Genomic DNA, 54,427 nt, shown 5'->3' on the forward strand with positions numbered 1-54,427 from the left:
CACGCGCAGCAGGATCTCGGCATCGGGCTGCGCGGCGCCCAGCGCCTGCAGGCGCTCGCGCAACGTGGCTTCGGTCAGGGTCTCACCGCCCAGGCGCAACTGGTCCTGGGCATCGAGTTCGATGGTGGCGGCGGCCAGCGGCGCGGCGGGCGCCAACGCCGGCGTGTCGGCGCGCGGCAACGCCAGCGCCAGGCGCTGCGCCATCAGCGGCGCACTCACGATGAAGATCACGAGCAGCACCAGGAACACATCGACCAGCGGCGTGATGTTGATCTCGGCAAAGGGCGGCGCGGCGCGCGGGCCCGGCAGGCGGCCGAAGCTCATGGGGCGGGGCCAGCGGTCGACGGGGCGAACAGCTCGCGCAGGTCGTGCGCGAAGCCCTCCAGCTGGGCCTCGATCTGCGCGATGCGGCGGCCCAGCACGTTGTAGGCCAGCACGGCCGGGATGGCGACGGCCAGTCCGGCGGCCGTCATCACCAGGGCCTCGCCCACGGGGCCGGCCACGGCCTCGATGCGAAACCCGTCTTCGCCGAACCCCACCGCCAGCAAGGCCTGATGCACGCCCCAGACGGTGCCGAGCAGGCCCACGAACGGCGCCGTGGCGCCGACGCTGGCCAGCAGCGTCTGGCCATGTTGCAGGCGGGCAATCGTGTGGTGCAGCGCGTCGCGCAGCGCGCGCGTGAGCCGTGCGGCGGGGGTGCCCTGCGCGGCCAGCACCTCGGGCGGCAGCGCGAGCAGGCAACGCGCTGCCTGCAGCAGGGGCAGCGCCAACGCCTGGACGTCGGCCGCCGCCAGGCGGCGCTCGGCGTCGTCGAGATCACGCGCCTGCCAGAAGGCTGCGGTGGCCAGTGGCAGGCTGTTCGCGGCGCGGCGCAGCAGCCAGGATTTCCAGAGGATGAGCACCCAGGTGGCCACCGACATGGCCAGCAACAGCAGGCCGATGGAGCGGCCCAGCGCGTCGGCGGCGAGGAAGACGTCGAGCACGGCAGCCTGCGGCGGGCTCAGCGCAGGCCGAGCACGTCGAACATGTCGTGCAGGCCGCTGCGGCGGCCCGCCAGGTAGCGCACCGCACGCAGGCTGCCCTGCGCATAGGTGGCACGGCTGCTCGACTTGTGCGTGATCTCGATGCGCTCGCCGATGCCGGCAAACAGCACGGTGTGGTCGCCCACGATGTCGCCGCCGCGGATGGTGGCAAAGCCGATGGTGGACGGATCGCGCTCACCGGTGACGCCCTCGCGCGCGTAGACCGCGCAGTCCTTGAGGTCGCGGCCCAGCGCGTCGGCGATCACCTCGCCCATCTTGAGGGCTGTGCCGCTGGGCGCATCGACCTTGTGACGGTGGTGTGCCTCGATGATTTCGATGTCGTAGCCGGTGGGCATGGCCTTGGCGGCCAGCTCCAGCAGCTTGAGCGTGACGTTGACGCCCACGCTCATGTTGGGCGCCATGACGATGGCGATGCGCTGCGCGGCCTCTGCGATGCGTGCCTTCTGCTCGTCGGAGAAACCCGTGGTGCCGATGACCAGGTTCACCCCCTCGGCCACGCAGGCGTCCAGATGCGCCATGGTGCCCTCGGGGCGGGTGAAGTCGATCAGGCAATGGCTGCCGCGCAGGCCGGCCGCCAGATCGGCGGTGATGGCGACGCCGGTGGCCTGACCGGCGTAGGCACCGGCGTCCTGACCAATGGCGGGACTGCCGGCCACGTCCAGCGCGCCGGCCAGCGTGCAGTCGCCACTGGCGCGCACGGCCTCGATCAGCATGCGGCCCATGCGGCCGCTGGCGCCCGCGATGCAGACGCGCTGCGCAGCGGGCGCGGTCATTGGGCGGCCCCGGCGCCGTCGATGGGCGGGAAATTCGTGGTGGCCGGCGCGCTTGCCGCGCTGCTGGGCGTCGGCGGGCTCAGCGGCTTGTTGCGCTCGGCGAAGGCCTTGAGCTGCTCCTCGGTGGCCTCCAGCACGGGCGGCTTGCCGCCATCGCCGCGGCGCGCGTCGAGCGTGGCAACGAACTCCTCCTCGCTGGGCAGTTCGTCGGCCTCATGACGCAGCAACACACCGTCCTTGAAGAACACGGCCACGCGGCGCAACACCGGCTCCTGGCCCTGGCGGCGCAGCGTGAAGACGTAGTCCCAGCGGTCGGCGTGGAACACGCTGGTCAACAGCGGGGAGCCGAGGATGTCGCGCACCTGCTCGCGCGCCATGCCGGGCTTGAGGGCCTGCACCTGCTCGCGTGTGACGACGTTGCCCTGCAGGACATCGACCTTGTAGGGCGTGATGAACGAGCAGCCCGACAGGACCACGAAGAGGGCCAGTGAGGGCAGAAGGCGGTGACGGACGAGGGACATGGACGGGCACCCTGGACGGCGTATGGGCAAACGCCCTGATGCAGGCGGCGCCTGGCGGGCGATAATCGGTCGGCCATTGTAGTGAGCCCGCACCCACCGCCATGACCAACAACCTCGAAGAACTCAAGAGCACCGGCCTGAAGGCCACTTTGCCGCGGCTGAAGATCCTCGAGGTCTTCCACAGCGCCAAGCAGCGCCACATGACTGCGGAGGACGTGTTTCGCGTGTTGCTCGAGGAGCGCAGCGACATCGGCCTGGCCACGGTCTACCGCGTGTTGATGCAATTCGAGCAGGCCGGCCTGCTCACGCGCAGCAATTTCGAGTCGGGCAAGGCGGTCTACGAGCTCAACGAAGGCCAGCACCATGACCACCTGGTGTGCCTGGACTGCGGACGCGTGGAGGAATTCTTCGACGCCGAGATCGAGCGGCGCCAGCAGATGGTGGCAAAGTCGCGCGGCTTCGCGCTGCAGGAGCACGCGCTTTCGCTCTACGCCAACTGCACCAAGAGCGATTGCCCGCACCGCGGCAACAAGCGCTGACGGCACGCGGCCCGGATCAGCCCCCTTGGGAAGCCAGCGGCCCGCGAGGCGGCGCCACGTGGCGGCGACATCATTCGTCGCGTGACATGGCCGCGCGGTGGCGCAGCACGAATTCCTGGTAGGTGTCGATGCCGCGCAGCTGCAGGATGGTGTTGCGCACCGCGGCTTCGACCAGCACCGCAATGTTGCGCCCCGCCACCACCTGGATCACGGCCTTGCGCACGGGCACACCCAGCACATCCTGGTACAGCGGCTCGTAGGGCATGCGCTCGTAGTCGCGCTCCATGGTCTCGCGCCGCACCAGGTGCACGATGAGCTGCAGACGCATCTTGCGGCGCACGGCCGTCTCGCCAAAGATGGCCTTGATGTCGAGCAAGCCGATGCCGCGCACCTCCAGCAGGTTCTGCAGCAGCTCGGGGCAGCGGCCTTCCACGCTGGTCTGGTTGATGCGGTAGAGATCGACGGCGTCGTCGGCCACCAGGCCGTGACCGCGCGAAATGAGCTCCAGGCCAAGCTCGCTCTTGCCCAGACCGGATTCGCCGGTGATCAGCACACCCATGCCCAGGATGTCCATGAACACGCCGTGCATGGTGGCGCGGTCGGCGAAGTGGCGCGAGAGGTAGGCGCGCAGCACGTCGATGACGAACGCAGCCGACTCCCGTGTGGAGAACATCGGAATCTGCGCGCGCTCGCACATCGCGAGCAATTCGTCGGGCGCGGGTTGATCGTCCGCCACCACCAGCACCGGCGGCTCCAGCGTGACGATGCGCGCCACGCGGCGGCGGTTGTCCTCGACGCTGGGGCTGGTGAGGTAGGCCACCTCACGCTCGCCAATGACTTGCAGGCGATACGGATGGATGTAGTTGAGGTAGCCGACCAGATCGGCGCCGGAACGCGCGGCGCGGATGGCCACCTCGTCGAAACGCCGCTCGGACGCCCCGAGGCCGGCGATCCACTGCCACTTCAGCGTGTCCCGGTGGTCCTCGAAGAGAACGTCGGCGCTGACGACGGTGGGTTTCAAGGCCGGGCCGGGGTCAAGCGGCGGCGTGCGCCGATTGCCAGTTGGCGATCAACGTGTGCAGAGCGGCGGCGTCGACGGCACCCTTCATCTGCTCGCGCAAGCCACCGTCGCTGAGCAACTCGGCAATCTCGGAGAGGATTTCCAGGTGCTTCTGCGTCGCCGCCTCGGGCACGAGCAGGAAGATCATGAGCTGCACCGGTTGCTCGTCCGGGGCGTCGAAGCCGATCGGGCTGGCCAGCTGGAACACCGCCGCCAATGGCTGCTTCAGGCCCTTGATGCGACCGTGCGGGATGGCCACGCCATGCCCCAGCCCGGTCGAGCCGAGCCGCTCGCGCGCAAACAGGCTGTCGGTGATGAGTGCGCGGTTGAGGCCATGCTGGGTTTCGAACAGCAGACCCGCTTCCTCGAATGCACGCTTCTTGCTGGTGGCGTCGACGCTCACCAGCACTTGGGCGGCGGGCAGGATGGCAGAGAGACGGTTCATGGGGGCCCTTTCGGACCGCGGATTATGCGCCTCTGACTTTTTGAGGCTAGACGCCGGAGACAAAAAAGCCGCTTGACAATTCAAGCGGCTTGTTGCAGTGCAACACGGTCGCAAACCCACGCCGGGCGTGGGTTGTGACCGATTTCACATCAGGCGCTTGGCGGCGTCGTGATGGTGGTCTTTCGTCTTGGTCTTGTAACGCAGCACCTGGCGGTCGAGCTTGTCGGCCAGATCATCGACGGCGGCATACAGGTCGGCATGGGCGCTCTCGGCGAACAGGTCGCGGCCCTTCACATGGATGTTGCACTCCGCGCGCTGGCGCAGGTCTTTCTCCTTGAGGTTGTCCACCTTGAGCAGCACCCGGATGTCGACCACCTGATCGAAGTGCCGGGAAATGCGCTCCAGCTTGCTGGTGACATAGCCGCGCAGGGCAGGAGTGACCTCGAGGTCGTGACCGCTGATCGTCAGATTCATCTGTGAGCCTCCTAATGCTCCGGGTTGACACAGGTCACCGTGGGGGCGAGCCCCCCGGCGACCACGGGATGGCTTGAGACCACTATGCCCACGATGCGCAGCGCGCGCAAGGCGAAAACGTCAGAAAACGTGACTTCCTGACCGGCGTCAAACGCTGGTGCCCTGGCCGGAACCGTGCAAATGCAGCCTCCTGGCCAGCGCGATGCTGGCGAAGCTGGCGACCACTCCGATGAGACCGGCGGCCCAGTAATGCTCCACCCGACCGGCGGCATCGCGGGCGATGATGAGCCCGCCCACCAGCGAGGCCAACCCCATGGCCGCCGACTGCACCGAGGCGTTGAGCACCATGAAGGTCCCGCGCAGGCGCGGCACCCCCGCCGAGGTGACGATGGCCATGCCGGGAATCATGCGGCCGGAGGTGAGCACGAAGAACGCGGTGGACACCAGCAGCACCACCGCCAGCGGTGCTGGCGGCAGGAGCGTGGTGGCCATGATGGGCACGGTGGCGGCCACCGCAAGGCGATTGAAGGTCGGCACCTTGCCCAGCCGATCGGTCACCCGCCCCAGCCAGCGCGCGGTCAGCAGGGTGACCGCGCCGCCGGTGAGGTAGATCAGCGGGATGTCGCGGTCGCTCAGGCCCACGTTGGCCTGCAGATAGATCGTGATGAAGGGGATCACCGTGAAACCGGTGAATATCATCACGGCCGACAGAGCGAACGCGCGCCAGTGGTTGCGCTCGACCAGCACCTCGCCGATGCCGCGCCACACGGTGGGGCGCCCTGCGTGCAGGTGCCCACGCAACGGTGGCAGCGTGGCCCAGGCACCGGCGCAGAACACCGCGCACAGCGCAGCGATGGCAAAGAACGTGGCATGCCAGTCGAACCAGCTGGCCAGCCACAGCCCCAGCGGCACGCCCGCGACCGTGGACACCGAAAACGCCGACATCACGACACCCATCGCACGGCCGCGCCGCTCGAAAGGCACGACGTCGGCAACGATGGTCTGCGCCAGCGCCGACAACACGCCGCCGAACACCCCGGCCGCGATGCGCGCGCCCATGAGGAACCCATAGCCCGGCGCCAGCCCGCAAGCCAGCGTGGCCAGCGCGAACAGGGCGTAGAGGCTCAGCAGGAGCGCACGGCGGTCGAAACGGTCGACATAGGTGGCGGCGAGGAGGCCCGACACACCGGCCGACAGCGTGTACGCCGAGACCAGCAGGCCGAACTGTGCGTCGCTGATGCCGAAGATCCGCGTGAACTGCGGGCCCAGCGGCATCATGATCATGAAGTCGAGGATGTGCGTGAACTGGATGCCGGCAATGGTGAGCAGCAGCCAGCGCTCGCGCGCGGGGCTCAACTGGGGCGAGGAAGAAGGGGCAGCAGGCACGACAGCGGTCCGGGTAAGGCGCACGAGTGTCGCCGATCGGGCCGGCTGCTGCTGCCACTGGCCTATGCTTGCCACCCATGGACGACGACGCCGAGCTGCAACTCAGGCTGCGACACGAGCAGATTCGCCTGCTTGCGCGCAACGTGCCGGCGTTGGTGTCCGGCACGCTGATTCTGGGCAGCGGAGCGGCGGCGTTGTTGTGGTCCAACCAGCAACCGCGCGAACTGATCGTGGGCTGGCTGCTCACGCTCATCGTCTTGAGCCTGTGGCGCCTGTGGTCGGCCCGCCGGTTCTGGCAGGACACGCAGCGCGGGGGGCTGCCAGCGCAATGGGCCCGCACCTTCGTGGTGGCGTCGGCGCTGGCGGGCCTGTGCTGGGGGTCGCTCGCCTGGCTGTTCTTCACGCCCGACAACCCGCTCAATCTGGCCGTGGTCGCCATCGTCCTGATGGCCATCCTCTCCAGCGCGACCCAGTCACTGGGGCCGTACTTTCCATCGCACCTCGCATTCGCATTGCCGTGCGCGCTGCCGTTCGCCGCACGCTGCCTGTGGTCGGGGGACGGCGGGCTCATCACGCTCGGCGTGCTGACGGCGGTGTTCCTGATCATGGCCGAGTTGTTCTCGCTGCGCATCGCGCGCGCCATCGAGGACGCCTTGCGCCTGCGCTTCGAGAACGAGTCGCTCGTGGCGCAACTGCGCGTGGAGAAGGAGCGCGCCGAGTCGGCCAACCTGGCCAAGACGCGCTTTCTGGCCACCGCCAGTCATGACCTGCGCCAGCCGATCCACGCCATGAGCCTGTTCGTGCCGGCGCTCAAGGCGCTGGCGTCCCGGGCCGAGATCGCGCCGCGCACGGTGGCCAGCATCGCCGATCGCATGCAGGACGCGCTGGACACCATGGGGCAGTTGCTCAACCGACTGCTCGACATCTCGCGCCTGGACGCCGGCGCCCTGCAGCCCAGGGAGCAAGCCGTGCCCCTGGCGCCCCTGTTTCGCCGGGTGTGCGACGAGGTCGCCCAGCAGGTGCGGGCCAAGCGGCTGCGCCTGCGCGTGCGCGACGGCGGCCTGAGCGTGCTGGCGGACCCCGGCGTGCTGCACACCATCCTGAGCAACCTGACCAGCAATGCCGTGCGCTACACGGAGCGTGGCGGGGTGCTGCTGGCGGCGCGGCGGCGCGGCGACCGCATCCGCATCGAAATCTGGGACAGCGGCGTCGGCATCGAAGCCCACGACCTACCGCACGTCACCGAGGAGTTCTATCAGGCCGGCAACGTCAGGCGCGATGCCCGGCAGTTGCGCGGCTTCGGGCTCGGGCTGGCCATCGTCAAGCGCTCGGCCGATCTGCTGGGCAGTCAACTCGCCTGCCGTTCCCTTCCCGGGCGCGGATCGGTGTTTTCGATCGATCTGCCAGAGACAGCAACCCCCGCCAACCCTACCCCGGAGCAGCCACCCGCCGACGTGGCAAGGCCGTCGCGCACGGTGCTGGTGGTCGATGACGACGAGCAGATCCTGACGGCCATGGGCTATCTGCTCAAGGGCTGGGGGCACGAGCCCCTGGTGGCGCGCACGCTCGACGATGCGCTGGCCTGTGTGGCGGCATCCGGCCGGCCGCCCGAACTGGCCCTGGTGGACATGCACCTGGACAACGGTGAGACCGGCGTGCAAGTGATCGAAGCCCTGCGCGCGAGACTGGGCACGAGCCTGCGCGTTGCAATCGTGACCGGCGACACCAGCCCGTCGGTGCTGGCGACAATCCGCGCAGCGGGTGTCACGGGCCTGCACAAGCCGGTCGACCAGCAGACCCTGATTCGCTTCATCGACGACGCGGCCTGAGCGCGCTGCAGCACCGACATGTCCCTCGACACCGTACTTACCCACAACACGGCCATGGTGCCGCGCGCGGGCAACCCGCCCGATGGTTGCGCCCTGGTGCTCATGGGCGGTGGCGCGCGCACGGCCTACCAGGCCGGCGTGCTCAAGGCCCTGATGGCCATGCTGCCTTCGGGTCAGCCCGCGTTTCCCTTCCATTGGCTTTTCGGCACCTCGGCCGGTGCGCTCAACGCCAGCTACCTGGCCAGCCACGCGGGCGATGGCGCCGCCGCGCTCGGGCGCCTGGCCGATTTCTGGCAAGGCCTGCGCTCGCACCAGGTCTACCGCCTGGAGGCGCCCAGCTGGGTGCGCGCCAGCCGCGTGCTCGCGGGCTGGACGCTGTCGCGTCAGGTCAAACGACACCGCGCATTGCTGGACACGCTGCCACTGGTGGACACGCTGCACCGTGCCATCGACCTGCGCCGCATGGAAGCTGCGCTGGAGATCGGCGCGATCGAGGTGCTGGGTGTCACCGCGTCGAGCTACACCACCGGCGAGCACTGGACCTTCTGCCAGACACGCGCCGACTGCCAGGTGCCGCCCTGGCACCGTCCGGGCCGGCGCGCCGATTTCCAGCCCGTCACCATCGAACACCTGATGGCCTCCAGCGCCATCCCGTTCCTCTTCCCCGCCGTGCCGCTGTGGGTCAACGGCCACCGAGAGCACTTCGGCGACGGCTCCATGCGCCAGCTCTCGCCGCTGTCGCCGGCGATCCATTTCGGCGCGCGGCGCGTGCTGGTGATCGGCGTCGGGCAACCGCAGCGCGCAGGCCTGACGGCGGCCAACGCCGAGGAACCCACCGCCGGCACCATCGCCGGGCACGCCATGGCCAGTGTGTTCCACGACACGCTGCAGTCCGACGTGGAGCAAACCCTGCGCGTGAGCCAGACGCTGGCGCGCCTGCCGCCCGAGGTGTCGGCCCTGCTGCCGTATCGACCGGTGGAGGTACTGGCGCTGCAACCCAGCGTGTCGCTCGACGAGATCGCGCTCAAGCACGTGCACGAGTTGCCCGCGTCCACGCGCCACACGCTGGCCGGCCTGGGGGCGCTGGACACCCGCCGCGGCGCCAACGCCAGCGCGGCAGCCCTGGCGAGCTATCTGCTCTTCGAGCCCGGCTTCGTGCAGGCGCTCATGGCGTTGGGCGAACACGACGCCTGGCGCCGACAGGACGAATTGCGGGCCTTCCTCGCCCCTTCCGTCACGAACGCTGCACAAGGTGCGGTGCGATAATTGCGGCCATCCCGAACGGAGCCCTCCATGGAAAGCACACCCCCCAGTTGTGTGCTTTCAGCCGCCTTCGCCACCGTCTGAGCCCGCGCTGAGCACCAGCGCAACGCCCCGGCGGCCGGCCGGCTGAAAGCGCCACCGAACCCGCCGGCCGGCACCCCGGCCCCCCGCCCAACGCCACCAGCAGCAGGGAGCGCGCCATGCTCAACGTCTTCACCCTGGCCAACGGCCGACTGTTCCAGGAAGAAATCGAATCCCTGGAAGAACTCGCGAAGTTCAAGCCCATCTGGGTCGACCTCGAAGACCCCACGCCCGAGGAGCGGCGCTGGGTCAAGCAACACTTCGGCCTGTCCATTCCCGAAGACGCGATGGACGACGACATCGAGGAGTCGGCCCGCTTCTTCGAGGAAGACAACGGCGAGTTGCACGTTCGCAGCGACTTCCTGATCGATGACGACGAGGACCCGCGAGCGGTGCGCGTGGCCTTCATCCTCAACGAGCACAACGACTCGCTCAAGAGCCGCGGCGTGCTGTTCTCGATCCATGACGAGGACGTGCCCGTGTTCCGCCTGCTGCGCATGCGCGCGCGACGCATGCCCGGGCTGATCGAGGACGCCAAGGACGTGCTGCTGATGCTCTTCGACGCCGACGCCGAGTACTGCGCCGACACGCTGGAAGACATCTACGACGAGATCGAGACCGTGAGCAAGCAGGTGCTCAACAGCAACGCCTCCGACACGCTGCTGAGCGAGGCGCTCTCGGCCATCGCCCGCCACGAAGACATGTCGGGTCGCATCCGCCGCAACGTGATGGACACGCGCCGCGCGGTGAGCTTCATGATGCGCAGCCGCTTGCTCAGCGCCGAGCAGTTCGAAGACGCGCGCCAGATCCTGCGCGATCTGGACTCGCTGGACGGCCACACCGCCTTCCTGTTCGACAAGATCAACTTCCTGATGGATGCGACCGTCGGTTTCATCAACATCAACCAGAACAAGATCATCAAGATCTTCTCGGTGGCCAGCGTGTCGCTGCTGCCGCCCACCCTGGTGGCCAGCAGCTATGGCATGAACTTCCAGTTCATGCCCGAGCTGAACTGGAAGCTGGGCTACCCGTTTGCCATCGCGCTGATGGTGCTGTCGGCCGTGGTGCCGATGCTCTACTTCCGAAAGCGCGGCTGGCTGAGATAGCCATGCCCTCAGTGGCGCAGCAATTGCGCCACCACGGCCGCGCTGTAGCGGCTCGCCACCTGCGTGAGAAATCGCGGGAAGTCCACGTGCGCCGCGTCATCGGCCCGGTCGGAGATGGTGCGCACCACCGCGAAAGGCAGGCCGAAATCGGCGCACACCTGGGCCACGGCGGCGCTTTCCATGTCCACCGCCAGCGCATCGGGCAACTCGACCTGCAGGGCCCGGCTCTCCGCGGTGCGGGAGACGAAACGGTCACCGCTGATGAGCAAACCTTCGTGAAGCGCCGGCGCGTGCAGCCCGAAGGCCTGCACCACCTCGACGCCCAACGCGGCCACGGGATCGCGCAGCGTGGCAGCACACGCCTTCGCCAGCCGTTCGCTCCAGGCCGCGTCGGCGGCGAAGCGCGAGCGGCCATGGCCCGGCACCACGTGGCGATCGAAGATCGGCGAGGCATCCATGTCGTGCTGCAGCAGTTCGCGCGCCACCACCACGTCACCCACCTTCACGCCACGACCCAGCCCACCGGCCACACCGGTCATGACGACAGCGCTGGCACCGAAGTGCTGCGCCAGCAGGGTGGTGGTGGTGGCCGCAGCCACCTTGCCGATGCCGCACAGCACGGCCACCACGGCGTGGCCGTGCAGGTGCCCCTGCCAGAAGATTCGCCCACCGACGGCGATGCGCTGCTCGTCGGGCAGCAGCGCAAGCACCGCCGCGAGCTCCTCTGGCATCGCGCTGACGAGACCCAACGTCATGCGCGCGGTCTCACTTGTCGCGCAGCTCCCGACGCAGGATCTTGCCCACCGGCGTCTTGGGCAGCTCGGTGCGGAACTCGATCACCTTCGGCTGCTTGTATCCCGTGAGGTTGGCGCGGCAGTAGTCGCGCACCTGGGCTTCGGTCAGCGCCGCGTCCTTCTTCACGATGACGAGTTTCACGGCCTCGCCGGTCTTGTCGTCGGGCACACCCACCACCGCGCACTCCAGCACGCCAGGCAACTGGGCCACCACGTCTTCGACCTCGTTCGGATAGACGTTGAAGCCGCTGACCAGGACCATGTCCTTCTTGCGGTCGACGATCTTGAAGAAGCCGCGCTCATCCATCACCCCGATGTCGCCGGTCTTGAAGAAGCCATCGGCCGTCATGACCTTGGCGGTCTCGTCGGGGCGCTGCCAATAGCCGGCCATCACCTGCGGGCCCTGAATGGCGATCTCGCCTGGTTGCCCCACGGGCACCTCGTTGCCGTCGTCGTCGAGGCACTTCATGCGCGTGCCGGGGAGGGGTACGCCAATGGTGCCGGTGAAGCTCTTGCTGTTGGTCGGGTTGCAGCTGGCCGAAGGGCTGGTTTCCGACAGGCCGTACCCCTCGCAGATCGGGCAACCCGTCTTGTCCAGCCAGAGCTTGGCCACGGCACCCTGCACTGCCATGCCGCCACCCACCGACACCTTGAGGTGGCTCCAGTCCACGGTGTTGAAGTCGGGGTGGTTGGCCAGGCCGTTGAACAGGGTGTTCACGGCAGGGAAGCTGTGGAAACGGTGCTTGCTCAGCTCCTTGAGCACCGCGGGCAGGTCACGTGGATTCGGGATCAGGATGGTCTTGCCACCCACGCGCAGGCTCAGCATCATGTTCACGGTGAACGCGAAGATGTGATAGAGCGGCAGCGCACAGATGGCGGTGGGCTGCTCGCCGGCAGGCACCAGCTTCATCACCGGCTCGTTCCAGACCTCGGACTGCAGCACGTTGGCAATGATGTTGCGGTGCAGGAGCACCGCGCCCTTGCTCACGCCCGTGGTGCCGCCGGTGTACTGCAGCACGGCCATGTCGTCGGGCTGGATGTCGGGCCGCTTCAGCTCGCTGCGCGCGCCGCGCGCGATCGCGTCGTTGAAGCGCACCGCCTGCGGCAGGTTGAACGCCGGCACCATCTTCTTGACGTTGCGCACCACGTAGTTCACCAGCGCGCCCTTGAGCAGGCCAAGCCGGTCGCCCATGGCCGCCAGCACCACGTGCTTGACCGGCGTAGCCGCGATGCACTGCTCCAGCGTGTGCGCGAAGTTCTCGATGATGACAATCGCCTTGGCGCCGGAATCCTTGAGCTGGTGCTCCAGTTCGCGCGCGGTGTAGAGCGGGTTCACGTTCACCACCACCAGGCCGGCGCGCAGGATGCCCGCCACCACCGCCGGGTACTGCGGCACGTTGGGCATCATGATGGCAACGCGATCCCCCTTGACCAACCCGAGCGACTGCAGGTAAGCGCCGAATGCCTTTGAGACACGGTCGGTCTCGGCATAGCTGACGTCCTTGCCCATGAAGCTGTAGGCCGTGCGGTCGGCGTGGGCGCGAAAGCTCTCCTCCATCAGGTGCACCAGCGAGGGGTACCGAGTGACGTCGATGTCGGCGGGCACGCCCTCGGGGTAGGCCGACAGCCAGGGGCGTTGATCGGTCGCGGTCAGCATGCTGCGGTCTCCTCGTTATCGTCTCGTCCTGCGTTCACTCGATGGCCTTGGTCATGTCCTCGACCACCTTCTTCGCGTCACCGAAGACCATCATGGTCTTGTCCATGTAGAACAGCTCGTTGTCCAGGCCGGCGTAGCCGGCGGCCATGGAGCGCTTGTTCACGATCACGGTCTTGGCCTTGTAGGCCTCCAGGATGGGCATGCCGTAGATGGGCGAGCCCTTCTGCAACGCAGCCGGGTTCACCACGTCGTTGGCGCCCAGGATGATGGCCACGTCGGCCTGACCGAACTCGCCGTTGATGTCTTCCATCTCGAACACCTGGTCGTACGGCACCTCGGCCTCGGCCAGCAACACGTTCATGTGGCCCGGCATGCGCCCGGCCACCGGGTGAATCGCGTACTTCACCGTGATGCCTTTCTCGCTGAGCTTGTGCGCGAGTTCCTTCACCGCGTGCTGCGCGCGCGCCACCGCCAGGCCATAGCCCGGCACGATGACCACGGTCTCGGCATTGCCGAGGATGAAGGCCGCGTCGTCGGCGCTGCCGCTCTTGGCGGTGCGCTGCACGCCGCCACCGGCTGCCGCCGCGCCCGCGTCGCCCCCGAAGCCGCCCAGGATGACGCTGATGAACGAGCGGTTCATGGCCTTGCACATGATGTAGCTCAGGATCGCGCCCGAGCTGCCCACGAGCGAGCCCGCGATGATCAGCATGCTGTTGTTGAGCGAGAAACCGATACCTGCCGCCGCCCAGCCCGAATAGCTGTTGAGCATGGACACCACCACCGGCATGTCGGCGCCGCCGATGGGGATGATGATGAGCACGCCGAGCACGAAGGAGAGCGCGATCATGGCGAAGAACGCGGGCCAGTTCTCGGTGACGGCGAAGAACACGCCCAGCGCCACAGTGGCGATGCCCAGCACCAGGTTGAGCAGGTGCTGGCCCGAGAACGTGACGGGCGCGCCCTGGAAGAGGCGGAACTTGTACTTGCCGCTGAGCTTGCCGAAGGCGATGACCGAACCGCTGAAGGTGATGGCCCCGATGGCCGCGCCCAGGAAGAGCTCGATCTTGTTGCCGAACGGGATGGGCTGACCGCGCTCGGCGATGCCGAAGGCCCAGGGCTCGGCCACCACCGCCACCGCGATACACACCGCGGCCAGGCCGATCATGCTGTGCATGAACGCGACCAGTTCGGGCATCTTGGTCATCTCGACCTTGTTGGCCATGTAGGCGCCAACACCACCGCCGATGACCAGCCCCGCGAGCACGTAGACCATGCCCTGGGCCTTGCCGCCGGAGAGCTCGACGATCAGCGCCGCGGTGGTGAGCACGGCGATCGCCATGCCCGTCATGCCGAAGACGTTGCCGCGGATGGAGGTGGTCGGGTGCGACAGGCCCTTCAAGGCCTGGATGAAGCACACCGAGGCGACGAGGTACAGCAGGACGACGAGGTTCATGCTCATGCCTTGTCTCCCGCTGCCGGCGCCTTGCGCTCCTTCTTCTTGAACATCTCGAGCATGCGTCGCGTGACGAGGAAACCGCCGAAGACGTTGACCGCGGCCAACGCCACCGCCAGCACGCCCATGGACTTGCCCAGCGGGGTTTCGGTCAGGCCGGCGGCCAGCATGGCGCCCACGATCACGATGGCCGAGATGGCGTTGGTCACGGCCATCAGCGGCGTGTGCAGCGCAGGAGTGACGTTCCACACCACGTGGTAGCCCACGTAGATGGCGAGCACGAAGATGATCAGGTTGATGAGGGTGGGGGAGACGGCGTCCATGTCACTTCCTTTTCACTTCACCGTTCTGGGTCATGAGGCAGGCCACGACGATGTCGTCGTCCATCGGCACCTGTACCGCCGCCGCGTCCTTGGGGAGCACAAGCTTGAGGAAATCGAGCACGTTGCGTGCGTACAGCGCCGAGGCGTCGGCCGCCACGCGTGCGGGCAGGTTGGTCTCGCCGATGATGGTCACACCGTGCTTGACCACGGTTTTGTCGGCCTCGGTGAGCGGGCAGTTGCCGCCAACACCGTTCGGGCCCTTGCCCGCCGCGATGTCCACGATCACCGAGCCCGGTTTCATGCTTTTCACCATCTCTTCGGTGATCAGCGTGGGCGCGGCGCGCCCGGGGATCAGCGCGGTGGAAATCACCACGTCGGCCATGGCCACGCGCTTGGCCACTTCCACGGCCTGGCGCGCCAGCCAGCTCGGCGGCATGGGTTTGGCGTAACCGCCCACTCCTTCGGCCGCCTCTTTTTCTTCGGCGGTTTCATAGGGCACCTCGATGAACTTGGCGCCCAGCGATTCGACCTGCTCCTTCACGCTCGGGCGCACGTCGCTCGCCTCGATGACGGCACCGAGGCGCTTGGCGGTGGCGATGGCCTGCAGGCCGGCCACACCGACACCCAGGATGACCACGCGCGCGGCCTTCACCGTGCCGGCGGCCGTCATGAGCATGGGGAAGAACTTGGGGTAGGCGTTGGCTGCGGCCATCACGGCCTTGTAGCCCGCGATGTTGGCCTGCGAGGACAGCACGTCCATGCTCTGTGCACGGGTGGTCCGCGGCGCGGCCTCTAGTGCGAAGCTGGTGAGCCCGGCGCCGGCCAGGGCCGCCAGGCCTTCGGCATCGAACGGGTTGAGCATGCCCACCAGGGTGGCACCGGGCTTCATCTGCGAGAGCTCGGCGGCCTGCGGACTGCGCACCTTGAGCACCAGGTCTGCGCCCAGTGCGCCGGCGGCGTCGGTGATCTGCGCGCCCACGGCTTCGTAGGCAGCATCGGTGGCGCTGGCGGCCACGCCGGCACCGGATTGAACCTTCACCTGGTGGCCTTGTGCCACCAGCTTCTTCGCCGTCTCGGGCGTGACGGCAACACGGGTCTCGCCCGCCAGGGTTTCGGCGGGTACGCCAATGAGCATGGGTGTCTCCTCGCTCGGGGGATGGGGAATCGGCGCGCAAGCTTAACTGAAAGCCTCATGCAAGCCACGTGGTGCAGCCACCGCGCCAGATAATTCCCGCATGAGCGAACGATGGAAACCCAGCGTCACCGTGGCCGCGGTGATCGAGCGCGACGGCCGCTACCTGCTGGTCGAGGAGCACACCCCCGAAGGATTGCGGCTGAACAACCCCGCCGGCCACCTGGATCCGGGCGAGAGCCCGGCACAGGGGGTGGCGCGAGAGACGCTCGAAGAGACAACCCATGCGTTCACGCCGCAAGCACTGGTGGGCGTGTACCTGTCACGCTTCCAGCGCGGCGCCGAGGACATCACCTACCTGCGTTTCGCCTTTTGCGGCGACCTTGGCCCGGCGATGGCCGGTCGATCGTTGGACCAGGGCATCGTGCGCACACTGTGGCTCACGCCGGACGAGGTGCGCGCCAGTGCGGCGCGCCACCGCAGCCCGCTGGTGCTGCGCTGCATGGAGGATCACCTGGCCGGGCGGCGGTATCCGCTCGATCTGCTGAGCACCGACGCGTCGGTGTTCAGCAGCGCGCGCCGGGCCGGGCCTGATTGATGGCGTTCAGCGGGCCGCCTCGGCCAGCGGCACACGCAGGCTGAAGCAGGTGCCATGACCCACACGAGAGCGCACGCCGAGCCCGATGCCCAGCAACTGGGCCGCCTGATGCACGATGCAAAGGCCCAGGCCGACGCCGTTCTCCGTCTCGGTGCGTGTCTGGCCACGGTAATGCAGATCGAACACGTGGGCGAGTTCCGACTCGTTCAGTCCTGGCCCGGTGTCCCACACCTGGATCAGCAGATGCGTGTCCCGCCGGCGGCATGACACGAGCACGCCACCCTGTCGCGTGCAGCGCACGGCGTTGGTGATCAACTGGCCAAGCATGCGTTCAAGCAGGATGGCGTCACTGCGCGCGTGCTCCAGGCTGGGCGTCACCGTCCAGTGCAGGCCGCGCGCACTGGCCACCGGCCCGTGCACGCGATCGATGCGCTCGAGCATCGCCTGCACCGAAAACACCGCCAGCCGCGGCTGGATTGCACCGGATTCCAGCAAGGCGATGGTGTTGATCGTGTCCAGCAATTCGTCGGCCGCCTCGAGGGCCTTGTGCAACTGGTCCAGCGTGGACCCGAAGCGGCGCATTGCCCGTTGATGCTGCAGGCTCTGCGTGGCCAGGCTCATGGCGTACAGGGGCTGTCGCAGATCGTATGCCAGGGCATTGAGCAGCCGGGAGCGCTCGCGCAGGGTGCGCTCGGCCACCGCCCGTTCCACCCTGGCGTGGAACCGGCCTGCCATCACACCGGCCAGCTTGCGCGCCCAACGTCGCTGCACCAGGCCGCACAGCAGCAACACGAGTCCTGCGCCGGCCCCCGCCGATAGCAACATGCCCAACAGCGGATCGGGCGCGGTGGTCAGCGACCACCACAGCCACCCGATCGACAGGAGACCGAGTGCCAGCGAAGCGCCCACCAGGACGCACCAGCGGGGCACCGCTTCGCTCGGCACGCTCGGCTGGCGCGAGCCGCGGTCCGTGGCCGGACGTTCGTCTTGACTGCCCATGGAACCCCCATCCGCCCGTGCGACGGCGCTGCACTGCCGCGAGTGGCTGCCAGTATTCGAGGCACCGGAGGTCGACTCAATACTGCCTATGCAGTAGGCTGCAGGCAGGCCCTCACCAACGGCCCGCCGGACGGGGCATCGGGTTCGAGGGTGGCCACGCGCCGCCCATCGCATACAGTTGAACGGCCCACCTGTCGAGGTCACCCGACATGAATCCGATCCGCGACCTGCCCCCCGACGATCCCGAGCGCCGTTCGCTGCACGACGAGGTGCACGCTCGCCCCTCGGCGCAGATCCGCCTGCCGGCGCTGGTGACCTTCGTCGCCGTGCTCAATGAGGGCGTGGGCCGCGAACAGGAACTGGAGCACCTGCGCCGCCTGCCTGGCCACGACGCCTTGCAGGTGCGGGACCTGCAAGCCAACTTCCTGCGCCTGCCGCTGCCCGACGGACGCACCCTCAAATGGGAGCGCCACACGGAGTTCACGCGCTATTCGCTGGTGCAGCCCTTGCCCGAGGGCCTCGGCCTCGGGGCGGTCGCCCCCGAGCTGCACCAGGCGCTGGCGTTGCCGCCGGGCTGGGTCGGCGCAATTCCGGGGCGCACCGTCGCGGCGATCCTGCTGGCCATGGTGCATGCGGAACTGCCGGCACAGACCAGCGAGGCGCAGGCCACGCTGATGCGCCCGGTGCAGCGCTGGTTCGGCGAACGCACCGTGATGGCGTCCCAGCTGGGGGGCGGGCATTCCTGGGCGGCCACCGACTTCCATCTGCGCGAGAGCGGGTTCGAACACATGCTGGTGGTCGCCCCCCCCGACACCACCGAGGCGCGTGCCGGACGCATCTCGCAGCGGCTCCTCGAGATGGAAATCTACCGGCTGATGGCCTTGCGCGGGCTGCCGGTCGCCAAGGAGCTCTCGCCCATGCTGGCGCAGGCGGAGGCGCAACTGGCCGCCATCACCGCCCAGCTGGAGCACAAGAGCGTGTCCGAGCAGGACCTGCTCGACCGGCTGGTGGCGCTGGCCGGTGGTGTGGAGCGCGCCACCGCCGAGCACACCTACCGCTTCGCGGCCACGCGCGCTTATGACGCGCTGGTGGTGCAGCGCATCGGCGAGCTGCGCGAGCGCCCGATACCCGGCACCCAGACACTGGGCGAGTTCATGCGGCGACGCCTGTCGCCCGCCATGGCCACGGTGGCCGCGTCCGAACGTCGCCTGGGCTCGCTGTCCGAGCGCATCACGCGCACCAGCGCGCTGCTGCGCACGCGCGTGGACATCGCCACCGAGGCGCAGAACCAGGAGCTGCTGGCCAAGCTCACGCGTGGGCAAGAGCTGCAATTGCAGCTGCAGACCACGGTGGAGGGTCTGTCGATCGCGGCGATCTCGTACTACGTGATCAGCCTGCTGCTCTACGTGGGCAAGGGCGCCAAGGCCGCGGGGCTGCCGATCCACCCCGAGATGGCCGCCGCCGCACTGGTGCCCCTGGTGCTGTGGGCCACCTGGCGCACCACGCGCAAGATCCACGCGAGGCTGGGCGGCTCGCTGCGCCGCGCGATCGAGTCGCCCGCGCCGTCTACAGCGCCTGCGCCGCCAGCGCCGCCGAAGGGCTGAAGGCGTCCTCGCCCGAGGCGGCCTCGGTCACGATGACGCCCCCACCCAGACAGACCTCGCCGTCGTAGAGCACCGCGCTCTGACCCGGCGTCACGGCCCATTGGGGCTGATCGAAACGCAGCACGAAGCCGTCGGCCCCGCGCGGCTCGAAGGCGCACGGCGCATCGGCCTGGCGGTAGCGGGTCTTGGCGCCCAGGGGGCCGGCACCGGGCGGCTGACCCGCCACCCAGCTCGCGTCGTGTGCGCGCAGGCGCGGTGCGAGCAGCCAGGGGTGGTCGTGACCTTGCACCGCCCACAAGGTGTTGTTCGCGATGTCCTTGCGCGCCACGAACCAGGGTTCATGCTCGCTACCGCCCTTTTGTGCACCCTTGGCCTTCACGCCGCCGATGCCCAGGCCCTGGCGCTGACCCAGGGTGTAGAAGCTCAGGCCCACGTGCTCGCCGATGACGCGGCCACGCTCGTCCTTGATCGGCCCCGGCGCGCTGGCGATGTACCGGTTGAGGAACTCGCGGAACGGGCGCTCGCCGATGAAGCAGATGCCGGTGCTGTCCTTCTTCTTCGCGTTGGGCAGGCCGATCTCGGCCGCAATGCGCCGCACCTCGGTCTTGGGCAACTCACCCACGGGAAACATCGTCTTCGCGAGCTGCGCCTGGTTCAGGCGGTGCAGGAAATAGCTCTGGTCTTTCAGCGGGTCCAGCCCCTTGAGCAGTTCGAATCGCCCGGCGCGTTCGCGCACACGCGCGTAGTGGCCGGTGGCGATCTTCCCGGCGCCCAGGCGCATGGCGTGGTCCAGAAATGCCTTGAACTTGATCTCGGCGTTGCACAGGATGTCCGGGTTGGGGGTGCGCCCGGCCTGGTACTCGCGCAGGAACTCGGCAAACACACGGTCCTTGTACTCAGCGGCGAAGTTCACGTGCTCGATGTCGATGCCGAGCACGTCGGCCACGCTGGCGGCGTCGAGCCAGTCCTGGCGGCTGGTGCAGTGCTCGCCATCGTCGTCGTCTTCCCAGTTCTTCATGAAGATGCCGACGACCTCGTGCCCCTGCTGCTTGAGCAGGTACGCACTCACCGCGGAGTCCACGCCCCCGCTCAAGCCCACCACCACGCGCTGTTTCGATCCCATGGGCCGCAATTATCCCAGCGGGCTCGCGACCCCACGGCGGGCAGGGAAGCCACTTGCCTGCCCACCGCGGTGCGGCTTAAGCCTGGGTTCATCCGCCCTGACTGCAATGACGCCACCCGCATGTGCGGGGCAACACCAAGGATCTCCACGATGAAACGCTTTGCCACGGCCGTCTGCGGCCTCACCCTCACCGGCATCGCCCTGGCCGGCCCGACCTGTGCCGCGACCAGGGACGGCTGGAAGCCCGAGGCCGAATTCAAGAAGGAACTCGCTGCGCAGGGCTACCAGATCAAGAATTTCAAGGTCACCAAGGGCAACTGCTATGAGATCTACGGCACCGACAAGGCGGGCAAGAAGGTCGAGATCTACTTCGATCCGGTCTCCGGCAAGGCCGTCAAATCGGAGTGAACGCGCCATGAATGCACCGACCGCGCAACGCGTGTGGGATCCGTTCGTGCGCTTCTTCCATTGGTCGCTCGTGGCCTGCGTGGTGCTCAACCAGGGCTTGCTCGAAGAGGGTGACCCACCCCACCGCTGGATCGGCTACGCCGCGGCCGCCTTGGTGGGCCTGCGCGTGCTGTGGGGTTTCGTGGGCACACGCCACGCGCGCTTCACCGATTTCTGGCCCACCCCGGCGCGCGTGCGCGCGCACCTGGCGGGGCTGCGCGGCACGCACCGGCCGGCAGCCCCCGGGCACAACCCGCTGGGCGCCATCGCGATGCTGCTGCTGATGGCGCTGGTGCTCGCGCTGGCGCTCACCGGCTGGCTGCAGGGCACCGGGCGTTTCTGGGGCAACGAGGCGCTCGAAGAACTGCACGAGGGCCTGGCCGCAGCGCTGCTGTGGCTGGCCGGCCTGCACGCGGCCGCCGCGCTGGTGATGGGTCGCCTGGAGCGCACACGGCTGATCAAGGCCATGTTCACCGGCGTGAAGGAGCACTACTAGACTCGCGGCATGCATGCGACACCGCTGATCGACCCCGCCGAGGTGGACTTCACCGCCATTCGCGCGCAGGGCGCGGGGGGGCAGAACGTCAACAAGGTGAGCAACGCGGTGCACCTGCGCTTCGTGGTGCGCGCGTCCTCGCTGCCCGAGGCGGTGAAGACGCGCCTGCTGGCCCTGCACGACACCCGGCTCACGCAGGAGGGCGTGATCGTCATCAAGGCGCAGGGCAGCCGCAGTCTGGAGCAGAACAAGGCCGATGCGCTGGCGCGGCTGCAGGCCATGGTGGACGCCGCGGCCGTGGTGCCCAAGACCCGGCGCGCCACACGCCCCACGCGCGCCGCGCGCGAGCGGCGTCTGCAAGGCAAGGTGCAGCGCGGCGCGGTCAAACAGTTGCGCGGGCGCATTCGCGGGCTGGACTGAGCGCTTTTCCCCCGGGTGGGGGAGGCTTAAGGTCTTTTTAGGGAGCACTTAAGCGCCATTTAGCGACGCGATGGGTGGGTATTTCCGACACTTTCGTTCATGGACGCGTGGCGCATGGGGCGCCGCCGCCAGCACCACGACGCCGGGGTCAGCCGGCGAACCAGGAAACCACCATGCAATCCCATCCGATCGAATTCGCGGCCATTGCCGCCGCCGCCCGCACCGGCGAAGGACGCTTCAACATGTACGCCGGCATCCACAAGGCGCTGCGCGCCGTCATGGGCGACACACTCTTCGCCCTTGGCCGCGCCGACCCCACCGACGAGGCGGAGGTGCGCGACGCCTGCGATCGTGTCGTCGAGTTGATGGAGATGTGCGAACGCCATGTCGAGCACGAGAACCGCTTCGTACACGCCGCGCTGCAAGCGCGCTGCCCCGGCGTATGCGACGCGGTGGGCCATGAGCACGAGGACCATCTGCGCCACACCGCCCGCCTGAGCGAGGCCGCGCGTGCGCTGGCCAATGTGCCCACCGCCGAGCGTGCAAGTGCGCTGCACGCGCTGTACCTCGCCGTGGCACTGTTCGTGGCCGAGAACTTTGCGCACATGCACGTCGAAGAAACGCAGCACAACGCCGCGCTCTGGGCCACCTACAACGACTTCGAGCTGCTCGCCATCCACGACGAGCTCGTCGCCAGCATCCCGCCGCAGGAGATGATGCTGATCGCACGCTGGCTGCTGCCCGCAATGAACACAGTGGAGCGCTGCATGATGGTCAACGACATGCAGACCAAGGCACCGCTGGCGGCCGTGGAGGCCATGCTCGACGTGGCGCGCGCGCACATGAACCAGCGCGACTGGGCCAAGCTCGCGCGCGGCATCAACCTGCCGCCGGTGCCGGGCCTGGTCGAGGTCTGAGGCGCTCCGGGCGCATCAGGCGCTCTCTGCCAGCTCCACCGGCGCGAGCGCGTCGAAGCGGAAGCAGCCGCGGCCGGTTTTCTGCAAGCGCAGCGCCGGGCATTGTTCGCTCAGGCGGCGGTGCAACAGCAGCAGCCGCGCCTCGAGGTTGTCGCTCACATCCGGCAGGCGCAGCGAAGGGTCGAGCCGCAGCTCGCGGTTGGTGAATTCGCTGCGCCCACCCCGGTGGTCGTTGAGCAGCTTCCACAGGATGGCGCCGGCCACACCTTTGATGAGGTAGGCGTTGTTCACGAAGATGCTGTCGTCGCGCCGGTAGCGGCGCACGCGCAGCAACGCCGACGCGGCGGCCACGGGCGCCTCGCCGGGCAGCGCGTCGGCCTCGCCACAGGGCTCCTCGGATTCGTGCATGAGGTCGATGCCGGCCGCCAACTGCCCGGCCAGCGTGACCAGCAGATCCTCGTCCTCGAAATCGAAGCGCAGGTCCTGCCCGCTTTCGACGAACAGCACGCCCAGCACGCGGTCGGCCGAGAGCAGCGGCGCCGCGAGCTGGCTGCGCGGCTGGGGCAGTCCCGGGTAAGGGATATCGGTGCTGCCCGCGCCTTCCATGCCCTGGCGCATGGCCTGGTTGTAGCGCTGCGCGGTTGTCATGTGGTTGATGCGGATGGGGGTGCGCTCGCGCGCAGCAACGCCGATCACGCCGTGGCCGATCGCGATCTCCGAGCCCACGCCCGAGGTGGCGTAGCCGCGGCTGGCCACCGTGTAGAGCCGCTGCGTGCTGGCGTCCAGGATCAGCACCATGGCGTGGCGCACACCCATCTCGCGCTCCAGGGCATCGAGTGCCGCCTCGAGCAGCGTGTCCAGCGAGCGCGCCGCCGACAGGCCCGTGCTCACGCGGCGCAACACCATCAGCGGATTGGGCCGGGCCGGCGGCGCGGGCAGCGCCATCGGCATCGTCTCGGCGGGCAGGCGTTCGATCGCCAGCACCGCATGGATGTCGGCGCCGCGCAGGTGGAACACGTCGGCCATGCCGCCGTGCGAGGCGATGCCGGCAAGTTGCGCCTTCATGCTCTCGAACACCGGGCCCTCGGTCTCGGTGCGTTCGTAGCGCAGGTGCAGGCGGTAGAAACGCCCGGTGCGCGGGTGCAGCAACAGCACCGTCGATCGCGGGTGCGCGAGCAGGTTCTGCCGTGTCTTGTTGAAGAACTGGAACGACAGCGCCACGTGCCGCGCGTCCACGTGATAGACCTGCGAGATGTAGGCCACGTTGGGTGTGCCGTCGGGCGCCACGGTGGCCATGATGGACGGGACCATCCCCTCCATGCAGGGGCGCAGCTCGTCCATCTCCGCGTGTTCGAACGCCGAGGTCGCGTCGGGCGCGTTCATGCGGCCTCCATGCGCTGGCCGGCGTGCTGGCCCGGCGTCTGATCGAACGCTTCGTCAGGTTCGAAAACCACCGCCACCAGATCGTCCGGCTGGTGGGCGAGCATGGCGCTGGCCAGCCCGTGCGGATAGCCCAGGGCGGCGAGCTCGTCTTCCATCGACAGGCGATAGCGCTCGATCAACGGCAGATCGAGCGCCTGGATTTCCCGCAGGTGCACGCGCCGGCTCTTGAACTGCACCGTGCGGTGCGTGCTGGGCTGGCTGAAGACCGCGGCCACGCGGCCACTGCTCGCAATGTCGGCCAGCAGCTGGCGCGACTGGCGCCGGGCCAGGAACGCGGTGATGCGACGCCCCCCGTCCTCCACATGGCTGCCGACGGCGCGCATCACGCTCGGCGTGAGCGCGTGGTCGCAACTACTCAGAATGAGCGACACGCCCTTGGTCATCATGGCCAGGAACTCGGGCTTGAGCGGCGGCACGGGCGGGTTCATCGGGATGGGGGGAGAACGCGCTGGATCATAGCCAGCGACCACTCGTCGTCCAAGTCCGGCACGAGCCATTGTTTTCGCACATATGTGCTAAATTGCTGCGCATGGACGCCCGAACCCAGAAAAGCGAAATGACGCGCGCCGCCATCGTCGGCGCCGCGCTCGACCTCGCGTCGGCCGAGGGGCTGGAGGCCATCACCCTGCAGGCGGTGGCCGACCGCATCGGCATTTCCAAGAGCGGCGTGTTCTCCCGTGTGGGTTCGCGCGAGGCGCTGCAGAAGGCGGTGATCGAGGAGTTCGGTCGCCGCTTCCTGGCCGACGTGTTCGTGCCGGCCATGCAGTCGCCCAAAGGCCTGCCGCGCCTGAGCGAGATCGTTCGCCGCTGGTTGATCCGCCTGCGCGACGTGGAGGCGCACACCGGCTGCCTCTACACCTCGGGTGCGTTCGAGCTCGACGATCGCGAGGGCGAGTTGCGCGACCTGCTGCTGGGCGAGGTGACGCGCTGGCGTGCCGCATTGCGTCGCACCGTGCTGCAGGCCGTCGAGGCCGGCCACCTCAAGCCCGACACCGACCCGGAGCAACTGGTGGGCGAGATCTGCAGCCTGGCGATCGGGCTGGTGCATGACGTGCGCTTTCTGCGCGATCCCCGCGCAACCGACCGCGCCCAGGCCACCTGGGCGCGCCTGCTGCAGACCTACCGGGTCTGACCCCCTTTTTTTGATCATGTTTCGCACAGTTGTGCGATTTCAGGAGAAGCCCATGAACACCTCCCCCTTGCAGACCGCGTCGGCCTACTACGACGCCAACCCCGCCACGCGCTGGCTGCGCTGGGGTCTCGGCTTGTCCGAGCGCCTCTGGCCCGCGCTGGCCGTGCGCGGTGCCGTGCGGCTGTTCGGCACCCCATTGCCACCGAAATGGATGCACGGGCGCCAACCCGCACTGTCGGCGTGGCAACAAGCGTCCTGGGCGTTCGAAGACGCCAGCATCACGCTGTATCAGCCGCCGCCCGCGCCACACGGGCCGGTGGCGTTGCTGCTGCACGGCTGGGGCGGGCACGCGGCGCAGATGCTGCCGCTCGCGCAGGCCCTGGCCAGCCGCGGTTGGCGGCCAGTGCTGGTCGATCTGCCGGCGCATGGCCGCAGCCTGGGCAGCACCAGCAACCTGCCGCAGTTCGCGCGCGCCATCGAGTACCTGGTGGCGCGGTTGCAGATGCAGGGGCATGCGGTGCGGGCGGTGGCGGCGCATTCGCTGGCGGCCAACGCGCTGGCGCACGCCGCGGCGCGCGGCCTGCCGGTGCAACGGCTGGTGCTGCTGGCGCCGCCGGCCTCGCCCCTGGCCTACACGCGCCTGTTCGCCTCGGTGTTCGGGCTGAGCGAAGCCACCCGCGTGCAACTGCAGCACCACGTCGAGGCGCGCGAAGGCATCCTGATGCGCCAGTTCGAGCCCGCGGCGGTGGGCCCGCGGGTGACGCAACCTACGCTGATCGTGCACGACCGCGAGGACCGCATCAACCGTTTCGCCGACGCCGAGGCCTATCGGGATGCGATCGCCGGTGCGCGGCTGCTGGAAACCAGTGGCCTGGGCCACACCCGCTTGCTGCGCGACGAACAGGTGCTCCACGCAGTGGCCGAGCACCTGCGGGCCTGAGCCGCACCCCGCTCAGCGCAGCGCCGCCACCTCGCTCGGTGCGCGGCTGAGCGCATTGTTCTCGTCCACCACGATGCGCATCAGGCGCATGAATTCGGCGCGCTGACGCTCGGTCAGCGGCGCCAGGATCTGCTGCTGCGCCAGCAGCATGGCCGGCACCGCCTCGGTCAGCAAGCGCTCGCCGTCGGCAGTGAGCCAGAGCTGGCGCGCGCGCCGATCGCTTGGCGCGGTGCGGCGCTCCAGCGCCCCGCGTTGTTCCAGGCGGTCCACCACGCCGCCGGTGGTGGAGGCATCCAGCGCAATGGTGCGTGCCAGCGTGCGTTGGTCGATACCGGGCTGGTTGGCCACGGTCTGCAGCGCCGCGTACTGCACGGGCGTGATGCCCAGCTCCGAGAGCTCCTGCAGGAAGATGCCCACCGAAATCTGGTGCAGACGCCGGATGTAGTGGCCAGGCTGGTCGTCGATGTTGACGCTGGGCGGCGCTGGGCGTTTCATGGTGGTGGCGGCACGGTCGACGACAAGTGGAAGTGGACAGGATGCTATCAGGACACTTATGATAAGTGTACTGATCATCAGTATGCAGACGTTGTAGAGGAGACATCCGTGGCGACACAAGCAAAGCAGTTGCCGGTGCTGGTGGCCGGCGGCGGCATCGGCGGCCTGGCGGCGGCGCTGGCGCTGGTGCGCCAGGGCTTCGAGGTGAAGGTGTTCGAGCAAGCACCGCAGATCGGCGAGATCGGCGCCGGCATGCAGCTCGGCCCCAACGCGTTCTGGGCCTTCGACGCGCTGGGCGTGGGCGAGGCCGCCCGCTCGCGCGCGGTCTACATCGACGAGATGGTGATGACCGACGCGATCGACGAGTACACCATCGGCCGCGTGCCCACGGGCGAGGCCTTCCGCCAGCGCTTCGGCAACCCCTACGCGGTGATCCACCGCGCGGACGCCCACGGCTCGCTGCTGGAGGGCGTGCAGGCCAGCGACCGGGTGAGTTTTCACACCGCCACCCGCGTCGAGCGCATCGAGCAGGATGCCCATGGCGTGACCGTGTTCGATCAGCACGGCCAGGCACACCGGGGGCTGGCGCTGATCGGCGCCGATGGCGTGAAATCGGTGGTGCGCCAGCAGTTCGTGGGCGACCCGGCGCGCGTGACCGGCCACGTGGTCTACCGCGCCGTGGTCGACAAGGCCGACTTCCCCGAAGACCTGCGCTGGAACGCCGCCAGTCTGTGGGCCGGTCCGAACTGCCACCTGGTGCACTACCCGCTGCGTGGCGGCGAGCAGTACAACGTGGTCGTGACCTTCCACAGCCGCGAGCAAGAGGAATGGGGTGTGCGCGACGGTAGCAAGGAAGAGGTCGAGAGCTACTTCCAGGGCATCTGCCCGAAGGCGCGCCGGCTCATCGAATTGCCCAAAAGCTGGAAGCGCTGGGCCACCGCGGACCGCGATCCGATCGAGCGCTGGAGCTTTGGCCGCGTGACGCTGCTGGGAGATGCCGCCCACCCCACCACGCAGTACATGGCGCAGGGTGCGTGCATGGCGATCGAGGACGCGGTGACACTGGGTGAAGCGCTGCGCGTGCACGGCGGCGACTTCGACAAGGCGCTCGACCTGTACCAGCGCTCGCGCATCGCGCGCACGGCGCGCATCCTGCTGTCCTCGCGCGAGATGGGCCGCATCTACCACGCCAAGGGCGTCGAGCGACTCGTTCGCAACGACCTCTGGCGGGGCCGCAGTCCGGAACGCTTCTACGATGCCGTCGAATGGCTGTATGGCTGGCGCGTCGAGAACTGCCTGGCCACCCACTGACCCCACGCCCAACCCGCAACCCCCAACGCAAGACGCCCATGAACGACCTCGGCCGACTCGAAGACCTTCCCGCCGACTACGTGGCCGCGCTGCGCGCGCGCAACCTGGTGCCGCTGTGGCCCAGCCTGCGCGGCGTGCTGCCACCGCAGATTCCCACCCGCCAGACGAAGCCCACGCATTGGGCCTATGCCGACATCAAGCCGCTGCTGCTCAAGGCCGGCGAGCTCACGCCGATCGAGAAGGCCGAGCGGCGCGTGCTGGTGCTGGCCAACCCCGGCCACACGCTGGAGAAGATGCAGGCCAGCGCCGCGTTGTACCTGGGCATGCAGTTGCTGCTGCCGGGAGAATGGGCGCCCAGCCACCGCCACACACCCAATGCGGTGCGCATGGTGGTCGAAGGCGAGGGCGCCTGGACCACGGTGGACGGCGAGAAATGCCCCATGAGCCGCGGCGATCTGATCCTCACGCCGACCGGCCGCTGGCACGAACACGGCCACGATGGCGACCAGCCCGTGATCTGGCTCGACGTGCTGGACCTGCCGCTCATGTACTACCTGGAGGTGAGCTACCACCTCAACGGCGGTCGTCAGGACGTCAAGCCCGGCCGCGGCGACCAGGTCTATGCGCGCGGCGGCCTGCTGCCCACGCCGGTGTTCGGCCGCAGCGGCAAGCGCTACCCCATGCTGCGCTACCCCTGGGCCGAGGCCAAGGCTGCGCTGCTGGCCATCGCGAGCGACCAGCCCGGCCTCGAACACGTGCAGCTCACCTACACCAACCCCGAGACCGGCGAAGACGCCGAGAACGTTCTCGGCTTTCACGCACTCATGCTGCGCCCGGGCCAGACGCTCACCCTGCCCGCGCGCTCGCCGGCCTGCGTGTACCACGCCATCGAAGGCCGCGCACGCGTGAGCGTGGCCGCCCACGACTTCGATTTGAAGGAAGCCGACACTTGCTGCATACCGGGCTACACGCCGACCACGCTGGTCAATGCCTCGGCCAGCGAGCCCGCCTTCCTGTTCATCGCCGACGAGTCGCCCTTGCACCGCAAGCTCGGCGTCTACGAAGTGCGGCCCGACAACCAACCCGCGATGCCCTGATTCCTGGACACCCCATGCCTTCGTATCTGTTCAACCCGCCCCCCGTCGCCGCCCTGCCCATTCGTGGCCAGAGCGAACTGTTTCCCGTCAACCGCCTGTTCTTTGTCGGTCGCAACTACCACGCTCACGCGGTCGAGATGGGCAAGCCGGTCGACAAGTCGCTCGAGCGGCCGTTCTACTTCACCAAATCGCTCACCACGCTTACCCCGTCGGGCGTCACCGTGCCCTACCCGAGCGAGACCACGAACTACCACTTCGAGATGGAGCTCGTGGTGGCCATCGGCCGCGCGGGCTTTCGCGTCGCTGCGGCCGACGCACACGAGCTGGTCTACGGTTACGCCGCGGGCCTGGACATGACGCGGCGCGACCTGCAGCTGGTGGCGCGCGACAAGGGTCGCCCCTGGGACCTGGGCAAGGACATCGAGCAGGGTTCGGTGTGCAGCGAGATCGTGCCGATGCCGTTCACGGTGATCGAGCGCGGCGCGATCGAGTTGCAGGTCAATGGTCAGACGAAGCAGAAGTCCGACGTCGACAAGCTGATCTGGAACATCCGCGAGATCATCGAAGACCTCTCGCGTTTCTATCACCTGCAGGCGGGCGACCTGATATACACCGGCACCCCCGAGGGCGTGGGCGCGGTCGTCAGCGGCGACCGCCTGGAAGGCCACGTCGACGGCGTGGGCAGCGTCTCGCTCACCATCGGCCCCGCGGCCTGAGCCGGCGTGCACGGGCAGCGCTGGCTATCATGCCGGCGCATGCCCTCACCTGAAGACACCCCACGCGCCGTGCGCTGGCTGCTCTGGCTGGCCGGCACGGTCTCGCTGGGGTTGGGCATTCTGGGTGTGGTGCTGCCAGGGTTGCCCACCACCCCCTTCGTGCTGCTGGCCGCGGCCTGCTACGCGAAAGCGTCGCCGCGCTTGCACCGCTGGCTGCGCGCACACCGCCTGTTCGGCCCCATGGTGCGCGACTGGGAGGAGCACCGCAGCCTCACGCGCCGCACCAAGCGCATCGCCCAGGGCACCATGCTGGTGATGGTCGCCATCTCCGCCTGGGGCCTGCGCGAGCGTCCCGTGCTGCTGGCGGTGGTGCTGGTGGCCGCGCTGATCGGCGTGTGGGTGGTGGCGCGCATCCCCACCCGAACCGGGCCTTAACCCTGCGCCCGGCGCGCCAGCACCTCGAACGCCGGCAGCGTCTTGCCTTCCAGCACCTCAAGGAAGGCGCCGCCGCCGGTGGATATGTAGCCCACGTCCTTCTCGATGCCGTACTTGGCGATCGCCGCGAGCGTGTCGCCGCCGCCGGCGATGCTGAACGCAGGGCTCTGCGCGATGGCCTGCGCGATCGTCTTGGTGCCGCCCTCGAAGGCCGCGAACTCGAACACGCCCACCGGCCCGTTCCACACAATGGTGCCGGCCTGCTTGAGTTGCGCCGCCAGCTTCGTGGCCGTCTCGGGGCCGATGTCCAGAATCAGGTCGTCGGCGGCCACGTCGGCGGCTTTCTTCACCGTGGCCGGCGCGTCGGCCGCAAAGGCCTTGGCGGTGACGACGTCGGTCGGGATCGGCACTTCCGCGCCGCGCGCCTTCATGGCGTCGATCACCGCACGCGCCTCGCCCACCAGGTCTGGCTCGGCCAGGCTTTTGCCGATCGGCAGACCGGCCGCGAGCAGGAAGGTGTTGGCAATACCGCCACCGACGATGAGCTGATCGACCTTGCCCGCCAGACTTTGCAGGATCGTGAGCTTGGTGCTGACCTTGGAGCCCGCCACGATGGCCACCAGCGGGCGCTTCGGTTGCGCCAGCGCCTGGGCGATGGCGTCCATCTCGGCGGCCAGCAGCGGGCCGGCGCAGGCAACGGGCGCGGTCTCGGCGATGCCGTAGGTGGTGCCCTCGGCGCGGTGCGCGGTACCGAAGGCGTCGTGCACGAAGATGTCGCACAGCGCGCCGAGCTTCTTCGCGAGCTCGGGATGGTTCTTCTTCTCGCCCACGTTCAGGCGGCAGTTCTCCAGCAGCACCACCTCGCCCGGCGCGACCGAGAAGTCGCCGTCAACCCACCCGCCGATCAGGCGCACCGGCTGGCCGAGCAGCTCGGCCAGGCGCGCGGCCACGGGTTGCAGCGAATCCTCGGGCTTGAACTGGCCCTCGGTGGGACGGCCCAGGTGCGAGGTGACCATGACGGCCGCGCCCGCGTCGAGTGCCAGGCGGATGGCGGGCACGCTGGCGCGGATGCGCGTGTCTTCGGTGATACGACCCTGCTCGTCCTGCGGCACGTTGAGGTCGGCGCGGATGAAGACGCGCTGGCCCTTGACGCGGCCCTGGGCACAGAGATCGGTGAAGCGGATGAAGGCGGACATGTCGGCAATCCAGGGGTTCGATGGACAAACCCGGGGATTGTAGGAAACGCCGCTGACGCGCCCGCGGTGCCCGGGACCGGCGCCTACCAGCCCAGGCCGATGCGCAGCGGCAGGTAGACGGCCATGCCGCTCACGATGGTGCCGAGCACGCTGCGACGGTGGAAGTACCAGGCGGCGCCCGCGGCGGCTGCGTACAGGCGCGCGTCCTGCCAGGTCTGCACCAGCGCGCCCTGGCTCATCACCACCTCGGGAATCACCACCGCCGACAACGCGGCGATGGGTGCGTACTGCAGCCCGCGCTGTGCCCAGCGCGGCAACGTCCAGGGCTTGCTGGAGATCAGGAAGAAGCCTCGCGTGAGCACGGTGATGCCACCGAGCGCGACGATGGTCAGCAGCGTCCAGGGGTTCAGGTCAAGCATGCTGCTCTCCGGCGGGCGGCGGCTTGACGTGCTCGATGATCAGGCACAGCGCGACGGCGCAGGCGATGGCCACCAGGATGTTGAGCTTGAGCGGCAGCGCCCACGCCACGACCGCGGCCATGCCCGCCACGCCAGCCGAGACCATGCGCAGGCGCGAGGTGGCCAGCGAGCACAGCACGCCCAGCAGCGCCAGGATGCCCGCGAATCCCAGGCCCCATTCGGTGGGGATGGCGTTGGCCAGCGCCACGCCAAGCAGGCTCGCGCCCATCCAGGCACCGTAATTCACCGCACAGTTGCCCATCAGGAAGGCCTGCTGGCGCGCGATCTCATCGGGCGTGCGCCCTGCATGCGGATAGCGCCGCGCGAAGAACACATAGCTCAGGTCGCCCGTGACGTAGCCGGTGGCCAGACGTTCCCAACGCGGCAGGTGCATCAGGTAGGGCCGCAGGTGCGCCGAAAACACCACGAAGCGCAGGTTGACGCAGAACGCTGCGGCCAGGATCACCCACAGCGGCGCGCCGGCCGCGATCATGGGCACGGCCGCGAGTTGCGCGCTGCCGGCGTAGACGATCAGCGTCATGAGCACCGCCTCCAGCGCCGACATGCCCGACTTGACCATGGCCACACCGGTCATGAGGCCCCAGGCCGAGATGCCCAGCGCGACCGATGCCTGGTCGCGCACGCCCTCCATGAATTCGGGGTGCAAGCGGTGTTCACGCTTGAGGAAAAGGATCACGCCGCGGCCCCCAGGCGCTGTCCGGGCGTGATGGGAAAGCCGCGCAGGAATTCCCCCGCCGCCAGGCGTTTGCCGCCCGCACGCTGCAACTGCGTCAGGCGCAGGGCCTGCTCGCCGCAGGCCACCGTGATGCCGCGATCGCCCACGTCGAGCACGCTGCCCGGCTCGCCCGCGCCGTCGGCAAGCTGCGCCGCCCAGACCTTGATCGCCTCGCCCGCGAGCGCGGTGCTGGCGCCGGGAAACGGGTCGAAGGCGCGCACACGGCGCTCGATCACCGCGGCCGGCAGCGACCAATCGATGGCCGCCTCGGCCTTCTCGATCTTGTGCGCGTAGGTGATGCCCTCGGCGGGCTGCGGTTCGGCGCGCAGGCCACCGCAAGCGGCGATCTCCAAGGCCTCCACGATGAGCCGCCCGCCGAGCGTGGCCAGGCGGTCGTGCAGCCGCGCGGTGGTGTCGTCGGCGCGGATCGGCAGCGCTTCACGCAGCAGCATGGCGCCGGTGTCCAGGCCCTCGTCCATCTGCATGATGGTCACGCCGGTCTGGGTGTCGCCGGCCTCGATGGCGCGGTGGATCGGCGCGGCGCCGCGCCAGCGCGGCAGCAGCGAGGCGTGGATGTTGAGACAGCCAAGCCGCGGCGCGTCCAGCACCCAGCGCGGCAGGATGAGGCCGTAGGCCGCTACCACCATCGCGTCGGCCTGCGCCGCCACGATGGCTTCGCGCGCGGCGGCCGCGTCATCGGGGTACTTGCCGTCCAGTCGCAGCCCGCGTGGTTGTGCCACGGCGATGCCTCGCTCCAGCGCCAGCTGCTTCACGGGCGAGGCCTGCAGCTTCATGCCACGGCCGGCGGGGCGGTCGGGTTGCGTGAGCACCAGCGGCACGTCAAAGCCGGCGGCCAGCACATGCGCCAGCGCGGCACGGGCGAATTCCGGCGTGCCGGCAAACAGGATCTTCATGCGGGAAACCGGTCCGCTCAGTCGCGGCCGGGGAAGTCGTCCATGCGGCGCTCGTCGGTGAACACGAGTTTGCGCACCACGCCCTGCGGGTCGATGTGCACATGCGCCTGGCGCGGGTTGTTGTATTCGAGGAAGCGGTAAGTCCAGATGTCGCCGGTGAAGCTCCACACGCGCTCGACCAGCGCGGGGCGGCCCATGTGGCGCAGCACGTCATCGCGCGTCCAGCGGTCGATGGCGATGTTCTGCTGCATCCAGAAGATGTCGAGCACCTGCTCGACCTTGCGCAGGCGGCCCTGGGTATCGAGGTCGAGGTTGTAGACCTGCTGGCCGGCAGGCTGGCGCGAGTACTGCAGGCGGGTGCCGTCGGGCAGCGGGTATTCGGCGCTCGGTGCGCCCAGGCGCTGCACGATGTCGGCGCGCGGTGTGCCGGGCACCAGCCGCTCGGGCATGAGCGCGCAGCCGGACAACATCGACACCAGCACCAGGCCCGCCAGGGCGGATCGCAAAAAAGACGTCATGCTCGCTCGGCCTCGCGTTGGGCTTTCACCAGTTTGGACTTGATGCGGTTGCGCTTGAGCGGCGAGAGGTACTCGACGAAGACCTTGCCCACCAGGTGATCCATCTCGTGCTGAATGCACACCGCAAGCAGGCCCTCGGCCTCGATCGCGCGCGCCACACCTTCGCCGTCCAGCGCTCGGACCCGGATCGCGGTCGAACGTTCCACGCCGTCGTAGATGCCCGGCACCGACAGGCAGCCCTCCTCGCCCTTGCGCTTGTCATCGCTGGCCCATTCGATCACCGGGTTGATGAGCACCAGGGGCTGGTCGCGGGTCTCGCTCACGTCGATCACGATCAGGCGCTCGTGCACATCCACCTGGGTGGCGGCCAGGCCGATGCCGTTGGCCTCGTACATCGTGGCCAGCATGCGCGGGATGAGCGCGCGGATGCGATCGTCCACGGCCGCCACCGGCTTGGCCACGGTGTGCAGTCGCGGATCGGGGTAGCGCAGGATGGGCAGCGTTTCGGGGGCGTTCATGGCGTGGGCAAAAGGGCCGCCGGCCGCGCCGGAACGACAACAGGCAGCGGCACGGTGACGAGCGGAAAGTGCTGTGGCTATTTTCGCCACTTTTGCGACGGCGCGAAATCCGGCCTCCCCATAAACATTGCGCTATCAATGGCTTACGCGCAGAATCAAAGCCGACTTGTCAAGACTCGCGCGCCAGCGGCTGCGTTCGAGGCGCCGCTTTCAGGCGCCCACCAACCGGTCGCGGCGAACGCCCAGGGGCTCCCGAACATGCCATCGACCACCCGCCTGCTCACCTCCATCGCCAGCGCCGCCGCCTGCCTGTGCGCCGCCCAGGCGGCCCTGGCCCAGAGCGCGCCGATCCCGGCCGAACAACGCTACCCCGTCACCCCCGCTCAGCGCGCCACCGCCAGCCAGGTGGCCCAGGCCGGCGTGCCGCTGTCCGAACTCGCACCGAACGCGCCGGACAGCTACACCGTCAAGGGCGGCGACACCCTGTGGGACATCTCCGGCATCTTCCTGCGCAGCCAGTGGCGCTGGCCCGAGCTCTGGGGCATGAACCTGGACGACATCAAGAACCCGCACCGCATCTACCCGGGCCAGGTGCTCTACCTGATCAAGGCCGACGGCCGCGCCCGCCTGAGCACCCGCCCCGGCAGTGGCAGTGAACCCGGCACGGTGAAGATCTCGCCGCGCACGCGCTACGAATCGCTGTCGGACAACGCCATCCCACCGATTTCGCTGCGCACGATCGAATCCTTCCTCACCGAGTCGCTGGTGGTGGATCAGGCCACCCTCGACCGCGCCCCGCGCATCGTGACCGCCCAGGAAGGCCGCGTGCTGCTCAGCCGCGGCGACCGCGCCTATGCCCGGGCCCTCTCGGCCGAGACGCCCGACGCGACGCCCCTGACCGTGGTCGACGGACGCTCGACGTCCTACCGCGTGTTCCGCAACGCCACGCCGCTGCGCGATCCGTCCACCAATGAGGTGCTGGGCTACGAGGCACACTACCTCGGCAAGGCCAACGTCGTGCGCAGCGAGACACGCCGAGAGGGGCTCAACGCCAAGGGCGAGAAGATCTCCGAGATCGTGCCCGCGAGCATCGACATCACGGCCGCAAAGGAGGAAATGCGCGTCGGCGACCGCATGCTGCCCGAGCCGCCGCGCGAGTTCACCAACTTCGTCCCGCGCGCACCGCAAGGACAGCAGTCTGGCCAGATCGTCTCGGTTTACGGCAATGCCGTGAGCTTCGCAGCGCAGAACATGGTGGTGTCGATCAACCGCGGCAAGCAGCACGGCCTGGAGCCCGGCCACGTTCTCGCGCTGCTGCGCGAGAGCAATATCGTCACCGACACCACCGACAGCGCTCGGCCTGCGATCCGCCTGCCTGGCGAGCGCAATGGTCTCATGATGGTCTTCCGCACATTCGACCGCGTCTCCTACGCCATCGTGCTCGACATCAGCGACGCCGCGCGCGTCGGCGACCGCTTCGTCAACCCCTGAGCGCATGCCGCGCAACGAGCTGGCCGCCTGGCTGCGGCTGCTCCTCACACCTGGACTGGGCCGCACGGGGGCGCGGCAGTTGCTGGCCCGCTTCGGTCTGCCCGAGGCGGTGTGGGAGGCATCCGAACCCCAATGGGCGCAGTTGCTTGGGCCCGCACTTGCGGCCGCGATGGCAAAGGGCGTCGATGGCTTCGGCGCCACGCTCGAGGCCCACGAGCGCTGGCTGGCTGAGGGCGACGACCGCCATCTCATCACGCTGGCAGATCCGCGCTATCCGGCCGAGCTCCTGCAAACCGCCGACCCACCGCTGGTGTTGTTCTTGCACGGCCGGCTCGATGCCCTGGCGCACCCGCAACGTGTGGCCGTGGTTGGCAGCCGCAACCCGACGCCGCAAGGCGCAGACAACGCCCGGGCTTTCGCCCACGCACTGGCCCGCTCGGGCCTGAGCATCGTCTCAGGGCTGGCGCTGGGCGTGGACGGCGCCGCCCACGACGGTGCATTGACCGCGGGCGGCTTCACGCTGGCGGTGGTGGGCACAGGCCTGGACCGCGTCTACCCCAGCCGCCACCGCGCCCTGGCCCACCGCATCGTGGCCCAGGGCGCCATGCTCAGCGAATATGTGCTGGGCACGCCGCCCCTGGCGCAGAACTTCCCGCAGCGCAACCGCATCATCTCGGGCCTGTCGGCGGGCACCCTGGTGGTCGAGGCCGCGCTGCAATCGGGTTCGTTGATCACCGCGCGCATGGCGAGTGAACAGGGACGCGAGGTATTCGCCATCCCGGGCTCCATCCACTCAACCCAGTCGCGCGGCTGCCACGCCCTCATCCGCCAGGGGGCGAAGCTGGTCGAATCGGCGCAGGACGTGCTAGAGGAGTTGCGGCTGGTTGTCGACCCGGCGGCCATCGCCGCCGAACGGGCTCATGCCGTGCAACCCGGCGCCGCCGCGGACGACACCGATCCGGTGCTGGCGGCGATGGGACACGACCCGGTTTCGCTCGATGCGATCCAGGCACGCACGGGCCTGGGTACGGCGAGGCTGCAGGCGCGCTTGCTGGAACTGGAACTGGACGGCCGCGTGGCGCGCTTGCCGGGCGGCCTGCTGCAACGCGCTGCAGCGGGCTGAGTTCGCGGCGCTCAGGCCGCGAGCAAACGCTCCGGATTGGCGTCGAGCTTGGCGAGCGCCTCGCGCGTGGCGCGCACGGTGAGCGCCTCTTCCTCGCTCGGCACCAGCAGGCCGGCCTGCAGGTAGGCGGCCACCCGTGCCGACTGCATGAGGAAGCAGCGCCCGGCGTTGCTCACGAACAGGTAGAGCTGGCCATGCTGGCTGCGCCAGGCCAGTTGCACGCTGCCCAGCTTGCCGTTGTGGTCCAGGCCGAACCACGAACCGATCTGCAGCTCCGCCGCCCAGCCGCGCATGGCCTCGTTGGGTTGGCTACCGCCCTGATTGATGACCTCGATGTTGCTGGCGTCCACCCCGGTGATGAGCTCGATGCTCTCGGAGTTGAGGTCGAAATCGCCCACGCCGCCCTCGGGAAGGTAGTCCTCGAGGTTGGCCAGGCGCTTGGCCAGTGCGTCGAGCTGGCTTTGCTGGATGGCTTCGGTGCGCGACATGAAGGCATCGGCCAGCGTGTCGCTCACGGTCTTGATGTGCTGGTCCTGCAGCGCTTGCGGGTAGCCCAGCAGGCCCATGCCCTTGCGCAGCTGCTGCAGGATGCCGGGCAACTGCTGGATCACGCGAGCGCGGTCTTCGCGGTTGGGCTTGGCGCTGGCGGCCCACAACAGGTCGGAGGCTGCCTGCTTGAGTGCCTGCGTCTCCGGGCTCTTGAGGCCGTTCTTGACGCTGGCCACGGCCAGTACATCGACCCAGACCTTGAACAGGAAGTCGCGCACTTCGGTACGCACCGGCACGTCGTCGAGCAGCTTGCGCAGCTCGATGGTGTATTGAACCGACAGCGTCTCCTTCTGCTCGACCTGCTGCGCGACGCTGACGAAGCGGCTCGCGCTGCTTTGCTCGCTGAGGTAGGTGGAGAGAAATTTCTGGAACTCGTCGTAGACCAGCTGGAACACGCGCCGGCCGGTCTCGGGGTATTGCTCGATGACCTGCACCACGCGCTTGATCTCGGCCTCCAGCGCGGCCGAGCCGACATTGGATTCGAAGCCCATCACGCAGGAACCCATGCGGTCGATCAGGCGCCGCGCCGGGTGTTGCAGCGCACTGAAGAACTCCGGCTCGGCCAGCGCGACCCGCAGCACCGGGATCTGCAGCCGCGCGAACCACACCCGGATGCTGGGCGGGATGCGTTCTTCAGCCAGGATGGCCTGGAACATCAGGGCCACCACCTCGATGGTGGCCTTCTCGGTCGACGTGGAGGCCGCCTGCTTGAGTTCCTGCGTGCGCTCGCGCAGGGCCCGCGCGGTGCGCTCCACGGTGCCGGCATCGGCGTAGCCACCGCCCAGGCCACTGCCGCCGGCCGCCGCCAGCCCGGCACCGGTGCTCGGGTAGGCCACCGGGCGCATCATGGCCTGCTGCAAGGCGGGCGAGGGCGGAATGATTTCGGTGGCCTCGAACTCGGGGCCGACGCGATCGACCAGCATGCGGCGCAGCCGCCCGACCACCCCCTGGGCGCGCATGCGTGCGCGCGCCAGCGGCGAAGTGCCGGTAAGCATGCGGGTTTCCTCGTGCACGCCACCGCCCGACATCGGGCCGCTGCGGCCGCCGTAACCGGCACTTGCGGCGCCGCCGCCCTGTCCAGCACCGCCTTGCCCGTAGCCGCTGCCGTAGCCACTGCGCGAGCTGGCGCCACTTGCGGCGCCGCCCCCTGGACCGCCGCGACCACCCGAACCACCGGCGCTGCCTTGACCGCTGCCCTGACCCCCGTCCTGCACACGCCGGAAAGGTGCGTGTGGCGACGACGCACCGCCGTCATTGCGCACGGGCGTGGTCGATGGAACACCGGCTGCATTGGGGTTGCGCTTGACCAGCGCCTGCAGGTCGATCTTTTCCATCACGCCGTTGGCGATCAGGTGGCCATTGGCGGCCTTGTAGCCGTCAAGCAGCATGGCCGCGAGCAGGGGGGCGATGGCGTCCTGCGCCAGCGCCAGGCCCTCGCGGTCCAGGCCGGCGAGTTTCCACTGGTCCACCAGCAGGCGCGCCAGCACGTCGGGCAACAGGATGTCGCTCTTGGACATCTCGGTGCGGCGCTCCAGGTACTGGATGCGCAGGCGCAGGTCGTTGAGTTCGGTGGAGGTCTTGTCGAGCACGCGCATGGCCATGCGCGAGGCCAGGATCTGGTCGTCGATGGCGCCCTCGGCCACCAGCTCGAGCTGCCCCGAGATGCTGCCCGTTTCGGTCAGGCCCGCGCGCGCGGCGAGGTGCTTCTTGAGCGCCGTGCGGCAGTCTTCGACCCAGAGGTTGTGGCGCTTCTTGAACGCGCCCCAGGTGTCGCGGCGCAGCTGGATCTCGGCCGGGGTGCCGGTCGAATCCAGCAGGCCGGTGAGCCGCTGGTCAATGACCTTGACCAGTTCCGGCAGCGTCCGCCCGATGTGAAGCACGAAGCGCTCACGCGCTTGCTGAGCCAGGGCAAAGCCGTTTGCGGGGGCGGGAGACACCATCCGGGCAGTATGACATGAAGACCCCCCCAACCCGCCCGGTCGAAACCCGGTTTTCCCCCGCGCAAGGCGGGTGTTATGGCAACTACACCACGGCGCCGGCGTTCGGGTCGTCCGGATCGCCTTCAGTCTTGGTCGCCTTGATCAGGTCTTCGCGCTTGATGCCCAGCCACATGGCCATGGCCGCGGCGACGAAGACGGACGAGTAAATGCCGAAGCAGATACCGATGGTGAGCGCCAGGGCAAAGTAGAACAGCGTGGGCCCGCCGAACACCAGCATGGCCAGCACCATGGCCTGCGTGGAGCCGTGGGTGATGATGGTGCGGCTGATGGTGGTGGTGATGGCGTGGTCGATCACCTGTTGCGGTGTCATCTTGCGCTGGCGGCGGAAGGCCTCGCGGATGCGGTCGAAGATGATCACCGACTCGTTGACCGAGTAGCCCAGCACCGCCAGGGTGGCGGCGAGCACGGCCAACGAGAACTCCCACTGGAAGAAGGCGAAGAAGCCCAGGATGATGACGACGTCGTGCAGGTTGGCCACGATGGCCGAGACGGCGTACTTCCACTCGAAGCGCATCGAGAGGTAGATCATGATGCCCAGGATCACGAGGCCAAGTGCGATCAGCCCGTTGTGCACGAGCTCCTCTCCCACCTGCGGGCCCACGAATTCGGTACGGCTGAGCGTGACCGTGGGGTTCTGCGCCTTGAGCGCCGCAAACAGCGCCTCGGCCTGCTGACCCGAGGTCTGCCCGGCCGCCGCAGGCAGCCGCATGATCACATCGCGCGAACTGCCAAAGTTCTGCACCGGCACCTCGGCGTAGCCCTGGCCCTCGACCACGCGGCGCACGGCCTCCAGGTCGGCCGGCTGCTCGTAGGCCACCTCGACCACGGTGCCGCCGGTGAATTCCACCGACAGGTTCAGGCCGCGCGTGACCAGGAAGAACACCGCCAGGGCAAAGGTAATGAACGAGATCGCGTTGAGCACGAGCGCGTGCTTCATGAACGGGATGTCGCGGCGAATGCGGAAGAATTCCATCGTGGGCTCCGGTTCGGCGGCGGGGTCAGTCGGCCTTGGGGACGGCGGGGGCCGTCTCCGGGCGCCACACCGTGCCGATGGACAAGGTCTTGAGCTTCTTCTGGCGGCCGTACCAGAGGTTGACCAGGCCGCGCGAGAAGAACACCGCCGAGAAGATGCTGGTGAGAATGCCCAGGCAGTGCACCACGGCGAAGCCGCGCACCGGGCCGGAGCCGAACAACAGCAACGCGATGCCGGCGATCAGCGAGGTGATGTTGGAGTCGAGGATGGTGGCCCAGGCGCTGTCGTAGCCGGCGTTGATCGCCGTCTGGGGTGATGAGCCGCGGCGCAACTCCTCGCGCACCCGTTCGTTGATCAGCACGTTGGCGTCGATGGCCATGCCCAACGCCAGCGCCATGGCCGCCATGCCGGGCAGCGTGAGCGTGGCCTGCAGCATCGACAGCACGGCGATGAGCATCAGCACGTTGAAGCCCAGCGCCACGGCGGAGAACACGCCGAACATCATGTAGTAGACGCACATGAACAGCGCCACGGCGATGAAGCCCCAAGTGACACTGTTGAACCCCTTGGCGATGTTCTCGGCGCCCAGGCTGGGGCCGATGGTGCGCTCTTCGATGATCTCCATCGGCGCGGCCAGCGAGCCGGCGCGCAGCAGCAGCGCGGTGTCGTTGGCCTCCATGGTGGTCATGGCGCCGGAGATCTGCACCCGCCCGCCACCGATCTCGGTGCGGATCACGGGCGCGGTGACGACCTCGCCCTTGCCCTTCTCGAACAGGATGATGGCCATGCGCTTGCCGACGTTCTCGCGCGTGACATCGCGGAAGATGCGCGAGCCCTTGCCGTCCAGCGTGAGGTGCACGGCCGGCTCCTGCGTTTGCCCGTCGAAGCCGGCCTGCGCGTCGGTGAGGTTTTCGCCGGTCAGCAGCACCTCGCGCTTGACGATGACGGCGCGACCGCTGCGCTCGAGGTAGCGCTCGGAGCCGAAGGGCACCGGGCCGGTGCCGCGCTCGGCCGCCAGCCCCTCGGTGCTCTCATCGACCAGGCGCACTTCCAGCGTGGCGGTGCGGCCCAGGATGTCCTTGGCCTTGGCGGTGTCCTGAACGCCCGGCAACTGCACCACGATGCGGTCGGCGCCCTGCTGCTGGATCACGGGTTCGGCCACGCCGAGTTCGTTGATGCGGTTGTTCAGCGTGGTGATGTTCTGCTTGAGCGCCTGGTCCTGAACGGCGCGTGCGGCCTCGGGCCGGATGGTCGCCGTGATGCGCGTGTCGCCGCCCTCGGGCGCCTCGGCCAGCTGCAGCTCGGCGAACTGCGCCTGCACGAGGTCGAACACGGCGTTGCGCGTGGCTTCGTCGCGAACACGCAGCTCGATGGTCTGGCCGTTGCGCGCGATGCCGCCGTGGCGGATGTTCTTCTCGCGCAGGGCTGTGCGCAGGTCGGTGGCGAGCACGTCGGCGCGGCGCTCCAGCGCGGCCTGCATGTCCACCTGCAGCATGAAGTGCACGCCGCCCCGCAGGTCCAGACCCAGGTACATCGGGCGCGCACCCAGCGCAGCCAGCCAGGCAGGGGTGCGCGGCACCAGATTGAGGGCCACCACGTGGCCGGGGTCGTTCGGGTCGGGGTTAAGCGCCTTGTCGATGGCGTCGCGCGCCTTGAGCTGCGTGTCGGTGTCCTCGAAGCGAACGCGCACCGAAGCGCCCTCGAGCGACAGCGTGCTCGGCGTGATGGACGCGGCCGCAAGCGCCTGCTCGACGCGCGTCACCGTGCCGGTATCGACCCGCACCGTGGCCTTGCCCGCCGACACCTGCACCGCCGGCGCTTCGCCGAACAGGTTGGGCAGCGCATAGATCGCCCCCACCAGCAAAGCGATCACGATGATCGCGTACTTCCACAACGGGTATCGGTTCATGGCGGGTCCGGCGCGAGGGTCTTGCAAGTCGAGAACGCGACGGATCCGGCTCTGCCGGTCCGTCCGCGTTGCCCCCTTGAGGGGGAACGGGCCGGCATCAGCCGGCCCGTGCGGGGGTGGGCATTACTTCACCGTGCCTTTGGGCAGCACCTGCACGACGGCGGTGCGTTGCATCTGGACCTCCAGGCCATCGGCAAGTTCCACGCCGATGTAGGTGTCACCGATCTTCGACACCTTACCGAGGATGCCACCGGCCGAGACGATCTCGTCGCCCTTGGCCAGGGCGTCGACCATCGCGCGATGCTCCTTCTGGCGCTTGAGCTGCGGACGGATCATCACGAAGTACAGCACCACGAACATCAGCACCAGCGGCAGCAGGCCGAGCAGCGTGGACTCGGTGCCACCGGCAGCGGCTTGGGCGTAGGCGGGGGAAATCAACACGGGCAGTCTCCAGCAGAGTCAAAAAACAGCCCGGGATTGTATGCCGCGGGTGTTTCCCCGCGGCTCAGGCCGCCTGCCGCTGCGGCGCGGCCTCACCGCCGTGCCAGCGCGCCCACAGCGCCTCGCGGCGTGCCGCGGCCGCCTTGGCGTTGCGTTCCTTCACGTGGCCGAAGCCCTTGATCTGCTCCGGCACGCGGGCAATATCCAAAGCGAGGGCGTGGCGCTCGGCGTCCAGGGCGCCCAGCAAGGCGTCGACGTCGGCGCGGTACTGCTCGATCAGCGCGCGCTCCATGCGTCGCTCCTCGGTGCGGCCGAAGAGATCGAGTGCCGTCCCGCGCAAGCCCTTGAACTTCGCCAGCCAACGGAAGGCGGTGAACATGAACGGCCCGTACGGGCGCTTGATGAGTTCGCCGCGCTCGTTCTTTTTCGCCAGCATGGGCGGCGCCAGGTGCACCTTGAGGGAGAAGTCGCCCTCGAACTGCGCCGAAATCTTCTCGTGGAAGCTCGGGTCGGTGTGCAGACGGGCCACCTCGTACTCGTCCTTGTAGGCCATGAGTTTGAACAGGTTGCGCGCCACCGCCTCGGTGAGCGCCGTCTTGCCCAGCGGCGCCTCGGCCGCGCGCACGCGTTCCACGACCTCGTGGTAGCGCTGTGCGTAGCCGGCGTTCTGATAGCCGGTCAGGAAGTCCACGCGGCGCGCCACGATGTTGTCCAGGCTTTCGCGCTTCTTGAACTGGATCACCTGCGCGGCGGGCTGCCCCAGGCCGCAGGCGGCCAGCACGGCCTGCGGGTCGTGCGCGGCGCGACGACCCCATTCGAAGGCGGCCTTGTTTTGCTCCACCGCCACCGCGTTGAGTTCGATGGCGCGCATCAGCGCGGCCTGGCCCAGCGGGATCCAGCCCTTCTGCCACGCGTAACCCAGCATCAGCGGGTTGGTGTAGAGACTGTCGCCCAGCAGTCGTGTGGCCACGGTTTCGGCGTCGATCACGCCGATCGCGCCGGCGCCCAGGTGGTTGACCAGCGTGTCCACGCAGGCCTGCGCGGGGTTGAGCCAGTCGGGGTTGTGCACGAAGGCGGCCGTGGGCGTGGCGCTGCTGTTGAGCGCCACGTGGGTGCGACCGTCGCGCAGCCGTTGCCAGGTTTCCTTGTTGGCAGCGACGATCGGGTCGCAGCCGATCACGAGGTCGGCCGAGGCGGCCGAGACGCGCGTGGTGCGGATGTCGTCCTGCGTGGCGCCGATGAGCACGTGGCTCCAGGTGGCACCACCCTTTTGCGCCAGGCCCGCCGCGTCCTGCGTGACGATGCCCTTGCCCTCCAGGTGCGCGGCCACGCCGAGCAGCTGGCCGATGGTGATGACGCCGGTACCGCCGACGCCCGCGACGATGATGCCCCACGCGTCACCGCCGAGTGCGGGCAGCGTGGGGTGCGGCAGCGCGCCACCCGTCCACTCGGCCTTGGCCGCGCCTTTCTTCTTGCGCAACTGGCCGCCTTCGACGGTGACGAAGCTCGGGCAGAAACCTTTCACGCAGGAGAAATCCTTGTTGCAGGTGCTCTGGTTGATCTGCCGCTTGCGACCGAATTCGGTCTCCAGCGGCTCGACCGACAGGCAGTTCGATTGCTCGCCACAATCGCCGCAGCCCTCGCACACCAGCTCGTTGATGACCACGCGCTGGTTCGGCTCGGCCAGGGTGCCGCGCTTGCGGCGGCGGCGCTTCTCGGTGGCGCAGGTCTGGTCATAGATGATCACTGTGGTGCCGGCGATCTCGCGGAATTCGCGCTGCACCGCGTCCAGCGTGTCGCGGTGCTGGATGGCAATGCCCTCGGGAATGCCGCTGACGCCTGCGTATTTCTCGGGCTCGTCGGTCACGATGGTGATCTTCTTCACCCCCTCGGCGCGCATGCTCTGCGCGATCTGCACCACGCTGTGGCCCTCGGGGCGCTCGCCCACCTGCTGACCACCCGTCATGGCCACGGCGTCGTTGTAGAGGATCTTGTAGGTGATGTTCACGCCCGCGGCGATGCTTTGGCGCACGGCCAGGATGCCGCTGTGGAAGTAAGTGCCGTCGCCCAGGTTGGCGAACATGTGCTGGTCGGTGCTGAAAGGCTGCTGGCCCATCCAGGGCACGCCCTCACCACCCATTTGCGTGAAGCCGACGGTGGCGCGGTCCATCCAGATGCTCATGAAGTGGCAGCCGATGCCGGCCATGGCACGCGAACCCTCGGGCACCTTGGTGCTGGTGTTGTGCGGGCAGCCGGAGCAGAACCAGGGCTGGCGCTCCGCACCCGGTACGCCCTGCGTCAGCAGCGTCTGCAGCGAGCGCTCCTGCGCGTCCAAGATGGCCAGTTGCGCGTCGATGCGCGCCATCACGTCCTCGGGGATGTTGCCGAGCTTCTTGAGACGTTTGGCAATGGCGCGCGCAATCAGCGCCGGGTTGAGGTCGGCCTTGGCGCGCAGCAGCGTGTTGGCGCTCGGATTGGGGCGCGACCATTCGCCGCCGCTGTAATCGCCCTCTTCTTCCTCGAACTTGCCGAGCACGTTGGGACGCACGTCGGGGCGCCAGTTGTAGAGCTCCTCCTTGAGCTGGTACTCGATGACCTGGCGCTTCTCTTCCACCACCAGGATTTCGCGCAGGCCGGTGGCGAACTCGCGTGTGATCTGCGCCTCCAGCGGCCACACCACCGCCACCTTGTGCAGGCGCAGGCCGATGCGGCGGCAGGTGGCGTCATCCAGGCCGAGGTCGATCAGCGCCTGACGCGTGTCGTTGTAGGCCTTGCCGCTGGCAATCACGCCGAAGCGGTCGTTCGGGCCGGCGATCACGTTGTGGTTGAGCTTGTTGGCGCGCACATAGGCCAGCGCCGCGTACCACTTGTGGTCGAACAGGCGCGCCTCCTGCTCCAGCGCGTGGTCGGGCCAGCGGATGTGCAGGCCGCCGGGCGGCATCTCGAATTCGGGGATCACGATGTCCACGCGCTCGGGATCGATCAGCGCGGTGGCGCTCGATTCGACGATTTCCTGAATCGTCTTCATGCCGGCCCACACGCCGCTGAAGCGGCTCATGGCGAAGGCGTGCAGACCGAGGTCGAGGATTTCCTGCACGCTGGCCGGGAAGAACACCGGCAGGCCGCAGGCCTTGAAGATGTGGTCGCTCTGGTGCGCGGCGGTGGAGCTCTTGGCCACGTGGTCGTCACCGGCCACCGCGATCACGCCGCCCCAGGGGCTGGTGCCGGCCATGTTGGCGTGCTTGAAGACATCGGAGCAACGGTCCACACCCGGGCCCTTGCCGTACCAGATGCCGAACACGCCGTCGAAGCGGTTGGTGCCGGGCGGTGCAAAACCCAGTTGCTGCGTGCCCCAGATGGCCGTGGCCGCGAGCTCCTCGTTCACGCCCGGCTGGAACACGATGTTCTGCTGCTTGAGGTAGGGCGCGGCTTTTTGCAGCGACTGGTCGTACCCGCCCAGGGGTGAACCGCGGTAGCCGCTCACGAACCCGGCGGTGTTCTTGCCCTGCAGCGCATCGCGCTGGCGTTGCAGCATGGGCAGCTTCACCAGGGCTTGCACGCCGCTCATGAAGGCACGCCCGTGTTCCAGCGCATATTTGTCGTCCAGGGTGACGGTTTCGAGGGCTTGTCGGATGTGCTCGGGCAGCGGCGCGTTCATGTTGTGTGTCTCCTGTGGGGGGGTGGAGCGCCTTGTGGGCACCCATCGGCCGACCGGGTAGGGATAGCTCTCCAGTCTGCCGCGCAGTGTATGTCCGACTCGACGACAGGTGTTTGCGTTTCATGCCCGGTTTACCGATCATCGAGAAATCTTCTTTCTCGAACGGGGTATTCATGGAAACGCTCGACAGATTCGACCTCGCCATCCTGCAAGAGCTGCAAAGCGACGGCCGACTGACCAACGCCGAGCTCGCCCAGCGCGTCGGCCTGTCGGCCGCGCCCTGCTGGCGGCGCGTGCGCGCCCTGGAGGAAGGGGGCTACATCAAGGGCTACCGTGCCGTGCTCGACCGCGACAAGCTCGGCCTGGGCGTGCTGGCCTTCGTGCGCCTGGACGCTGACCGCAACAGCGGCGACGTGACGCGCCAGATGGAGCAGGCCATCCGCGCCATTCCCGAGGTGGTGTCGTGCCACTACATCAGCGGCTCGGGCACCTTCGAGCTGCAGGTGGTCAGCCGCGACCTGCACCACTTCAGCACCTTCGCTCGCGAGGTGCTGCTCAACCTGCCCAACGTGAAGGACCTGCACACCAGTTTCTCGCTGGGCGAGGTCAAGGCCGACGCAGCACTGCCTTTGACTCACTGGCTGGCAGACAAAGGTATGCACACGGCAGACAGACGGAAAACTTGAGCGCGGCGCCCCTCCATTGGTGCATTCATTTCGACCGCTAAGTCACAAATACGCGTCAAGTGCTTGAAAAATGTGACTTTTTCAACTCTCATGACTTGTCACAAATGGTGCATCTACCTACCATCGCACCACTTGCTGCACAGATGTAGTAAGTCCGAAAGTACTCATCTGCATCCCGACCGCCAACCGAAGGAATCGTCGTGAACAAGTCTCTGCTCCTGAAATCCACCCTGGCGCTGGCCCTGACGGCGCCGCTGCTGGCCCAGGCCGAATCGAACGTTGCCACCAACGCTGCAGCCAACGCGGGTGGCGCAGGCGCCTCGGCCCGCTTGAACGTCAGCATCACCATCCCGCGCTTCATTTCGTTGCAGGTGGGCACCACCGGCACCAACAACGTCGACACCGTGTCCTTCGTGCTCAACGAGACCCAGGCCACCACCGGCGGCGCCGTGAACGCCACCTCGGGCAGCCCCGTCACCGTGGCGCTGCGCTCCAACGTCGGCAGCGTCGACCTGGAGGCCTCCGGTGGCAACCTGAGCGACGGCACGAACAACATCCCGTTGACCGACCTGTCGGTCACCACCACCGGCGATCTGGCCCACCCGGCATTCGGCGGCTCCCTGCCCGTGGCGCCCAACGTCGGCACCGCCGTGATCAACCGCAGCGGCACCTGGGCCTACACCTACAACCACAACACGTCGCGCGCCGCTGGCACCTATACCGCCACCGTGACTTACACCGCCTCGGCACCCTGAAGCGCCCCTTTGCGGGCCGCCACTGCAGAGTCTCTGCGGGGCGGCCTTCCACGCAGCGGCAGTTCGCCCCATGGCAACGCCGCTCTTGCTGTTTTCAGTCGCCCCGTTCCACTGATTCCGGCCTGCCCCGATGTCCGCCGCACACGCACACCGCCAACTGCTGACGACAGCCACCCTGACGCTGGCACTGCTGCCCGCCGCGGCATCGGCCTGGGTGCTGGACATCGACAGCGGCCCGCGCCGCCTGTTTCTGCAAGTGGGCATGGACAGCGCCACGGTCAATACCGTGAGCCTGACGGTGCCCGTCAACAGCGTGGGCAACGGCACGGCACTTCGCTTGAACAGCAACAGCACCCAGGCCAGCAGTCCCTACGACGGCTACACCGTGTGCCAGCCGTCTCAGCACCAGGTGTATGTGGGCGCTTCATGGCGCACACCCAACAACAATTTCGACAACGCGCAGTTGCGGCTCGAGGCACCGGCAGCACTCCTTGGCGGCCTCAACGGCGACACCATTCCCATTGGTGAACTCTCCTGGACGAGCACCGCGCTGGGCAATTCCAACGCCGACATCCCCAACGTAGCTTCCATCGGTGCGGGTCTGCAGACATTGCGCACGGTGACACGCAACACCTGGGTCGAGAACTGCCTCACGTTCTTCTATGCCAACACCGCCGTCCGCGGCGCCGGCACCTACACCGGCACCCTGCGGTTCTCGCTGGTGGTGCCATGACGCGCTTCGGCCTGTTCTCGTTGTTGCTGGCCTTGTGCATGCCGGCTGCGGCCGAGGTTGTGCTTCTTGACGACAGCGCGAGCCAGGTGGTGAGCAGTCAGCGCCAGATGCAATGGCGCTCGCCCCTGCCTGGCCGCGGTAGCGACCACGACGTGGTGATGACCGTGGTGGTGGACCTGCGCCTGAACACCGCCGCCTGGGTGGGACGCCCGGCGCGCATCCACATGCGCCTGGCGCGCGACAGTGGGCCCGATGTGCGCGCGGTGTGGCGCACGCAACGCGGGCGCATGCTCGACGGCGAGGTCGTCTCGGGCGATCGCAGCCTGATTTTTGCCGGCACCATCACGCAACCACTCATGGAAGAGCGCCTCACCATTGACCTGCGCACGGATGGTCGCTGGATGACCGATCGGCGCCGCCTGCAATTCACCTACGAACTCGATGAGCAGTGAGTCCTGTCGTGCAGCGCGCTGGCTCGCCCGCGCGCTTGCCCTGTGCCTCGTGACCGCGCCCGCCTTGGCCATCGCCCAGGGCTTTGCTGCCTATGTGTCGCCCCCACGCGTGCTCATGCAGATGCAGCCCGGCCAGACCCAGCGCCAGGTGATCGAGATCCAGCATGCCGGCAACCAGCCCGGGCGTTACCGCTTCTACACGGTGGACTGGAGCCTCAGCGCCAACGGCACCGTGGAGTTCTCGCAGGAACTGGTGCCGCAAAGCTGCCGACCCTGGGTGGCCATCGAACGCCGTGAGCTCACCCTGGGCCCGGGCGATCGCTACCGCTACCGCTTCGAGGTGCAGGCCCCCGCCGATGCGCCGGTGCGCGAATGCCGCTTCGCCATCATGATGGAAGGCCTCGATCCCGCAGCCGTCTCCGGCGGGCTGAACATGCCGGTGTCGGGCCGCATCGGCGTGATCGTCTATGCGAACGTTGGTGGTGCCAAGCCACAGCTTGCGCTGGTGGAACACCGCACCGAATCCGACGGCAGCAGGAAAGTGCCCGCGTTGATCGTTCGCAACCAGGGCCAGGCGCATGGCCGTCTGGAGGGCTTTCTTGACGGGCGCGATGCCGATGATCGACGCTACGAACTCGCCCCGCGGGACCTACCCGTGCTGCCCGGCGAAGTCCGCAACATCGAACTCATCGTGCTCGATCAGGAGCGACCCGATGCTGTGAAACCGCGCTTCCCGTTGCGCGTGCAAGGACGCCTTGAGTGGGGTGACCAGCGTCTGCCGATCGACCTGACCTTTGCGCCATGAACCTGTGCGGCACCCGCTGGCCGCAGGCTTTGCTGGCATCAGTCAGTCTGCTGGTCGGTCCCGCGGCTGCCCAGGCGCCCGAGCCCGCCCCGTATGTGGACCGCGTGATCGAAGGCATCACCCAGGAAGAATCTGTACCACAGGCGGCCTACGACGACAGCGGCTGGCCCCGCTACCTGCGCTGGGACTTGCGCGCCGCGTCGCGCAACCTGCAGGGCGATGTGCAGACCCGCTGGGGCACCGCGCTCTACGGCCAGATCGAAACCCCCAACCACGGCAGCATGTCCCTCGACGCCAACGGTGACCTGCACGGCGGCGGTGGCACGTTCACCTTGCGTCAACGAGGCATGCCGATCGAAGGGGGCTGGCTGGCCAACCACGAGTTGGGGCTGATCACCGCGCCGTCTCCGGGGCTGTTCCGACGCCCCTCGCGCGTCTTCGTGCCCTCGCCCATCCTGCGCGGCTTGAGTGCCGACTGGGGCCAACCCCAGGGCGGTTGGGCGTTTCAGGCCACCGTGGGCGACCCGGGACAGCTCAGCATCTATCCCGACACGCGCTTCGAGCGCTTGCCCGGCACCCGCACGCGCCTGGGCGGTGAGTGGTCGGCCGCACCGGGGGGTGAACAGGGACTTGTGGTGGCCATGCAGCACGAGCGCGCGCGCGGCATCACCCCGGGTGCCATAAGCGGCAGCGTGAGTCGCCTCGACGCCGATGCCACGCTGCTCGGCCTGCGCCAGGCCGGCAACGGATGGCACGCTCAAGGCCAGTGGATGCAAAGCCGAGCGCAGGGCACCACCCGCAACGGCTTTTGGGTGGACACCGAATGGGACGACCAGCCCGTGCGTTGGGGCGCTGGCGTGTACCGCCTGGACACCGACCTGCGCTGGACCGAACTGCCGATGGCAAGCGACCTCGAAGGTGGCTACCTGCGCGGGCTGTGGCGCCAGCGGCAATGGACGCTCGACGGGTCGCTTGATCTCTTGCGCTCCTTGCGCCCTGGCCGCAACTGGGGGCACTACGCCACGCTCAATGGCCGCTGGCGCCTCTCGCGCGACAGCAGCCTGGGCAGCGGCCTCGCCTGGCGCGAATTCAGTGGGCGGGCAGGCTCCGCATACGTCGATTGGCGATTCGTCAATGGCCAGGGGCAGGCCGGCCTGCGGCTGGAGCACAGCTTCGGCCTGGGACGTCCCGACAACACCGAACTCAGCTACGACCAGGACTGGCGCATGCCGCTCGGCTGGTCGCTGTCCACGTCCCTGGGGGCGGTGGTCGAAAGCGCCGACCCCTCGAACGGCCTGCCAGGCGACACGCTGCTCAAGGCCGCTGTGAGCCTGAACGGGCGCCTCGGCAATCGCGGCAACCTCTTCGGCAGCCTGGCCAGCGAACGCGGCAGCGACGGGCGCAACTCGCACAACCTGTCCTTCACCGCCCAATGGCGTCTGACCCAGCGCTGGAGCCTGGAGGGCACATTCACCCGTGTGCTGGGTCGCCCGCGCCTGGCCACGTCGCTCGACCCGCTGGTGGTCAACGCGCTGCTTGCCAGCACCGCCGACCGCAGCTATCTGGTGCTGTTGCGCTATCAGTTCGAGGCCGGCAGTCGCGACGTGCCGCTGGGTGGCGGGGCGGGTGCGGGCAGCGGTCGCGTGGAGGGCATCGTGTTCTTCGACGCCAACCGCAACGGTGTGCAGGAAGCCAGCGAGCAGGGCGTGCCAGGCGTCACCATCTACCTGGACAACCGATACGCCGTGCGTACCGACAACCAGGGGCGCTTCGATTTTCCATCGGTAGCCACCGGTGCGCGCAGCGTGACCTTGCGCAACGAAACGCTGCCGTTGCCCTGGAACGTGGTCGATGACGGCCAGGCCCGCATCGATGTGCGCCTGCGCGAGACGATACGGGTGCAATTGCCAGTGCAACGGCCCGAGTGAGCAGGCGCGGAATCAACCCGAACGGCATCATGGTTTTTGGCTTCAAGTCGGTCGGGCGAATGCCGATAAAGGGGCATGAACCCGCTGGCTCACCGCCTGCTGCCGCTTGTCCTCGCCCTGTGCCTGCCGGTCATGGCGCTGGCGGAGTCACGCAACGCGAGCGGACCGCAACCCTCGGCCAACGCGTCGATCCGGCTGCGCGTGGAAATCCCCGCGCTGCTGCAGCTGCGTGACAACCGCCACCCGGCGGCGGTACCGCTCAGCGGCACTGCCGTGCAACAGCAACTGGACGTTCAGACCACCTTGCGCCACGGCTTCTGCGCGACGCTGCGCCTGACCATGAGCGGGGTGCGCGACTGGACCGTGCAATCCGTCGGCTCTCCAGCGCGGGTGCAGCGCACGTCCGACGGATATCGCGTGTGCGCCGAGCGGCAGGGTCGTCACCAGGTCGCGCTGGAACACCGTTTCGATTTCGGTCCGTCACAGGCCACGGGCAGCGTGGGCTGGCCGGTGCAGATCGAACTCAGCGCGCTCTGAACGCGCCACCCCAGTTCATTTCGGCCACAAGACCCACATCTGCAGCGGCTGCTTGAGCATGGCCGCCAGGCGGTAGGGCTCGTCGTTCCAGCCCCCCCAGCCGGTGAACAGGTCGGCGCGCACCGCGCCCACGATGGCACCCCCCGTGTCTTGCGCCAGCACCAGCCGCTGCGTGTTCAGCGCCGCGCCCTGCGTGGCCAGCCACACCGGGGTGCCGTAGGGAATGCTCAGCGGGTCGACCGCGATCGAGCGTCCTGGCGTGAGCGGCACACCTTGCGCGCCGCGCGGGCCGAAACGGGCATCGAATTCGCTCAGCGCCTCCTCGCGGAAAAACACGGTGCGCGGATTGGCCCACAGCATTTCGTTGAGGCGCTGCGGGTTCTGCCGGGCCCAGGCGCGGATGCCGTCCCACGAGCCTTCGCGGATCGCGCCCTGGTCAAGCAACCAGCGGCCCACGCTCTGGTACGGATGGCCGTTGTGGCCGGCAAACGCCAGCCGCACCGCGCTCACCCGCCCATCGGGTTCGGTGATGTTCACGCGCCCCGAGCCCTGGATCTGCAACACGAGCGCGTCGATCGGGTCGGCCAGCCAGGCGATGGCGCGTCCGCGCAAGGCCGCCTGCGCCTCGGGCAGGGAGTCGATCTGTTGACGCGAGTACCAGCGCTGGCCGCTGCTGGCCGCGGGCAGGCCCGCCGGCGGCGCGAACAGCGGCACGCGCTGGGTGGCCGTGGGCTGGCGCGAGGCCTCCAGGATCGGCTCGTAATAACCGGTGAGCAAACCCTCGGGCGCGCGGCCATCGGCCTCGGTCACGCGGTAGGGCTGCAGGCGCCGCTCCATCCAGGCCTGCTGCTCGGCGGCGCTGGCGATGGCCAGCGGGCGTGCCTCGGCGCACACGACCTCGAAGCCTGCGGCAGGCTTCTCGCAGCCGCGCAGCAGCGCGTTCCAGGCCTCGTGCAGCGCGTCCTGGCCCCACCCGGGCAGATCGCGCCAATCCACCGCCACCCAACGGCTGCGCGCGCGCTGCTGCACCGCCGGGGCAGGGGCGCCGTCGTGCACCCCCGGTGCGGGCTGGGGCGGGGATGGGGGCATCACCACCGGGGCGCCGGCACAGGCCAGCAGGCTGCCTACAATCGCCGCGGCCACGAGCCACCGCACGCTGCGGCCCACCGACTGTTGTCCCATGACCCTGTTGCTGCTCGAAGCGCTTGGCGCGCTGTTGCTCCTGATCTTCATCGTGTGGTGGACCATGTTCTCCGGACGCAAGAAAGGGGAACTGCCGGACGAGGTGGAGCGCGAAAAGCGCGAAAAAGCCGGCAGCGGCGACGACGAGCCACCGGCGCGCTGAGCCCACGCGGCGATCGGCGCAGGGCACTGCGAGCAGCGAACGCTGGAGCCGTGAGCCTCGGCAAGCACCCGCTGCCTCATGCGCCGCGCAGCAAGTTGGCCAGCTCGACCGCGGACTTCACACCCATCTTGTCGAACACGCGCGAGCGGTGCACTTCCACCGTGCGCACACTGATCTGCAACTGATCGGCGACGAGCTTGTTGGGCAGGCCGGCCACCACCAGGTTCATCACGTCGCGCTCGCGCTCGGTGAGGCTGTCCAGGCGCTGCTGCAGGCCGCGCGCAGTGGCGCGCTGCGCAAGCTCGGCGGCCGAGCGACGCAAGGCGTGTTCGACGCGATCGACCAGGGCGTTGTCGGAGAACGGCTTCTCGCAGAAGTCGAACGCGCCGCGCTTGACCGCGTCGACCGCGGTGGCCACATCGGCGTGGCCCGAGAGAAAGATGATCGGCATCGCCGCCTGCCAGGGCAGTTCGCGCAGCTGCTCGAACAGCGCCAGCCCGCTCATGCCGGACATGCGCACGTCCAGCAGCACGCAGCAGGGCGCGTCCGGTTCGCGCCGCGCCACCGCAGCTTCGGCCAGAAAGGCCTCGGCGCTGTCGTAGCCGTCGCTCACCAACCGGCGGGTACGCAGCAACCAGCCCAGGGCCTCG

At 68.4% G+C, this 54,427-nt stretch carries 57 protein-coding genes (2 of these 57 running past the window's edge); 26 read left to right on the forward strand and 31 right to left on the reverse strand.

Annotation, left to right across the window (positions count from 1 at the left end; all coding sequences use genetic code 11):
• The 4 genes in view from M3149_RS11820 to M3149_RS11835 are tightly spaced (at most 17 nt apart) and all read right to left on the reverse strand, a layout consistent with a single transcriptional unit that may run on beyond the window.
• On the reverse strand, positions 1 to 324 hold the 5' portion of the coding sequence (locus tag M3149_RS11820; RefSeq protein ID WP_251709675.1) for an ExbD/TolR family protein. 108 nt of this gene lie to the left of the window's left edge; 324 of the gene's 432 nt are visible here — the first part of the coding sequence; its start codon is at positions 322 to 324; the stop codon falls past the left edge of the window.
• On the reverse strand, positions 321 to 983 hold the full coding sequence (locus M3149_RS11825) for a MotA/TolQ/ExbB proton channel family protein (protein WP_251709677.1): 663 nt from the start codon (positions 981 to 983) through the stop codon (positions 321 to 323). The genes M3149_RS11820 and M3149_RS11825 overlap by 4 nt, the downstream gene beginning before the upstream one ends.
• 17 nt (positions 984 to 1,000) lie before the next feature.
• Positions 1,001 to 1,816, reverse strand: coding sequence for a 4-hydroxy-tetrahydrodipicolinate reductase (gene dapB, locus M3149_RS11830; RefSeq protein ID WP_251709678.1), 816 nt, complete (start codon positions 1,814 to 1,816; stop codon positions 1,001 to 1,003).
• Positions 1,813 to 2,337, reverse strand: coding sequence for an outer membrane protein assembly factor BamE (locus tag M3149_RS11835; RefSeq protein ID WP_251709680.1), 525 nt, complete (start codon positions 2,335 to 2,337; stop codon positions 1,813 to 1,815). Before M3149_RS11835 ends, dapB begins: the two co-directional genes overlap by 4 nt.
• Positions 2,338 to 2,438: 101 nt before the next feature.
• Between M3149_RS11835 and fur the strand changes: the two genes are divergently transcribed.
• A complete protein-coding gene (gene fur, locus M3149_RS11840) occupies positions 2,439 to 2,876 on the forward strand; it encodes a ferric iron uptake transcriptional regulator (RefSeq protein WP_251709682.1) in 438 nt (145 codons plus the stop codon).
• A gap of 70 nt (positions 2,877 to 2,946) precedes the next feature.
• On the opposite strand, the gene hprK is transcribed toward fur, so the two are convergent.
• The 4 genes from hprK to M3149_RS11860 form a co-directional block, all read right to left on the reverse strand.
• Entirely contained in the window at positions 2,947 to 3,897 is a 951-nt protein-coding gene (hprK, locus tag M3149_RS11845) for an HPr(Ser) kinase/phosphatase (protein WP_251709683.1), read from the reverse strand.
• 13 nt (positions 3,898 to 3,910) lie between these two features.
• Positions 3,911 to 4,381, reverse strand: a complete 471-nt coding sequence (locus tag M3149_RS11850) for a PTS sugar transporter subunit IIA (RefSeq protein WP_251709685.1) — start codon at positions 4,379 to 4,381, stop codon at positions 3,911 to 3,913.
• 144 nt (positions 4,382 to 4,525) lie between these two features.
• Positions 4,526 to 4,855, reverse strand: coding sequence for a ribosome hibernation-promoting factor, HPF/YfiA family (gene hpf / locus M3149_RS11855; RefSeq protein ID WP_251709687.1), 330 nt, complete (start codon positions 4,853 to 4,855; stop codon positions 4,526 to 4,528).
• A 147-nt stretch (positions 4,856 to 5,002) separates the two neighbouring features.
• Positions 5,003 to 6,241: an MFS transporter gene (locus tag M3149_RS11860; RefSeq protein WP_251709688.1), complete on the reverse strand. Its 1,239-nt coding sequence runs from the start codon at positions 6,239 to 6,241 to the stop codon at positions 5,003 to 5,005.
• 77 nt (positions 6,242 to 6,318) lie between these two features.
• Here M3149_RS11860 and M3149_RS11865 point away from each other — a divergent pair, with 77 nt between their 5' ends.
• The 3 genes from M3149_RS11865 to corA all read left to right on the forward strand — a co-directional run bounded on the left by M3149_RS11865 (position 6,319) and on the right by corA (position 10,520).
• A complete protein-coding gene (locus tag M3149_RS11865) occupies positions 6,319 to 8,070 on the forward strand; it encodes a hybrid sensor histidine kinase/response regulator (protein WP_251709690.1) in 1,752 nt (583 codons plus the stop codon).
• Positions 8,071 to 8,088: 18 nt separating this feature from the next.
• A complete protein-coding gene (locus tag M3149_RS11870) occupies positions 8,089 to 9,336 on the forward strand; it encodes a patatin-like phospholipase family protein (RefSeq protein WP_251709692.1) in 1,248 nt (415 codons plus the stop codon).
• Between the two features lie 197 nt (positions 9,337 to 9,533).
• The gene (corA, locus tag M3149_RS11880; RefSeq protein ID WP_251709694.1) at positions 9,534 to 10,520 is read left to right on the forward strand and encodes a magnesium/cobalt transporter CorA; all 987 of its coding nucleotides are present in this window, start codon (positions 9,534 to 9,536) and stop codon (positions 10,518 to 10,520) included.
• Positions 10,521 to 10,528: 8 nt separating this feature from the next.
• On the opposite strand, the gene M3149_RS11885 is transcribed toward corA, so the two are convergent.
• From M3149_RS11885 to M3149_RS11905, 5 genes are read right to left on the reverse strand one after another with little or no spacing between them, the layout of a single operon-like run.
• On the reverse strand, positions 10,529 to 11,275 hold the full coding sequence (locus tag M3149_RS11885) for a 5'-methylthioadenosine/adenosylhomocysteine nucleosidase (protein ID WP_251709696.1): 747 nt from the start codon (positions 11,273 to 11,275) through the stop codon (positions 10,529 to 10,531).
• Between the two features lie 10 nt (positions 11,276 to 11,285).
• A complete protein-coding gene (locus M3149_RS11890; RefSeq protein ID WP_251709698.1) occupies positions 11,286 to 12,971 on the reverse strand; it encodes a long-chain-fatty-acid--CoA ligase in 1,686 nt (561 codons plus the stop codon).
• A gap of 34 nt (positions 12,972 to 13,005) precedes the next feature.
• Positions 13,006 to 14,430, reverse strand: coding sequence for an NAD(P)(+) transhydrogenase (Re/Si-specific) subunit beta (locus M3149_RS11895; protein ID WP_251709700.1), 1,425 nt, complete (start codon positions 14,428 to 14,430; stop codon positions 13,006 to 13,008).
• Positions 14,427 to 14,747 carry an NAD(P) transhydrogenase subunit alpha gene (locus M3149_RS11900; RefSeq protein ID WP_251709702.1) on the reverse strand — a complete coding sequence of 107 codons (321 nt, stop codon included), beginning with the start codon at positions 14,745 to 14,747 and terminating at the stop codon, positions 14,427 to 14,429. Before M3149_RS11900 ends, M3149_RS11895 begins: the two co-directional genes overlap by 4 nt.
• Before the next feature lies 1 nt (position 14,748).
• Entirely contained in the window at positions 14,749 to 15,882 is a 1,134-nt protein-coding gene (locus M3149_RS11905; protein WP_251709704.1) for a Re/Si-specific NAD(P)(+) transhydrogenase subunit alpha, read from the reverse strand.
• A 100-nt stretch (positions 15,883 to 15,982) separates the two neighbouring features.
• Between M3149_RS11905 and M3149_RS11910 the strand changes: the two genes are divergently transcribed.
• The gene (locus tag M3149_RS11910; protein ID WP_251709705.1) at positions 15,983 to 16,477 is read left to right on the forward strand and encodes an NUDIX hydrolase; all 495 of its coding nucleotides are present in this window, start codon (positions 15,983 to 15,985) and stop codon (positions 16,475 to 16,477) included.
• A 6-nt stretch (positions 16,478 to 16,483) separates the two neighbouring features.
• Here M3149_RS11910 and M3149_RS11915 read toward each other — a convergent pair whose 3' ends face one another.
• Positions 16,484 to 17,476, reverse strand: a complete 993-nt coding sequence (locus M3149_RS11915) for a sensor histidine kinase (protein WP_251709707.1) — start codon at positions 17,474 to 17,476, stop codon at positions 16,484 to 16,486.
• A 209-nt stretch (positions 17,477 to 17,685) separates the two neighbouring features.
• Here M3149_RS11915 and M3149_RS11920 point away from each other — a divergent pair, with 209 nt between their 5' ends.
• Complete coding sequence (locus tag M3149_RS11920; RefSeq protein ID WP_251709709.1) at positions 17,686 to 19,080, forward strand: DUF3422 family protein; 1,395 nt, start codon at positions 17,686 to 17,688, stop codon at positions 19,078 to 19,080.
• Here M3149_RS11920 and mnmA read toward each other — a convergent pair.
• Complete coding sequence (mnmA, locus tag M3149_RS11925; protein ID WP_251709711.1) at positions 19,043 to 20,203, reverse strand: tRNA 2-thiouridine(34) synthase MnmA; 1,161 nt, start codon at positions 20,201 to 20,203, stop codon at positions 19,043 to 19,045. The two genes, M3149_RS11920 and mnmA, sit on opposite strands and share 38 nt — an antisense overlap.
• 150 nt (positions 20,204 to 20,353) lie before the next feature.
• Between mnmA and M3149_RS11930 the strand changes: the two genes are divergently transcribed.
• The 4 genes from M3149_RS11930 to M3149_RS11945 all read left to right on the forward strand — a co-directional run bounded on the left by M3149_RS11930 (position 20,354) and on the right by M3149_RS11945 (position 22,483).
• Positions 20,354 to 20,611: a PepSY domain-containing protein gene (locus M3149_RS11930; protein ID WP_251709713.1), complete on the forward strand. Its 258-nt coding sequence runs from the start codon at positions 20,354 to 20,356 to the stop codon at positions 20,609 to 20,611.
• 7 nt (positions 20,612 to 20,618) lie between these two features.
• Positions 20,619 to 21,146, forward strand: coding sequence for a cytochrome b/b6 domain-containing protein (locus M3149_RS11935; RefSeq protein WP_251709714.1), 528 nt, complete (start codon positions 20,619 to 20,621; stop codon positions 21,144 to 21,146).
• A 9-nt stretch (positions 21,147 to 21,155) separates the two neighbouring features.
• Positions 21,156 to 21,566 (forward strand): alternative ribosome rescue aminoacyl-tRNA hydrolase ArfB, encoded by a 411-nt coding sequence (gene arfB, locus M3149_RS11940; protein WP_251709716.1) that lies wholly within the window; start codon positions 21,156 to 21,158, stop codon positions 21,564 to 21,566.
• Between the two features lie 173 nt (positions 21,567 to 21,739).
• Positions 21,740 to 22,483: a hemerythrin domain-containing protein gene (locus tag M3149_RS11945; RefSeq protein WP_251709718.1), complete on the forward strand. Its 744-nt coding sequence runs from the start codon at positions 21,740 to 21,742 to the stop codon at positions 22,481 to 22,483.
• A gap of 15 nt (positions 22,484 to 22,498) precedes the next feature.
• Here M3149_RS11945 and M3149_RS11950 read toward each other — a convergent pair whose 3' ends face one another.
• Positions 22,499 to 23,866, reverse strand: a complete 1,368-nt coding sequence (locus M3149_RS11950; protein ID WP_251709720.1) for a GAF domain-containing protein — start codon at positions 23,864 to 23,866, stop codon at positions 22,499 to 22,501.
• A complete protein-coding gene (locus tag M3149_RS11955) occupies positions 23,863 to 24,354 on the reverse strand; it encodes a hypothetical protein (RefSeq protein ID WP_251709722.1) in 492 nt (163 codons plus the stop codon). Before M3149_RS11955 ends, M3149_RS11950 begins: the two co-directional genes overlap by 4 nt.
• Before the next feature lie 101 nt (positions 24,355 to 24,455).
• Here M3149_RS11955 and M3149_RS11960 point away from each other — a divergent pair, with 101 nt between their 5' ends.
• Both M3149_RS11960 and M3149_RS11965 read left to right on the forward strand, forming a co-directional pair.
• Positions 24,456 to 25,058 carry a TetR/AcrR family transcriptional regulator gene (locus M3149_RS11960; protein WP_251709724.1) on the forward strand — a complete coding sequence of 201 codons (603 nt, stop codon included), beginning with the start codon at positions 24,456 to 24,458 and terminating at the stop codon, positions 25,056 to 25,058.
• 52 nt (positions 25,059 to 25,110) lie between these two features.
• On the forward strand, positions 25,111 to 25,998 hold the full coding sequence (locus tag M3149_RS11965) for an alpha/beta hydrolase (protein ID WP_251709725.1): 888 nt from the start codon (positions 25,111 to 25,113) through the stop codon (positions 25,996 to 25,998).
• Positions 25,999 to 26,010: 12 nt separating this feature from the next.
• Here M3149_RS11965 and M3149_RS11970 read toward each other — a convergent pair whose 3' ends face one another.
• On the reverse strand, positions 26,011 to 26,493 hold the full coding sequence (locus M3149_RS11970; protein WP_251709727.1) for a MarR family winged helix-turn-helix transcriptional regulator: 483 nt from the start codon (positions 26,491 to 26,493) through the stop codon (positions 26,011 to 26,013).
• 108 nt (positions 26,494 to 26,601) lie between these two features.
• Between M3149_RS11970 and M3149_RS11975 the strand changes: the two genes are divergently transcribed.
• From M3149_RS11975 to M3149_RS11990, 4 genes are read left to right on the forward strand one after another with little or no spacing between them, the layout of a single operon-like run.
• Positions 26,602 to 27,804, forward strand: coding sequence for a 3-hydroxybenzoate 6-monooxygenase (locus M3149_RS11975; RefSeq protein WP_251709729.1), 1,203 nt, complete (start codon positions 26,602 to 26,604; stop codon positions 27,802 to 27,804).
• 38 nt (positions 27,805 to 27,842) lie between these two features.
• Complete coding sequence (locus tag M3149_RS11980; protein WP_251709731.1) at positions 27,843 to 28,901, forward strand: cupin domain-containing protein; 1,059 nt, start codon at positions 27,843 to 27,845, stop codon at positions 28,899 to 28,901.
• A 14-nt stretch (positions 28,902 to 28,915) separates the two neighbouring features.
• Positions 28,916 to 29,617, forward strand: coding sequence for a fumarylacetoacetate hydrolase family protein (locus tag M3149_RS11985; RefSeq protein ID WP_251709733.1), 702 nt, complete (start codon positions 28,916 to 28,918; stop codon positions 29,615 to 29,617).
• A gap of 39 nt (positions 29,618 to 29,656) precedes the next feature.
• On the forward strand, positions 29,657 to 30,052 hold the full coding sequence (locus M3149_RS11990) for a YbaN family protein (RefSeq protein ID WP_251709735.1): 396 nt from the start codon (positions 29,657 to 29,659) through the stop codon (positions 30,050 to 30,052).
• Here M3149_RS11990 and M3149_RS11995 read toward each other — a convergent pair.
• The 6 genes from M3149_RS11995 to def all read right to left on the reverse strand — a co-directional run bounded on the left by M3149_RS11995 (position 30,049) and on the right by def (position 34,392).
• Entirely contained in the window at positions 30,049 to 31,248 is a 1,200-nt protein-coding gene (locus M3149_RS11995) for a phosphoglycerate kinase (RefSeq protein WP_251709737.1), read from the reverse strand. The two genes, M3149_RS11990 and M3149_RS11995, sit on opposite strands and share 4 nt — an antisense overlap.
• 83 nt (positions 31,249 to 31,331) lie before the next feature.
• Positions 31,332 to 31,667, reverse strand: a complete 336-nt coding sequence (locus tag M3149_RS12000; protein ID WP_251709738.1) for an AzlD domain-containing protein — start codon at positions 31,665 to 31,667, stop codon at positions 31,332 to 31,334.
• The gene (locus M3149_RS12005) at positions 31,660 to 32,358 is read right to left on the reverse strand and encodes an AzlC family ABC transporter permease (protein ID WP_251709855.1); all 699 of its coding nucleotides are present in this window, start codon (positions 32,356 to 32,358) and stop codon (positions 31,660 to 31,662) included. The genes M3149_RS12000 and M3149_RS12005 overlap by 8 nt, the downstream gene beginning before the upstream one ends.
• Positions 32,359 to 32,399: 41 nt before the next feature.
• A complete protein-coding gene (gene fmt / locus M3149_RS12010) occupies positions 32,400 to 33,356 on the reverse strand; it encodes a methionyl-tRNA formyltransferase (RefSeq protein WP_251709740.1) in 957 nt (318 codons plus the stop codon).
• A gap of 17 nt (positions 33,357 to 33,373) precedes the next feature.
• Entirely contained in the window at positions 33,374 to 33,874 is a 501-nt protein-coding gene (locus M3149_RS12015) for a hypothetical protein (protein ID WP_251709742.1), read from the reverse strand.
• The gene (def, locus tag M3149_RS12020; RefSeq protein WP_251709743.1) at positions 33,871 to 34,392 is read right to left on the reverse strand and encodes a peptide deformylase; all 522 of its coding nucleotides are present in this window, start codon (positions 34,390 to 34,392) and stop codon (positions 33,871 to 33,873) included. The genes M3149_RS12015 and def overlap by 4 nt, the downstream gene beginning before the upstream one ends.
• 258 nt (positions 34,393 to 34,650) lie before the next feature.
• On the opposite strand from def, the gene M3149_RS12025 reads away from it, so the two are divergent.
• Complete coding sequence (locus M3149_RS12025; protein WP_251709745.1) at positions 34,651 to 35,883, forward strand: LysM peptidoglycan-binding domain-containing protein; 1,233 nt, start codon at positions 34,651 to 34,653, stop codon at positions 35,881 to 35,883.
• A 4-nt stretch (positions 35,884 to 35,887) separates the two neighbouring features.
• Positions 35,888 to 37,006, forward strand: a complete 1,119-nt coding sequence (gene dprA / locus M3149_RS12030; RefSeq protein WP_251709747.1) for a DNA-processing protein DprA — start codon at positions 35,888 to 35,890, stop codon at positions 37,004 to 37,006.
• A gap of 11 nt (positions 37,007 to 37,017) precedes the next feature.
• Here dprA and M3149_RS12035 read toward each other — a convergent pair whose 3' ends face one another.
• The 5 genes from M3149_RS12035 to M3149_RS12055 all read right to left on the reverse strand — a co-directional run bounded on the left by M3149_RS12035 (position 37,018) and on the right by M3149_RS12055 (position 46,536).
• A complete protein-coding gene (locus M3149_RS12035; RefSeq protein ID WP_251709749.1) occupies positions 37,018 to 39,495 on the reverse strand; it encodes a DUF1631 family protein in 2,478 nt (825 codons plus the stop codon).
• Positions 39,496 to 39,577: 82 nt separating this feature from the next.
• The gene (secF, locus tag M3149_RS12040; RefSeq protein WP_251709751.1) at positions 39,578 to 40,528 is read right to left on the reverse strand and encodes a protein translocase subunit SecF; all 951 of its coding nucleotides are present in this window, start codon (positions 40,526 to 40,528) and stop codon (positions 39,578 to 39,580) included.
• A gap of 25 nt (positions 40,529 to 40,553) precedes the next feature.
• Positions 40,554 to 42,437, reverse strand: a complete 1,884-nt coding sequence (secD, locus tag M3149_RS12045; RefSeq protein WP_251709753.1) for a protein translocase subunit SecD — start codon at positions 42,435 to 42,437, stop codon at positions 40,554 to 40,556.
• A 123-nt stretch (positions 42,438 to 42,560) separates the two neighbouring features.
• Positions 42,561 to 42,878, reverse strand: a complete 318-nt coding sequence (gene yajC / locus M3149_RS12050; protein WP_251709755.1) for a preprotein translocase subunit YajC — start codon at positions 42,876 to 42,878, stop codon at positions 42,561 to 42,563.
• A gap of 64 nt (positions 42,879 to 42,942) precedes the next feature.
• The gene (locus M3149_RS12055; RefSeq protein WP_251709757.1) at positions 42,943 to 46,536 is read right to left on the reverse strand and encodes an indolepyruvate ferredoxin oxidoreductase family protein; all 3,594 of its coding nucleotides are present in this window, start codon (positions 46,534 to 46,536) and stop codon (positions 42,943 to 42,945) included.
• Between the two features lie 173 nt (positions 46,537 to 46,709).
• Between M3149_RS12055 and M3149_RS12060 the strand changes: the two genes are divergently transcribed.
• From M3149_RS12060 to M3149_RS12090, 7 genes are all read left to right on the forward strand, one after another.
• Positions 46,710 to 47,222 (forward strand): Lrp/AsnC family transcriptional regulator, encoded by a 513-nt coding sequence (locus M3149_RS12060; protein WP_251709759.1) that lies wholly within the window; start codon positions 46,710 to 46,712, stop codon positions 47,220 to 47,222.
• A 200-nt stretch (positions 47,223 to 47,422) separates the two neighbouring features.
• Positions 47,423 to 47,977, forward strand: coding sequence for a hypothetical protein (locus tag M3149_RS12065; protein WP_251709760.1), 555 nt, complete (start codon positions 47,423 to 47,425; stop codon positions 47,975 to 47,977).
• A gap of 130 nt (positions 47,978 to 48,107) precedes the next feature.
• A complete protein-coding gene (locus M3149_RS12070) occupies positions 48,108 to 48,710 on the forward strand; it encodes a hypothetical protein (RefSeq protein WP_251709762.1) in 603 nt (200 codons plus the stop codon).
• Entirely contained in the window at positions 48,707 to 49,162 is a 456-nt protein-coding gene (locus M3149_RS12075; RefSeq protein ID WP_251709764.1) for a hypothetical protein, read from the forward strand. Before M3149_RS12070 ends, M3149_RS12075 begins: the two co-directional genes overlap by 4 nt.
• Entirely contained in the window at positions 49,152 to 49,967 is an 816-nt protein-coding gene (locus M3149_RS12080; protein WP_251709766.1) for a DUF916 domain-containing protein, read from the forward strand. The genes M3149_RS12075 and M3149_RS12080 overlap by 11 nt, the downstream gene beginning before the upstream one ends.
• Positions 49,964 to 51,895: an SdrD B-like domain-containing protein gene (locus M3149_RS12085; protein WP_251709768.1), complete on the forward strand. Its 1,932-nt coding sequence runs from the start codon at positions 49,964 to 49,966 to the stop codon at positions 51,893 to 51,895. The genes M3149_RS12080 and M3149_RS12085 overlap by 4 nt, the downstream gene beginning before the upstream one ends.
• Positions 51,896 to 51,970: 75 nt before the next feature.
• Positions 51,971 to 52,432: a hypothetical protein gene (locus tag M3149_RS12090; RefSeq protein WP_251709770.1), complete on the forward strand. Its 462-nt coding sequence runs from the start codon at positions 51,971 to 51,973 to the stop codon at positions 52,430 to 52,432.
• A gap of 15 nt (positions 52,433 to 52,447) precedes the next feature.
• Here M3149_RS12090 and mltA read toward each other — a convergent pair whose 3' ends face one another.
• Positions 52,448 to 53,680 (reverse strand): murein transglycosylase A, encoded by a 1,233-nt coding sequence (gene mltA / locus M3149_RS12095; protein WP_251709772.1) that lies wholly within the window; start codon positions 53,678 to 53,680, stop codon positions 52,448 to 52,450.
• Here mltA and M3149_RS12100 point away from each other — a divergent pair.
• Positions 53,613 to 53,777, forward strand: coding sequence for a hypothetical protein (locus M3149_RS12100; protein WP_251709774.1), 165 nt, complete (start codon positions 53,613 to 53,615; stop codon positions 53,775 to 53,777). The two genes, mltA and M3149_RS12100, sit on opposite strands and share 68 nt — an antisense overlap.
• A 76-nt stretch (positions 53,778 to 53,853) precedes the next feature.
• On the opposite strand, the gene M3149_RS12105 is transcribed toward M3149_RS12100, so the two are convergent.
• Positions 53,854 to 54,427 carry the 3' portion of a response regulator transcription factor gene (locus tag M3149_RS12105; protein ID WP_251709775.1) on the reverse strand. 68 nt of this gene lie beyond the right edge of the window, so 574 of the gene's 642 nt are visible here — the last part of the coding sequence; its start codon lies beyond the right edge, outside the window; the stop codon is at positions 53,854 to 53,856.

Source organism: Hydrogenophaga intermedia, from assembly GCF_023715105.1.
GTDB classification, from domain to species: Bacteria; Pseudomonadota; Gammaproteobacteria; order Burkholderiales; family Burkholderiaceae_C; genus Hydrogenophaga; species Hydrogenophaga intermedia_A.

Bases quoted from the DNA above. Each gene is read 5' to 3' on its own strand.
- dapB (WP_251709678.1), bottom strand. From the start codon at position 1,816: ATGACCGCGCCCGCTGCGCAGCGCGTCTGCATCGCGGGCGCCAGCGGC.
- M3149_RS11835 (WP_251709680.1), bottom strand. From the start codon at position 2,337: ATGTCCCTCGTCCGTCACCGCCTTCTGCCCTCACTGGCCCTCTTCGTG.
- fur (WP_251709682.1), top strand. From the start codon at position 2,439: ATGACCAACAACCTCGAAGAACTCAAGAGCACCGGCCTGAAGGCCACT.
- M3149_RS11850 (WP_251709685.1), bottom strand. From the start codon at position 4,381: ATGAACCGTCTCTCTGCCATCCTGCCCGCCGCCCAAGTGCTGGTGAGC.
- hpf (WP_251709687.1), bottom strand. From the start codon at position 4,855: ATGAATCTGACGATCAGCGGTCACGACCTCGAGGTCACTCCTGCCCTG.
- M3149_RS11865 (WP_251709690.1), top strand. From the start codon at position 6,319: ATGGACGACGACGCCGAGCTGCAACTCAGGCTGCGACACGAGCAGATT.
- M3149_RS11870 (WP_251709692.1), top strand. From the start codon at position 8,089: ATGTCCCTCGACACCGTACTTACCCACAACACGGCCATGGTGCCGCGC.
- corA (WP_251709694.1), top strand. From the start codon at position 9,534: ATGCTCAACGTCTTCACCCTGGCCAACGGCCGACTGTTCCAGGAAGAA.
- M3149_RS11885 (WP_251709696.1), bottom strand. From the start codon at position 11,275: ATGACGTTGGGTCTCGTCAGCGCGATGCCAGAGGAGCTCGCGGCGGTG.
- M3149_RS11890 (WP_251709698.1), bottom strand. From the start codon at position 12,971: ATGCTGACCGCGACCGATCAACGCCCCTGGCTGTCGGCCTACCCCGAG.
- M3149_RS11895 (WP_251709700.1), bottom strand. From the start codon at position 14,430: ATGAGCATGAACCTCGTCGTCCTGCTGTACCTCGTCGCCTCGGTGTGC.
- M3149_RS11900 (WP_251709702.1), bottom strand. From the start codon at position 14,747: ATGGACGCCGTCTCCCCCACCCTCATCAACCTGATCATCTTCGTGCTC.
- M3149_RS11905 (WP_251709704.1), bottom strand. From the start codon at position 15,882: ATGCTCATTGGCGTACCCGCCGAAACCCTGGCGGGCGAGACCCGTGTT.
- M3149_RS11910 (WP_251709705.1), top strand. From the start codon at position 15,983: ATGAGCGAACGATGGAAACCCAGCGTCACCGTGGCCGCGGTGATCGAG.
- M3149_RS11915 (WP_251709707.1), bottom strand. From the start codon at position 17,476: ATGGGCAGTCAAGACGAACGTCCGGCCACGGACCGCGGCTCGCGCCAG.
- M3149_RS11920 (WP_251709709.1), top strand. From the start codon at position 17,686: ATGAATCCGATCCGCGACCTGCCCCCCGACGATCCCGAGCGCCGTTCG.
- mnmA (WP_251709711.1), bottom strand. From the start codon at position 20,203: ATGGGATCGAAACAGCGCGTGGTGGTGGGCTTGAGCGGGGGCGTGGAC.
- M3149_RS11930 (WP_251709713.1), top strand. From the start codon at position 20,354: ATGAAACGCTTTGCCACGGCCGTCTGCGGCCTCACCCTCACCGGCATC.
- M3149_RS11935 (WP_251709714.1), top strand. From the start codon at position 20,619: ATGAATGCACCGACCGCGCAACGCGTGTGGGATCCGTTCGTGCGCTTC.
- arfB (WP_251709716.1), top strand. From the start codon at position 21,156: ATGCATGCGACACCGCTGATCGACCCCGCCGAGGTGGACTTCACCGCC.
- M3149_RS11945 (WP_251709718.1), top strand. From the start codon at position 21,740: ATGCAATCCCATCCGATCGAATTCGCGGCCATTGCCGCCGCCGCCCGC.
- M3149_RS11950 (WP_251709720.1), bottom strand. From the start codon at position 23,866: ATGAACGCGCCCGACGCGACCTCGGCGTTCGAACACGCGGAGATGGAC.
- M3149_RS11955 (WP_251709722.1), bottom strand. From the start codon at position 24,354: ATGAACCCGCCCGTGCCGCCGCTCAAGCCCGAGTTCCTGGCCATGATG.
- M3149_RS11960 (WP_251709724.1), top strand. From the start codon at position 24,456: ATGGACGCCCGAACCCAGAAAAGCGAAATGACGCGCGCCGCCATCGTC.
- M3149_RS11965 (WP_251709725.1), top strand. From the start codon at position 25,111: ATGAACACCTCCCCCTTGCAGACCGCGTCGGCCTACTACGACGCCAAC.
- M3149_RS11970 (WP_251709727.1), bottom strand. From the start codon at position 26,493: ATGAAACGCCCAGCGCCGCCCAGCGTCAACATCGACGACCAGCCTGGC.
- M3149_RS11980 (WP_251709731.1), top strand. From the start codon at position 27,843: ATGAACGACCTCGGCCGACTCGAAGACCTTCCCGCCGACTACGTGGCC.
- M3149_RS11985 (WP_251709733.1), top strand. From the start codon at position 28,916: ATGCCTTCGTATCTGTTCAACCCGCCCCCCGTCGCCGCCCTGCCCATT.
- M3149_RS11990 (WP_251709735.1), top strand. From the start codon at position 29,657: ATGCCCTCACCTGAAGACACCCCACGCGCCGTGCGCTGGCTGCTCTGG.
- M3149_RS11995 (WP_251709737.1), bottom strand. From the start codon at position 31,248: ATGTCCGCCTTCATCCGCTTCACCGATCTCTGTGCCCAGGGCCGCGTC.
- M3149_RS12000 (WP_251709738.1), bottom strand. From the start codon at position 31,667: ATGCTTGACCTGAACCCCTGGACGCTGCTGACCATCGTCGCGCTCGGT.
- M3149_RS12005 (WP_251709855.1), bottom strand. From the start codon at position 32,358: ATGGAGGGCGTGCGCGACCAGGCATCGGTCGCGCTGGGCATCTCGGCC.
- fmt (WP_251709740.1), bottom strand. From the start codon at position 33,356: ATGAAGATCCTGTTTGCCGGCACGCCGGAATTCGCCCGTGCCGCGCTG.
- M3149_RS12015 (WP_251709742.1), bottom strand. From the start codon at position 33,874: ATGACGTCTTTTTTGCGATCCGCCCTGGCGGGCCTGGTGCTGGTGTCG.
- def (WP_251709743.1), bottom strand. From the start codon at position 34,392: ATGAACGCCCCCGAAACGCTGCCCATCCTGCGCTACCCCGATCCGCGA.
- M3149_RS12025 (WP_251709745.1), top strand. From the start codon at position 34,651: ATGCCATCGACCACCCGCCTGCTCACCTCCATCGCCAGCGCCGCCGCC.
- dprA (WP_251709747.1), top strand. From the start codon at position 35,888: ATGCCGCGCAACGAGCTGGCCGCCTGGCTGCGGCTGCTCCTCACACCT.
- M3149_RS12035 (WP_251709749.1), bottom strand. From the start codon at position 39,495: ATGGTGTCTCCCGCCCCCGCAAACGGCTTTGCCCTGGCTCAGCAAGCG.
- secF (WP_251709751.1), bottom strand. From the start codon at position 40,528: ATGGAATTCTTCCGCATTCGCCGCGACATCCCGTTCATGAAGCACGCG.
- secD (WP_251709753.1), bottom strand. From the start codon at position 42,437: ATGAACCGATACCCGTTGTGGAAGTACGCGATCATCGTGATCGCTTTG.
- M3149_RS12055 (WP_251709757.1), bottom strand. From the start codon at position 46,536: ATGAACGCGCCGCTGCCCGAGCACATCCGACAAGCCCTCGAAACCGTC.
- M3149_RS12060 (WP_251709759.1), top strand. From the start codon at position 46,710: ATGGAAACGCTCGACAGATTCGACCTCGCCATCCTGCAAGAGCTGCAA.
- M3149_RS12070 (WP_251709762.1), top strand. From the start codon at position 48,108: ATGTCCGCCGCACACGCACACCGCCAACTGCTGACGACAGCCACCCTG.
- M3149_RS12075 (WP_251709764.1), top strand. From the start codon at position 48,707: ATGACGCGCTTCGGCCTGTTCTCGTTGTTGCTGGCCTTGTGCATGCCG.
- M3149_RS12080 (WP_251709766.1), top strand. From the start codon at position 49,152: ATGAGCAGTGAGTCCTGTCGTGCAGCGCGCTGGCTCGCCCGCGCGCTT.
- M3149_RS12085 (WP_251709768.1), top strand. From the start codon at position 49,964: ATGAACCTGTGCGGCACCCGCTGGCCGCAGGCTTTGCTGGCATCAGTC.
- M3149_RS12090 (WP_251709770.1), top strand. From the start codon at position 51,971: ATGAACCCGCTGGCTCACCGCCTGCTGCCGCTTGTCCTCGCCCTGTGC.
- M3149_RS12100 (WP_251709774.1), top strand. From the start codon at position 53,613: ATGACCCTGTTGCTGCTCGAAGCGCTTGGCGCGCTGTTGCTCCTGATC.
- mltA (WP_251709772.1), bottom strand. From the start codon at position 53,680: ATGGTCCACCACACGATGAAGATCAGGAGCAACAGCGCGCCAAGCGCT.